This is a genomic window from Variovorax sp. J31P179 (genome assembly GCF_030316985.1).
Taxonomy (GTDB): Bacteria; Pseudomonadota; Gammaproteobacteria; order Burkholderiales; family Burkholderiaceae_C; genus Variovorax; species Variovorax ginsengisoli_B.
On sequence record NZ_JASZYL010000002.1, the window covers coordinates 724,503 to 772,393 of the forward strand.

Here is a 47,891-nt window from a genome sequence, read left to right on the forward strand (position 1 = left end):
CGATCGAGGCCCACGCCTTCGCCGAGGCCATCGACCAGTTCGCGGCGCTCGGCGCCACGGTGATCGGGGTGTCGGCCGACGATATCGACACGCTGGCGAAGTTCTCGGTCAAGTCCTGCCAGAGCCGCTTTCCAGTCGCGTCCGACGAGGCCAAGACCGTGATCGAGGGCTTCGACGCCCTGATGCAGACCCGCCCGGATTTCGCCAATCGCCTGTCCTACGTGATCGCGCCCAGCGGCAAGGTGGCCTACTACTATCAGAACCTGAATCCGGACAAGCACGTCGAGCGCATGCTCAACGCGCTTCGGGCCCTGCCGAAGGCGACGCCTTCGCGCTGACCTTAAGATTTGCCCCATGCAACTCAACTACATCGGCAACGAAAACGTTGCTTCCTCTTCCGGCCGCACGCTGCCGGTGATCGACCCCTCGGACGGCCAGCCCTTCGACGAACTGCAGCGCAGCAATGCCGCCGACATCGACGCCGCGGTGCAGGCGGCGCGCCATTGCTTCGAAACCGGTTGGCACAAGGTCAGCGCGGCCGAGCGCGGCCGGCTGCTCTACAAGCTGTCGCAGAAGATCGCCGAGCATGTCGACGAGCTGGCGCTGATCGAGCAGCGCGACTGCGGCAAGCCGGTCAAGCAGGCGCGCGCCGACGCGCTCGCGCTGGTGCGCTACTTCGAGTTCTATGCCGGCGCCTGCGACAAGCTGCACGGCGAGACGATTCCCTACCAGGACGGCTACAGCGTCTTCACCTGGCGCGAGCCGCACGGGGTCACCGGCCACATCATCCCGTGGAACTACCCGATGCAGATTTTCGGGCGCAGCGTCGGCGGCGCCCTGGCCGCGGGCAATGTCTGCGTGGTGAAGCCGTCCGAGGACGCCTGCCTGTCGCTGATCCGGGTCGCCAAGCTGGCGGCCGAGGCCGGCTTTCCGCCGGGTGCGCTGAACATCGTCACCGGCCTGGGCCACGAGGTCGGCGACGCCCTGGCGCGGCACCCGGGCATCGACCACATCAGCTTCACCGGCAGCCCCAAGGTGGGCACGCTGATCCAGCAGGTGGCCGCCGAACGGCATTGCCCGGTGACGCTCGAGCTCGGCGGCAAGAGCCCGCAGATCGTGTTCGCCGATGCCGACCTGGGCGCGGCGATCCCGGTGCTGATCAACGCGATCGTGCAGAACGCCGGCCAGACCTGCTCGGCCGGCTCGCGGGTCCTGATAGACCAGGCCATCTACGAGCCGCTGCTGCAGCGCCTCGGCCACGCCTTCGAGGCGCTTCGGGTCGGCCCGGCGGCGATGGACCTCGACGTCGGCCCGCTGATCCGCCAGACGCAGCAGCAGCGGGTCTGGGACTTTCTCTCGGACGCCCATGTGGCCGGCATTCCGATGGTGGCGCAGGGCGTGGTGGTCGACGAGGCGCCCCAGGCCGGCTTCTACCAGGCCCCCACCCTGCTGCGCGACGTGCCGGTGGACCACCGCCTGGCACAGGAGGAAGTGTTCGGCCCGGTGCTGGCCGCGATGCCATTCCGCGACGAAGACGAGGCCGTGGCGCTGGCCAATGCCACGCAGTTCGGGCTGGTCGCGGGCATCTGGACGAACGATGGCGGACGGCAGTTCCGGATGGCCAAGCGCGTGAAGAGCGGCCAGGTGTTCATCAACAACTACGGCGCCGGCGGCGGTGTCGAACTGCCCTTCGGCGGCGTCAAGTCCTCGGGCTACGGGCGCGAAAAGGGCTTCGAGGCGCTCTACGGCTTCACCACCCTCAAGACCGTCGCCGTCAAGCACGGCTGAACGCGAGGGACCGGCCGGCCGATACACTGGCCGGCTGCACTTCAATTCGAGGAGACACCTGTGCGCGTCAAGGACAAATCCATCATCGTGACCGGTGCCGGCGGCGGCATCGGCGAGGGCATCGCGAAGCGGCTGGCGGCCGAGGGCGCGCAGGTCATCGTCAACGACATCAACCAGGCGCTCGGCGAACAGGTGGTCGAGGCCATCCTGCGCGACGGCGGCCGGGCTTCGTTCTTCGCCGCCGACGTCACCAAGTCCGACCAGATGAAAGCCTTGGTCGATGCCGCCGTGCAGCGCCATGGCAAGCTCGACGCGATGGTCAACAACGCCGGCTGGACCCACCGCAACCGGCCCGCACTGGAAGTCAGCGAGGACGAGTTCGACCGCTGCTATTCGGTCAACGTCAAGAGCATCTACCTGTCGACCATCCATGCGGTGCCGGCCTTCCGGGCCAACGGCGGCGGATCGTTCATCAACATCGCCTCGACCGCGGGCGTGCGCCCCCGCCCGGGCCTCACCTGGTACAACGGCTCCAAGGGCGCCGTGATCACGACCAGCAAGTCGCTGGCGGCCGAACTCGGTCCCGACAACATCCGGGTCAATTGCATCAATCCGGTGTTCAACCCGGACACCGGCCTGGCGGCCGAGTTCGCCGGTGGTCCGGTCACCGAAGAGCGCAAGGCCAAGTTCCGCGCCACCATCCCGCTGGGCCGCTTCTCGACCGCGCTCGACGTCGCCAACGCGGCGCTCTACCTGGCCAGCGACGAGGCCTCGTTCATCAGCGGGGTCTGCATCGAAGTCGACGGCGCCCGCTGCGTCTGATCGGCGCCAAGGCCTTGCAGCGGTATCAGGCCGGGCGATGCGGTAAATTGGCCCTCCCATGAGTTCGCAGCATGTCGTCAAGATCGCCGAGATCGGTCGCGCGCCCCGCGCCGCGCCGGCCGCGCACGCCGTGCCGGCCACCGGCGTGCTGCTCGACCGGCTGGCCCGGCCGCTGACCGACCTGCGCATCAGCGTCACCGACCGCTGCAACTTCCGCTGCAGCTATTGCATGCCGAAAGAAGTGTTCGACAAGGACTACCAGTACCTGCCCCACAGCGCGCTGCTGAGCTTCGAGGAGATCACCCGTCTGGCGCGCCTGTTCGCCAGCCACGGCGTGCGCAAGATCCGGCTCACCGGTGGCGAGCCGCTGCTGCGCAAGAACCTCGAGGTGCTGGTCGAGCAGCTCGCCGCGCTGCGCACGCCGCAGGGCCAGCCGCTGGACCTCACGCTGACCACCAACGGGTCCTTGCTGGCGCGCAAGGCCGGGGCCTTGAAGGCCGCCGGCCTGAATCGGGTGACCGTCAGCCTCGACGGTCTCGACGACACGGTGTTCCGTCGCATGAACGACGTCGACTTCCCGGTCGCCGAAGTGCTGGCCGGCATCGAGGCTGCGAAGGCGGCCGGCCTGGGCCCGATCAAGGTCAACATGGTGGTCAAGCGCGGCACCAACGAGCAGGAGATCCTGCCGATGGCGCGCCACTTCCGCGGCAGCGGCGTGGTGCTGCGCTTCATCGAATACATGGACGTCGGCGCCACCAACGGCTGGCGCATGGACGAGGTGCTGCCATCGGCCGAGGTGGTGCGCCGCATCGGCGCCGAATTCCCGCTCGTGCCGCTGGAAGCCAGCGCCCCCGGAGAGACCGCACAGCGCTGGGCCTACGCCGACGGCGGCGGCGAGATCGGCGTCATCAGCAGCGTGACGCAGGCCTTCTGCCACGACTGCAGCCGGGCCCGCCTGTCGACCGAAGGCAAGCTCTACCTCTGCCTGTTCGCGAGCCAGGGGCACGACCTGCGGCCGCTCTTGCGCGGCGATGCCGACGACGCGCAGATCGCCTCCGCGCTCGGCCACATCTGGCAGGGCCGCAGCGATCGCTACTCCGAGCTGCGCGCGTCGCGGGTCCCCGACACCGATGCCGGCGCGGCGCGCCGGGTCGAGATGAGCTACATCGGCGGATGAGCGCGCCGGCCCCCATCGTCGCCAGCGAAATCACCGGCCTCGTTCTCGCCGGCGGGCGCGGCTCGCGCATGGGCGGCGTCGACAAGGGCCTGCAGAACTTCAACGGTACGCCGCTGGCGCTGCATGCGGTGCTGCGGCTGGGTCCGCAGGTCGGCCAGGTGCTGGTCAACGCCAATCGCAACCTGGCCGCCTACGAATCCTTCGGCGTGCCGGTCTGGCCCGACGGGCTGGCCGACTATGCCGGTCCGCTGGCCGGCTTCCTGACCGGGCTGGAGCGCTGCGAGACGCCCTACCTGCTCACCGTGCCGTGCGACACCCCGCTGTTCCCGCTCGACCTCGCCAGCCGGCTGGCGGCGGCTCTGGCGGACCAGCAGGCGGACATCGCGATGGTCTCCGCGCCCGAGGCGGCGGGTCCGCCCGGCGCCGCAGCGTCGCTGTTCCCGCAGCCGGTGTTCTGCCTGCTGCGCGCCACGCTGCTCGACAGCCTGGTGCGCTTCACCCAGGGCGGCGGCCGCAAGATCGACAAATGGACCGCGCAGCACCACACCGTGCTGGTGCCCTTCGATCGCCCGGGCGATGCCGCCGACGCCTTCTTCAATGCCAACACGCTGACCGAGTTGCACACGCTCGAGCGCCAGCGTTCGTGAGGCCCGTCCCGTCATGAGCCGAATCGCCGAAATCGCCGCCGCGCTGGCGGGCTACGACCCCAAGGCGCTGGGTGTCGATGCCGTGCAGGCCTTCCTGGCGCAGCTGGCCGAGCCTGCCATCGTCACCGAGGTCGAGCGCCTGGCCCTGCGGGATGCGCTCGGACGGGTGCTGGCCGAGGACATCGTCTCGCCGGTCAGCGTGCCGCCGCACGACAACTCGGCCATGGACGGCTTCGCCTTCGATGGCGCGCAGCTCGAAGCGGCCGGCGACACCGCGCTGAGCCTGCGGGTGGTCGGCACCGCACTGGCCGGCGCCGCCTGGCGCGGCGCGACCGGCACCGGCGACGCCGTCAAGATCATGACCGGTGCCGTGATGCCGGCCGGCCTCGACACCGTGGTCCCGCAGGAGTTCTGCACGGTCGAGGGTGACCGGGTGAGCTTCCCGGCCCAGGCGCTGCGACGCGGCGACAACCGCCGCTTCGCCGGCGAAGACCTGATGCAGGGCCAGCCGGCGCTGCGGCGCGGCCAGATCGTCACCCCGGCCGCGCTCGGCATGGTGGCCAGCCTCGGGCTGCCGATGGTGCCGGTGCTGCGGCGCCTGCGCGTCGCCTACTTCTCCACCGGCGACGAGATCCTGAGTCTTGGCGAGCTTCCGCGCGAAGGCGCGGTCTACGACAGCAACCGGTACACGGTGTTCGGCCTGCTGACGCGGCTGGGCTGCGAGGTGATCGATCTCGGCCTGGTGCGCGACGACCCGGCGGCGCTCGAATCGGCGCTGCGCCGCGCCGCGGCGCAGGCCGACGCCATCATCACCAGCGGCGGCGTCAGCGTCGGCGAGGCCGACCACACGCGCGCCGTCATGCAGCGGCTCGGCGACATGGCGTTCTGGCGCGTCGCCATGCGGCCCGGCCGGCCGATGGCGGTCGGCCTGATCCCCGCCCCAGGCGCGCCCCGCGGGCCGGCCGTGCTGTTCGGGCTGCCGGGCAACCCGGTCGCCGTGATGGTCACTTTTCTCGCCTTCGTGCGCCCGGCGCTGCTCAGGATGATGGGCTGCAACTCCGCCTGCGCCGCGCCGCCGCCGATGCTGCGCGCCACCAGCGTCGACGCGATCCGCAAGAAGCCCGGACGCACCGAGTACCAGCGGGGCCGGGTCGAACAGGTGGCGGGTGCCTTGCCGCAGGTGCGCATCGCCGGCAACCAGGGCTCGGGCGTGCTGAGTTCGATGGTCGATGCCAACGGCCTGGTGGTGCTGCACCATGACCAGGCCGGCGTGGCGCCGGGCGACACGGTCGACGTCATGATCTTCGACGGCGTGGTGTAAGGTCTGTCCCCGCCCTGGCCTCACCGGAGTTGCGCATGGCAGCGAGCAGGATCGAACTGATGCAGCAGATGCCGATCTTCGGCGCCATTGCCGCGGACACCCTGGAGTTCCTGCTGGCGGCCGCACCGGTGGTCGAGATGCCGTCCGGCGGCTATTTCTTCCGCGAGGGCGAGCCCGGCCACGGCATGTTCGTGCTCGAGAGCGGCAGCGTGACGATCTCCAAGAGCTGGCAGCAGCACGAATTGCTCATCCGGCGCCTGGCGCAGGGCGATTGTTTCGGCGAGATGGCGCTGCTCGACCTTTTCCCGCGCAGCGCCTCGGTCCGGGCCGACGTCGACTGCCGCGCGATCGAACTCACTTCCGCGAACCTGTACCGGGTGTTCGAGCGCGACGTCGAGCAGTTCGCGCTGATCCAGATGAACATCGCCCGCGAGATGAGCCGCCGCTTGCGGATCACGGACGACCTGCTCTTCAGGGCCAGCATGGGCGACGTGCCCGAGACGCCGGAACGGCTGCTGCGGCGCTAGATCCGGCCGAGCGCGCGCTCGACGCCCTTGTTGGCGAGCGCATCCGCGCGCTCGTTGCCCGGATCGCCCGAATGGCCCTTGACCCAGCGCCATTCGATCTGGTGGCCGCCCTCGGCCACCAGCTTGTCGAGCTGCTGCCAGAGCTCGACGTTCTTCACCGGCTGCTTGGTCGAGGTCCGCCAGCCCTTGGCCTTCCAGCCGCGAATCCACTCGGTGATGCCCATGCGCACGTACTGGCTGTCCAGGTAGAGGACGACCTTGCACGGGCGCTTGAGCGCGCCCAGGCCTTCGATCACGGCCTGCAGTTCCATGCGGTTGTTGGTGGTGTTGAGTTCGCCGCCGAAAAGTTCTTTTTCGGTGGCGCCCGACTTGAGCCATGCGCCCCAGCCGCCGGGACCGGGGTTGCCCTTGCAGGCACCGTCGGTGTAGATCTGTACTTCGTTCAAGAACCGCTTCCTTCTTCTAGCTGGCCGCCATTGTCGCGCCCCCGGTGCATCTTGCCGGCGATCGGCACCGGCGCGCTGGCGCGCGATGCGGCTCGGCGCCAGTCGGCGCTCAAGAGCCGCAGCCCCCGCACCCGCTTGACGGCCACCAGGAAATAGACCGCACCGAAGATCGGCCACCAGCGCTCGCCGGCGGCATCGAACCAGCGGCAGCGCTCCAGCCAGGCCTCGCTGCGGACCGCGGGCCGGTAGACGCCGAATCGCCCGGACTCGACCTCGAAGCTCAGCAGCCGCAGCCAGTCGCGCATGCGCCGGTAACCGATGAAGTCACCGGCCTCGGGCAGGAACAGCTCGCCGAACCCGAGTCCGCGGTAGAGGTGGGCGCGCCGCTGCCGCATGCCCCAGAGGCTGGCCGGATTCAGGCCGCAGATGACGACCCGCCCTTCGGGCACCAGCACCCGCTCGACCTCGCGCAGGGTCGCGTGGGGGTCCGGGCTGAGCTCGAGCGTGTGCGGCAGCACCACGAGGTCGAGGCTGTTGGCCGGAAAAGGGAGGGCCGAAAAGTCGGTCCAGAGCGCGGGCGCGCCGGCCTGCGCCGGATCGGACAGCGCCAGCCAGCGGTGCGGCATTCGATTGGCACGCAGCCCCTGGACCTCGCTGAGGCCCAGCTGCAGCGCGTGATAACCGAAGATGTCGGCCACCGCCTGGTCGAACTGGGCCTGCTCCCAAGCCAGCAGGTAGCGGCCCGGGGGGGTCTCGAACCAATCGTGCAAACCTATAATTTGACCGCTCATGACCCTCGTTCCGCTGCCCGCCCGTGCCGACAACTACATCTGGATGCTGCAGCAGGGGCGCAACGCGATCGAGGTCGACCCAGGGGATGCAACACCCGTGTTCGATGCACCCGGGCGCGAGCAACTGCAACTGGCCGCGATTCTAGTCACGCGCCCTCGCGCCGACGGCGTCGCGACGCACCATGGATACACACTTGCTAACCTGAGATTCGTGCAAAGCATGGAACCCCGCAAGCCGGATCCCACTCACTCCACGGCGCCTTGCGCCGCATTGCGTGCGCGCTGCGAGCGGCCACGGCCCTTGCTCGCTGCCCCGCACCAATGGAAGAACGATTTTCGATGAAATTTCTGCTAGCTGCCTGCCTCGCGGGCTCCCTGTTCCTGGCGGGCTGCGCCACAGGCACCGGTCCGTCGATGGATGGGTCGTCGTCCGGTGCCGCCTCGGGCGGTGCCTCGCCGGTCTACCCGCGCGGCAGCCTCACGCCGATCACCTCCGGCGACACCAAGTCGCGCCCCGTCGTCACGCTCGCCCCGCCGGTCGACATGTGGGACCGCATTCGCCGCGGCTTCAAGATGCCCGACCTCGACGGCGACCTGGTGCGCGATCGCGAGCAGTGGTATGCCACCCGGCCCGACTACATCCAGCGCATGACCGAGCGCTCCAACCGCTACATCTTCCACATCGTCGAGGAACTCGAACGTCGCGACATGCCGACCGAGATCGCGCTGCTGCCCTACATCGAGAGCGCCTTCAATCCGCAGGCCGTGTCGAGCGCGCGCGCCGCCGGCATGTGGCAGTTCATGCCGGCCACCGGCACCGACTACGACCTGAAGCAGAACATCTTCCGCGACGACCGCCGCGATGTGGTCGCCTCGACCCGCGCGGCGCTCGACTATCTGCAGCGGCTCTACGGCATGTTCGGTGACTGGCAGCTCGCGCTGGCGGCCTACAACTGGGGCGAAGGCAACGTGGCCAAGGCGATCGCCAAGAACCAGCGCGCCGGCCTGCCGGCCACCTACAGCGACCTGTCGATGCCGGCCGAGACCCGGCTCTACGTGCCGAAGCTGCAGGCCGTGAAGAACATCGTCGCCAATCCGGCCCGCTTCAATGTCGACCTGCCGCTGATCGCCAACCACCCCTACTTCCAGACCGTCACGCTCAAGCGCGATCTCGACGTCTCGCTGGCGGCCAAGCTGGCGGACGTGCAGATCGAGGACTTCCGGGCCCTCAATCCGTCGGCCCACAAACCGGTGCTGCTGGCGGCCGGCACGCCCGAGATCCTTCTGCCGTGGGACAACGCCGCCGTGTTCCAGCGCAACTTCGAGGCCTACAGCCAGGGCCAGTACGCCAGCTGGACCGCCTGGACCGTGCCCTCGACCATGACCGTGGCCGACGCCGCACAGCGCTCGGGCATGAGCGAAGCCGACCTGCGGGCCATCAACAACGTGCCGCCGCGCATGCTGATCAAGTCGGGCTCGACCTTGATCGTTCCGCGCAGCGCGCGAGTCCAGGAAGACGTCGCGGCGGTGGTCGCCGACACCGGGCAGCTGAGCTTCCAGCCCGAGATCGTCACCCGCCGCACGGTGATCAAGGCCGGGCGCCAGGACAGCGTCGCCAGCATCGCGCGGCGCTACCGGCTGAGCCCGGCCAGCGTGGCCGAATGGAACGACGTCAAGGCCAACCACACCTTCCAGCGCGGCTATGAAGTGGTGGTGTTCCTGCCGGTGCGGGCCGCGAAGACCGCCGGCGTGGGCTCGGGCTTCGGCCGCGCGCCGGTGCTCAAGAGCAGCGCCGTGGCGCCGCGTGGCGGCACGAGCGCCAAAAGCTCGACCGCCAAGCTGACCAAGACGTCGAGCAGCAGCAAGGAAGTCGTGCGCGAGAAGCGCGGCGGCACGCCGTCGAAGAAGAAACGCTAAAGCTTTTCGGTCTCGCCACTGCGAGGCTGCCATTTCATGAGGCGCTTCTCGAGCACGCCGACGATCGCATCGAGCAGCAGCGCAAAACCGGTCAGCACCACGATGCCCGCAAACACCGTGTTGACGTCGAAGGTGCCCTCGGCCTGCAGGATGAGGTAGCCCACGCCGCGCGCCGAGCCCAGGTACTCGCCCACCACCGCACCCACGAAGGCCAGCCCGACCGAGGTGTGCAGGCTGGAGAACACCCAGCTGGTCGCGCTCGGCAGGTAGACCGTGCGCAGCAGCTGCCGCTGGCTGGCGCCGAGCATGCGCGCATTCGCCAGCACCACCGGGCTGACTTCGCGCACGCCCTGGTAGACGTTGAAGAAGACGATGAAGAACACCAGCGTGACCGCCAGCGCCACCTTGCTCCAGATGCCGAGGCCGAACCACAGCGCGAAGATCGGCGCCAGGATCACGCGCGGCATCGAGTTCGCCGCCTTGATGTAGGGATCGAAGACCAGGCTCGCGGTCGGCGCCAGGGCCAGCCAGAGGCCGCAGGCCAGGCCCAGCACGGTGCCGATCACGAAGGCCAGTACGGTCTCGAGCAAGGTGGTGCCCAGGTGCAGGTAGATGTCGGCGTTGCCCGCGAGCCCATCGGGGAACAGCGGATTGGGTGGAATCGCGAACGGCATGAACCAGCTCCAGATCCGGCCGGCCACCTGGATCGGTTCGCCGACGAAGAAGGCGAACTGCTGGTTGCGCGACGCCAGGTGCCAGCCCGCCAGCAGCGCGACCAGCACCGCCAGCTGCCAGAAGCGCGCATTGCTCTCCCTGGGTCGGAGCTTCATCTCGCCCCCAGGTTGCCCGGCACTTCGTGTCCGGGCGCCCACCCCCTGCCGGGGGCGCAGTCAGCGGCCCGGCAAAGCCGGTTCCGCGACTGCCCACGAATGGGCGCGCTGCGCGCAGCCGAAAAACAGATGCCGACCGGGTTGAGTTGGCCGGCGCAGCCAGGCCCCTTCGTGAAACACCGCGGAACTGGCTTTGCCAGCCCGCTGGTGTTGCCCCCGGTCGGGGGTGGGCGGCTACACGAAGTGAGCCAACCTGGGGGCGAGCTCATGCCACTGCCTTCAACTGCTGCGCATAGCCCTTGAGCACCTCGTCGCGCAGCACGTTCCAGATCTGCGTGTGAAGTTCGACGAAGCGCGGATGCACCCGGACCTCGGCGACGTCCCGCGGCCGCGGCAGGTCGATCTCGAACTCGCCGATCGGGTGGGTCGCGGGGCCGGCGGAGAGCACCACCACGCGGTCGCTCATCGCGATCGCTTCATCGAGATCGTGGGTGATGAAAAGCACCGCCTTCTTCTTCGCAGCCCAGAGATCCAGCACTTCGTTCTCCATCAATTGCCGGGTCTGGATGTCGAGCGCGCTGAAGGGCTCGTCCATCAGGATGATGTCCGGATCGAGCGCCAGTACTTGTGCCAGCGCGGTGCGCTTGCGCATGCCGCCGGAAAGTTGATGCGGATAACGGTCGCCGAAGCCAGCGAGGCCGACCCGCGCGAGCCAGGCCTCGGCCTGCTCCCTGGCCTGGGCATCGGGCACGCCGCGGTACTGCAGGCCCACCTTCACGTTGTCCAGCGCGCTGCGCCAGGGCATCAGGGCTTCGCTCTGGAACATGTAGCCGGCACGCGTGTTGATGCCGGACAGCGGCTGGCCGAACACCCGCACCGAACCCGACGAGGGTTCGAGCAGGCCGGCGCCGACATTCAGCAAGGTCGACTTGCCGCAGCCGGTCGGTCCGACCACCGAGACGAACTCGCCGTCGGCGATCCGCAGCGTGGTGTCAGCCACCGCGGTGTAGCGCTGGCTGTGGTCGTCTTTCGCGCGGAAGGTGCAGCGGATGTCTATCAGTTCGAGCGCGTGGGCGGCCATGGGCTTGGAAGAAAAAACCCGGCCTGGGCCGGGTTGCAGCGACACCGGGGTCAAGCTTTGAACTTGTCCTTGGCGCGCCGCGCAAATTCGTTGGTGTAGAGCTTCGCCAGGTCGATCTTTTCGGCCTTGACTGTCGGATCGAAGCTCGCGATCGCGGTGAGCGCGGTCTTGGGGCCGTCGGCCGGCACCAGTCCATCGACGGCGATGGCCTCGCGCACCTTGTCGAACGATGCAAGGTACAGGGCCCGGTCGCCCAGCAGGTAGGTCTCTGGCACGGTCTTGATGATGTCACCCGGGCCGGCGGTCTGCAGCCACTTGAGGCCATGCACGATGGCATTGGCGAGCGCCTGGCAGGTGTTCGGATTCTTCTGGATGAATTCCGACGAGGCATAGAGGCAGGCGGCCGGCATCAGGCCGCCGAACACCTCCTGAGTGCCCTTCAGCGTGCGGGTGTCGCTGATGATCTTCACGTCGCCCTTCTGCTCGAGCATGGTCATGACCGGATCGGTGTTGCTGATCGCATCGATCTGGCCCGAACGCAGCGCCGTCAGCGCGCCGGCGGCCACGCCGACGCCGATGTAGCTCACGTCGCTGGCCTTGAGCCCGCCGCGCGACAGCACCAGGTTGGCCACCATGTTGGTCGACGAGCCCGGCGCCGAGACCCCGATCTTGCGGCCCTTGAGGTCGGCGATGCCGGTGTAGCCGGGCATGTTCTTGGTCGACACGCCGATCGCGATCTGCGGCGCGCGCCCCTGCAGCACGAAGGCCTGGAAGAACTGGTTCTTGGCCTGCAGGTTGATGGTGTGCTCGAAGGCGCCCGAGCAGACATCGGCCGAGCCGCCGACCACCGCCTGCAACGCACGTGCGCCGCCGGCGAAGTCCGAGATCTCGACGTCGAGTCCTTCGGCCTTGAAGTAGCCGAGCTGCTCGGAGATGGTGAGCGGCAGGTAGTAGAACGCAGCCTTGCCACCGACCGCGATGGACACCTTGGATTTTTCGAGCTTGGGCTGGCCATGGACCAGCGGCGCCCCGATCGCAGCGGCGCCCAGCGCTGCGGCAACGGTAAAGGTACGGCGATTGAGCATGAGTGGCGCCCGCGGGCTCTTTTCGTGTGATTCGAATCGAGCTTAGGGGCGGCCCCCTGCCCCTGCATCGGGAACATCCCGTGCGGGTTTTTACGTAAACTGAAAGGCCGTTGTCCGGCCCTCAGCGACGGTCGACCAGCGCATGGGCGATGGTGCCGAGATCGACGTATTCGAGCTCGCTGCCGGCCGGCACGCCGCGCGCCAGCCGGGTCACCGAAAGTCCGCGCTGCTTGAGCGCATCGCCGATCACATGGGCCGTGGCTTCGCCCTCGGCGGTGAAGTTGGTGGCGAGGATCACCTCGCTCACGGTGCCGTCGAGCGCGCGCGCGAACAGCTTCGCGAGTCCGATGTCGTTCGGCCCCACGCCGTCGAGCGGGCTCAGCTTGCCCATCAGCACGAAGTAGTAGCCGCGAAACACGCCGGTGCGCTCGAGCGCGGCCTGGTCGGCCGGGGTCTCGACCACGCACAGCTTGGTGCCGTCGCGCCGGGCATCCTGGCAGACGCTGCAGACCTGGCCTTCCGTGAAGGTGTTGCAGCGCTCGCAATGGCGCACGTTGCTGGCCGCCTGCTGCAGGGCGCGCGCGAGCATCAGCGTGCCTTCGCGGTCGTGCTGCAGCAGGTGGAAGGCCATGCGCGAGGCCGACTTGGCACCGACGCCGGGCAACCGGCGCAGCGCCTCGACCAGCGCATCGAGCGAACTGGAATCCGCCATCGAGGACCGATGGAGGCTCAGAACGGCAGCTTCATGCCGGGCGGCAGGCCGGGCATGCCGGCGGTCAGCTTGCCCATCTTCTGCTCGCTGGTTTCCTCGGCCTTGCGCACGGCGGCATTGAAGGCTGCGGCCACCAGGTCTTCGAGCATGTCCTTGTCGTCGGCCAGCAGGCTGGGGTCGATCGTGATGCGCTTGACGTCGTGCTTGCAGGTCATGACGACTTTCACGAGACCGGCACCCGATTCGCCTTCGACCTCGATGGTGGCCAGTTCTTCCTGGGCCTTCTTGAGGTTGTCCTGCATCGCCTGCGCCTGCTTCATGAGGCCGGCCAGTTGTCCTTTGTTGAACATGGGGGATCCTGTTGATCGTTGAAAAAAAGAGTCTAGTCAGTTGGGGACAGAGCAAAAACTGCTTTGCAGTTTCTTGGTCTGTCCCGCAAGTTTCAATCAGTTGAGGACAGAGCAAAAACTGCTGCGCAGTTTCTTGATCTGTCCCGCAAGGTCTCAGGAGGGCCGCAGCGTCCCCGGAACGATTCTCGCGTCCCAGTCGCGCATCATCGACTGCACCTCGGGGTCGTTGTGGATCGCTTCCTCGGCGATGCGCTGGCGTTCTTCGGCGGCCTGCCGGTTGCGGCGGGCCGGGCTGTCGACCACGCCGCCGATCTCGATGGCGATTGTCACCGAGTGGCCGAGGGCCGCGAGCGCCGCCTGCAGCTTCTCGCGGCTGCTGGTCTGGTTGAGCGACTCGCGCTCGACCCGCAGCAGCCACTGGTCGACATCGCGCGCCACCAGCTGCGATTGCAGGGCGAGCTCGCGCGTCAGCGCAGTGATCGCCTCGGCCACCACCATCCGCGTCACGGTGGCATGCCAGAAATCGCCCTCCTCGCTCGGCGGGATCGGCGTCGAGGCTACCGCCGACGGCGCCTCGCGGGCGCCGGCCGGCGGCTGCACGCGCACCGGCATCGCCATCAGCCTGGCGGCCGGTTCGGGCGTGGCGGCCGCCCTGGGCGGCGCGGCAGCGCTCAGCGCCGGGGCCTCGACCACCGGCAGCCGATGGCCCGGCGCCGCGGGAGCCGCCACCGCTGGGGGCCGCACCGGCTCGACCGGCACTGGCGCAGCCACCGGGGGAGGAGACAGCGGCGCGGCCGTGGGTGCCTGCGCAGCCGCAGGCACGGCGTCATTCAGAGTTTTTTTTTCCGCGCCGGCCGAAGCGGTGGGCTTGAAGGCCAGCAGGCGCAGCAGCACCATCGTGAGCGCCGCGTACTCGTCGGGCGCCAGGCCGAGCTCGCCGCGGCCGTGCAGGCAGAGGCTGTAGAGCAGCTGGGTTTCGTCGGCCGGCAGCAGGGCCGCGAGGCGGGCCGTCTCCGCCGCGTCTGGGTCGGCGCCATCGCGCGACTCGGCCCGCGAAGGCACCGCCTGCAGCACCGCCATCGCCTGCAGCACGGTGGTCATTTCCTCCAGCGTGGAAGCGGCGGAGAGACCGTCGCGGCGCAGCCCTTCGGAGGTCTCGACCACCGTCTTTCCATCGCCCTGCGACAGCGCCTCGATCAGCCGGAACACGTGCCCGCGATCGACGCTGCCGAGCATCTGGCGCACGCCCGTCTCCAGCAGTTCGCCGTTGCCGAAGGCAATGGCCTGATCGGTCAGCGACAGCGCATCGCGCATCGAGCCGCGGGCGGCGCGCGAAATCAGGCGCAGCGCCAAGGGTTCGGCCGGCACGGCTTCGGACTGCAGCACCTGCGTGAGGTGTTCGAGCACGGTCTCGGGCGCCATCGGCCGCAGGTTGAACTGCAGGCAGCGCGACAGCACCGTGACCGGCACCTTCTGCGGGTCGGTCGTGGCCAGCACGAACTTGAGATATTCGGGCGGCTCCTCGAGCGTCTTCAGCATCGCGTTGAACGCGTGGCCGGTGAGCATGTGGACTTCGTCGATCATGAAGACCTTGAAACGGCCCTGCACCGGCTTGTAGACCGCCTGCTCCAGCAGCGCCTGGACCTCGTCGACGCCCCGGTTGGAGGCGGCATCGAGCTCGGTGTAGTCGACGAAGCGGCCGGCGTCGATGTCCTTGCACGCCTGGCATAGGCCGCACGGCGTGGCCGTGATGCCACCCTGCCCGTCGGGCCCCTGGCAATTGAGCGACTTGGCCAGGATGCGGGAGACGGTGGTCTTGCCGACGCCGCGCGTGCCGGTGAAGAGGTAGGCGTGATGCAGCCGCTGCGAGGTCAGCGCGTTCTCGAGCGCCTGGACGACGTGCTCCTGGCCGACCATCTCGCTGAAGGTTCGGGGACGGTGTTTGCGAGCGAGCACGAGGTAGGCCATCGCCGCATTTTAGGGCGACGCGGCGACCACCTCGCGCAGCGGCCTAGGCCATCTTGCGGATGGCTTTCGCGCTCGCCGCGCCTAGCATGGAAAAACACGAGGAGATCGACATGCCCACTGCGACCCGCAAGGCGGCCCGCCCGGCTGCCGCCAAGAAATCCAGCGCGCGCGGCGCCGTCGAGGCGCGGCGCTATTGTGCGCAGCCGGTGCAGCCGGTGCGCCAGTTCGACGCCGGCGTCGCTGCCGGCCGCGTGCGTGCCATCCTGGCCGCAGGCAAGAAGTGGGTCGGCGGCACCCAGATCACCTACTACTGCTTCAAGCGCGGCGACAGCGTGCCCGCCGCCTGGCAGGGCAGCGGCGCCGATATCGCGGTCGTCGACAGTTCCTTCGAAACCTGGGCCAAGCTCGGGCTCAGCATCGGATTCCGGCGCGTGGAGGCGCCCGAGGATGCGATGGTGCGGATCGGCTTCGATCCGCAGGACGGTTCCTGGTCCTATGTCGGGCGCGATGTGCTCAACACCCGGTCGCCGCAGGAACGCACGATGAACTTCGGCTGGTCGCTGACCACCGCCTACGGGCATGACACGGCGCTGCACGAGATCGGCCATACGCTCGGCCTCGAGCACGAGCACCAGAACCCGAACGCCGGCATCTCCTGGAACCGCGACGCCGTGCTGAGCTATTTCAAGGGGCCGCCGAACAACTGGGACGAGTCGCAGATCGAGTGGAACATCCTGCGCAAGATCCCGGTGTCGGAGATCAAGGGCACGACCTGGGACCCGGACTCGGTCATGGAGTACCAGTTCGATGCCGGGTTGATCATCGCGCCGGAGAAATACCAGGCCGGCCTGCAGCCCAAGGGCGGGCTCTCTTTCGCGGACAAGGCCTGGGTGGTGGAGTCGTACCCGGGCGTCCGGACGCCGGCGGCGACGCCGCTGAAGATCGGGCTGTCGCAACTGCTGAAGCTCAAGGCCGGGGAGACCCGCACCTTCGAGTTCTCGCCGACCCGCACCCGTACCTACAACATCGGCACCTTCGGCACCTCGGACACCGTGCTGGTGCTGTTCGAGGTCACGCCGACCGGCAACGTGCAGATCGCCGGCGCGGACGACAGCGGCACCGACCTCAATGCCAAGGTGACGATGCGGCTGCAGAAGGGCCGCAAGTACCAGGTGGGCGTGCGCCTCTACTACGCCGACGCGGCGCTCGAAACCTCGTTGATGGTCTGGTGAAGGCCGAGGCTTTCGCGGTCGCTTACAATCCTCGGTTGACGGGCCTCCCCGCATGGTGAAGTGGCCAACCGGGTCAGGTGGGGAACCAAGCAGCCCTAACTGCGTAGCCAGTGCCGGGGGTAAGGCTCGTCAACCTATAAAAAAGCCGTGAGTTTTTCAACAACTCACGCGCTGACAAGGACTTGCAAATCCTCCCTGTCGATCCGCGATGCTGAAGCCGCAGGCCTCTCGGTCAGTCGAGCTGCAGGCCGGCCGCCTGCGCTGCCTTGGGGAGAACCGCCAACTCGCGCTTGAGCACCTCCGCGAAATCCGCGGTGCTGTTGCCACTGACCGGCGCCACGCCGCCGAGTTCGTTCAGCCGCTTGCGAAAGCCCGGTTCGGCGACGATCTGCGCGATCTTTTCGTTCAGGAGCTTCACCACCGGCGCCGGCGTCCTGGCCGGCGCCACCACGCCGAACCAGACGTCGAAGTCCACGCCCCCTGGCACGCCCTGCTCGGTCAGTGTGGGGATGCCCGGCCACAGCTCTGAGCGGCCGTTGCGCAGCACGCCGATGGCGCGCAGCTTGCCCGATTGCACGAAGCTGCGCGCATCGCCCGTACCGAGCAGGCCCCACGCCACCTCGTTGGCCATCAGCGCCTGCACCAGCGGCGCGCCGCCCTTGTAGGGCACGTGCACGAAGTTGCCGTTCGCGTGCGCATTGATCGATTCGGAAGCCAGGTGCGACAGGCCGCCCGCACCAGCCGAACCGTAGGCCAGCCCGTCCTTGCCGGCCTTCTTGCCCGCCGCCAGCAGTTCCTGCACGTTCTTGTAGGGAGAGTTTTCCGGCACGACCAGCAGCAGCGGCGCCAGCGAAACCTGGGCGACCGGCACGAAGTCGGAAGCAGCAAACCCGGCCTTCTTGTAGATCACCGGGTTGATCGACAGCATCCCCGTCAGCGTCATCGCCAGGGTGTGGCCATCGGGGCTGCTTTGCGCCACGGCGTTCATCGCGATGTTGCCGCCGGCGCCGGGGCGGTTCTCGACCACGATGGGCTGGCCGAGTTCCTCCTGGAGTCGAGGGACAAGCATGCGCGCCGCCACGTCGGTCGCGCCACCCGCCGGGTACGGCACGATGATCCGGATCGGCTTCGTCGGATAGGCGCTGCCTTGCGCCATCGCTGCGCCAAAAGCCAGCGCCAGAGTGCCGGCCACCACGAGGTGGCCCATCAGCTTGAAAGTACGCACGTTTGCTCCTGATCGTTTTGCTGGGAGGAAAGGAAAGGTTGGGTGGAAGAAGTCGCGCGTTCAGTGGCTGCCGCCGACTTCGTAGTGGGCCTGCCGCTCCTCGAGGGCATGCCAGCCGATGATGTCCTTGAAGGCCGCCATCGTCGTCTGTTCGAAGGGCAGACCGTCGAAATCGCCGGAGCGTCGCCGCGCCAGTTCCTGCAGGTTGCCGCGCACCGCCTGCACGATGCTCAGCAGACTGGCAATGGGGTAGGTCGCGAAGGCCGCGACTTGCTCGATCTGGGCCCGGCTCAGCGACGTCATCCAGGTGCCCGCCATGAGCTGCAGCGACAGGCGGCGGCCGCACACCTCGCGCAGCTGGACCAGTTGCTCGTAGCAGCTGAAAGTGCGCGAGATGGGCTGGATCAGATCGGCGCCGGCTTCGGCATACCGGGCTGCACGCTCGAGGGCCTCGCCCGCATCCATCGCATCGGTGCGCGCGACGATGAGCAAGTCGGAGTCCTGGCGCGCGTCCACGGCGGCCTTGATGCGCGCCACCGCCGCCTCCATCGACACCACGATCGATTGCGTAGCCGCAGCCGGGCAGCGCTTGGGGCTGACCTGGTCTTCCAGCGAGAGCGCGGCCACGCCGGCCTTCTCGAACTCGCGCACGGTACGCCCGACGTTCAGCACGTTGCCGTAGCCGGTATCGGCATCGGCAAAGACCGGCTTGCGAACCGCATTGACCATCCGGTTGACGGTCGCCACGTTCTCGCTCAGCGTATACAGCTCCATGTCGGGCTGCCCGAGCAGCGAGGCTGAAATGCCGAAGCCCGTGCTGAAGACGCCATCGAAGTCCGACTGGTCGACGAGCAGGGCCGACAGGGCGTCCTGTGCGCCGCCGAACCAGAAGGTGGGCCCGTGGGTGATGCGTTGGCGAAGCGCCTGGCGGCTTGGGGTCATTTCACTACTCCAGAAGATCGTGCGCTTGTCCGAGGCGGTCCGCGGCACGGTTGATTGAGAAAAGTCCGCATGGCGCGCGGGCGCCAATGGCGTCAGGGCGCATGCGCCTCGCGGTTCTCGGCTTTCGCGATGCGCGCCTTGAGATAGGGGATCAGGCCGCCCGCATCGAGCATGCCGCGCTCGGATGCCGAGAACGGCTGAAGCGGCAAGGTCTGGCCGGTGCGGGTGATGCTCACTTCGCTGGTGTCCCAGTTCACTTCCAGCGCATCGCCTCGCGCGACCGCGGCGCGGATGCCGGGACAGGTGACCAGCGGAAAGCCCATGCTCATTTCTCCGCGGAAGAATCCCGGCGAGAACGACTCCGCGATCACGCAGGAAATTCCCAGGTGCCGCATCGCACGCATGGCCGGATAGTGCGGATGGCCGTAGCCGAAGTTGCGCCCGCCGATGAGCACGTCCCCCTGCTGCACGGTGCTGGCGAAGTCGGGCAGGTAGTCGGCCATTGCCAGGGCGGCGAGTTCCGATACGTCGGTGATCTTGATGTTGCGCACGCCGACGATCAGGTCGATGTCGAAATCGTCTTCGTCGAAGATCCAGGCCACGCGCCCGCGCAGGTTGACGAGGCTCATGCGGCGGCTCCGGCGACATTGGCCGCTTCGGCCAGGTACGGGCGCGGATCGGCGATGCGGCCCTCCAGCGCAGATGCCGCCACCACGGCCGCGTTGCAGATGTAGATCTCGGAATCGACGCTTCCCATGCGGCCCGGCGTGTTCAGCGTGCCGGTGGACACGGCGCGCTGGCCGGCGCTCATGGTGGCGATCCGACCGAAGCAGTAGTCGCAGCTGGGCGAGCTGATGAAGGCGCCGGCTTCGACCAGGCATTCGATCAGGCCTTCGCGTGCCGCTGCCGCCATGATGGCCTTCGACGTGGGCACCACATGCAGCTGGAAGCCGGGCTGGATGCGGCGGCCGCGCAGCACCTGGGCCGCCACGCGCAGGTCTTCCAGCCGCCCGCTGGCGCATGAACCGAGGTAGCCGGTATGAACTTCCACCCCGACGTAGTCCTTGAGGTCGCGCGTGTTGGCCGGGCTGGGCGGCACCACCACGATGGGCTCGAGCGTGGACACATCGATGGTCACGACGCGCTCGTAGACGGCATCGGCGTCGGGATAGACCGGCGCCAGGTCGACCTTCGAGCGGCCCTCCACGTAAGCCAGGGTCTTCGCATCGGGTGCGATGAGCATGGTGGTCGCGCCGAGGAACATCGCCTGGCCGCAGATGGTCTGTCGGCCTTCGATGCTCATCTGGTCGATGACGGGACCGCAGAGTTCGACCGCCTTGAAGCAGCATGAATCCGGCCCCATCACGCGCACCATCTGATGGAACACGTCGCGCGCCATCACGCCGGGCTGAAGCGTACCGACCAGCTCCACCTTGACCGTCGCCGGCACGGTCATCGTCACGTTCTCCGTCACGAAGGATTCGATCACGCCCTTGCGGGCACCGAACGCGAAGCTGCCGAAGGCACCCAGCTGGCTGACATGGCCGTCGAAGTGCACGACGAAGCCGCCCGGCGTGGCATAGCCCAGTTCGGCCGCCACCTGGTGGCCGATGCCTTCGCGCTCGTAGACCGGAACGCCCTGCTCCTTGCCCCAGGCGCGGGTGATCTTGTGCAGCTCTTCTTCCTTCGGCGCCGCAGCCGGGACCATGTGATCGATGAAGAGGACGAATCGCTCCGGGCTGGTCACCTTCTCGATGCCGAAATCCTCGCGCGTCTCCTTGAAGAAGACGTCGGTGTAGCCGGGAAAGTCGTAGGTGATGACGAAGTCCGGGCGCGCCGTGATCTCTTCGCCCGGCATCACGCTCTCCTTGCCGGAGGCGCGGGCCAGGATCTTCTCGGTCATCGTGTGGGGCATGGGTGATTCCGTTTCACTCCCACTATGTGGGAGGTTTTCGTTTGTCAGTGCTTTCGACTATATTGACCCTCCCTTTGATACCGTTCGGGTGCAACCCGAATTACTGCCACATGGTGGAAACTAAAGACAAGCCAGGTAAAAAGCGCGTGCCCGCGACTTCCGAAGTTCCAGAGCAGCAGGCACGAAGCGGCACCCAGAGCATCGAGCGGGTGGTGGGCATGCTGCGCGTGATCGCAACGCGCGGACGTCGTGGCATGCGCATCGCAGACGTGGTCGACGTCAGCGGTCTGCCGATGTCCACCTGCTTTCGCATGCTCCAGCGTCTGGAACTCGAAGGGCTGGTCTATCGCGATCCTCTGACGCGCAAATACCACCTGGGCCCGCTGCTCTACGAGCTCGGACTGCTGGCGCAGCCGCGCTATCAACTGAGCGAACTGTGCAACGAAGCGCTGTTGGTGATCGCCGATCAGACGCAGGACACGGTCTACCTGAGCGAGCGGCGCGGAGCCGAATCGATCTGCACCAGCCGAGCGCTCGGCGACTACCCCATCAAGGCGCTGACGCTCGACGTCGGGATCCGCCGGCCGATGGGAGTCGGCGCGGGCGGGCTCGCCATCCTCAGCGCGCTGCCCGAAGCCGAAGCCGATCACATCGTCGAGGCCAGCGGCGCGCAATATGCGAAGTTCGGCTCCGCCTTCGACCCTGGCTTCCTGCGTGCGGCACTGATCGAAAGCCGTGCCCGGGGCTATTCGTTCCTGGACAGTGCCGCAACGCCGGGCACGGCAGCCGTCGGGGTCGCCTTTCCTCCAAAGAACCCTATCGCCGCCATCAGCGTGGCCGCCATATCGAGCCGGCTCGGCCCCGCGCGGCGGGTCGAGGTGGCGAAAATCATCCAGAAGCAGGTTCGCGGGATCTGCGCACTGCTGCGTGCCGATGTGCCGTCGGCGGCGGTCGGACAGCGGAAGCAGGCCATCTAGCGCGTCAGCGCCCGCCCCCCTTCGCCCAAGGCCAGCGACAGGTAATGCCGGAGGTAGCGAGCGCGGGCCTCGCACCCCCAATAAGCCCCGAGCGCGTCCAACTGGGAAATCCGCACGCAGCCGAGCGCCTCGTGCGCCGCACCGGGGCACCCCGACAACACCGGAAGCGTCACTGCAACCGGCGCCGGTCGGTGGGTGGCGATCGACTGCCGCATCCCGTGCGCCAGTTCGTCGGCCGACGGGCTCAACGCATGGCGCACATCCGATGTCGGCACCCAGACCGCGCCCCGGAGGGGCAGGACCCGGATCCGGGGCCGCTCCTCGAAGGCCGTCTCCCACTGGACCTCGATGTGGATCGGAGCCAGGGGCCGCCGGGGCGGTCGCGGGCGCGCGCAGTCCCCGGCCAGCGCCAGAAGCTTGGTGAACATGGGCTGCGGCGCCTCCACGCTCAGTCGGGATGCCGGCTCGCGTCCGGGCGACCCGGCACCGCTTCATCGGCGATGCGCTCGAGCTCCGAGAGGATGGCCCAGGCTTCGCCCTCCTCCCCATCGAAAGCCTCGGTCAGCAACTCGACGGCGAAGTCCATCTGCGTCGGCGTGAAGAACTGCGCCACCATGCCCATGGTCTGGTTGGCGCTGCGCAGCGGGCGGCCGGTGGCCGTCTCGGCCAGATACAGGGCCCGAACCAGGTTGACCTGCGGATAGCTCAGCGCCTGCTCGCCGCAGGCGCGCAGATGGGCCGTCAGCGCGCGCGCAGCGCGTCGGCAGGCGGTCAATGTCTCGGGGCTCAGGGCTGAAGCTTGTGCGTCCGCGCGGCCACCCCTGGCAAGCAGGTCCGCGGCGGTGTGTGTGGTGTTCGGGCTCATGACCCTAGCATCGACGAGGTTGCTGAGGACTGCCTTAAGTCGAAGGTATTGGTCGAGTTTGAAGATCCTGTGTTTTTATACAGTTACTTCTGTAGAATGAACCGCCCACCACCACCACGCAAGGCGAGACCATGCCCCACCCCACGCCCTCGTCGAACGCCGGCAGGGTGCTGCCGTTCGAGCCTCGACCCCGCGTTGCGAGGCGCAGGTCCTGGCCGTTTCCGGTGGCCTGCGAGCTGCCCGCAGCGCCGCAGATCAAGGCCCGGGCGGCACAGGTCATCGCCACCACCGCCCGCCACTGGCTGGGCCCGGCCTGAGGCCAACGGACGCTACTTCAAGCGTGCCAGCACGCCGCGCGCGGCCGCTGCACCGCTGGCCATCGATGCGGTCAGCAGGTAGCCGCCGGTCGGCGCCTCCCAGTCGAGCATCTCGCCGGCAAAGAAAACTCCCGGCAGCGCGACCCCCATCAACTGGTCGTCGAGCGCATCGAAACGCACGCCGCCGGCGGTGCTGATCGCCTCGTCGATGGGTCGCGCGGCCTTCAGCCGGAGCGGCACCGCCTTGAGGGTCTCGGCCAGCTTGTCCGGCGCATGCATCTCGTCGCGGTTGAGCACCTCGTGCAGCACACCGGCCTTGATGCCCTCGATGCCGAGCCGGCTCTTCAAGTGACTGGCCAGCGACCGTGCGCCGCGTGGGTGCAGCACCGCGGCGCGCACCTGCTCGGCGCTGCGATCGGGCAGCAGGTCGAGCATCAGCGTGGCGCTGCCGCGCTCGGCGATCTCGTCGCGCAGCAAGGCCGACGCCGCATAGACCAGGCTGCCCTCGATGCCGGTGGCGGTGGCGACGAACTCCCCCTTGCGCGCAAAGCTGCGACCGTGCGAATCGCTGAACGCGATCGCCACGGACTTGAAGGGCATGCCGGCGAAACGCTCGGCGAAGTGCGGCGTCCAGCCGAGGTCGAAGCCGCAATTGGCCGGCAGCAGGGGCGCCACCCCGACGCCGCGCCCGGCCACCCACGGCACCCAGGCGCCATCGGACCCCAGCCGCGACCAGCTGGCGCCGCCGAGCGCCAGCACGACGGCGTCATGGGAGGCCGCGGCTTCGCCGTCCGGCGCGGCGAAGCGCAGCGTGGTGGCCACGGCCTGCGCGTCGTCCCAGCCGAGCCAGCGATGGCGCATGTGAAAGCGCACGCCGGCCTGCCGCAGCCGATGCAGCCAGGCACGCAGCAGCGGCGCGGCCTTCATGTCCTTCGGGAACACGCGCCCCGAGGTGCCGACGAAGGTCTCGATGCCCAGGCCCTGCGCCCAGGCCTTCACTTGGTCGGGACCGAAGGCGCGCAGCAGCGGCGCCAGTTGCTCGCTGCGCTCGCCGAAGCGGCCGGCGAAGCGTTCGAAGGGTTCGGAATGCGTGAGGTTCAAGCCGCCACGTCCCGCCAGCAGGAACTTGCGCCCGACCGAGGGCATGGCGTCGTAGAGATGCACTTCGACGCCTTCGGCAGCCAGCGTTTCGGCGGCCATCAATCCGGCGGGGCCGCCACCGACCACCGCGACTTTCTTTACTTGGTTCATGCGTCGAGTGTCACCGCTTTGCCTATCGCCGCCATAGCCTGGGGGCCGACCACGCCGCCACTTGGTTTCTGTCACAATGACCTGCACTTTGGCGACACCGAAACTCTCCGCGCAGAAGGACACAACCCCATGGCCAGCGACCTCATCAAACACATCTCCGACTCCTCCTTCGAAGCCGACGTGCTCAAGTCCGGCAAGCCCGTGCTGGTCGACTACTGGGCCGAATGGTGCGGCCCGTGCAAGATGATCGCGCCCATCCTCGACGAGGTGTCCAACACCTACGAAGGCAAGCTGCAGATCGCCAAGATGAATGTCGACGAGAACCGCGACATCCCTGCCAAGTTCGGCATCCGCGGCATCCCCACCCTGATGCTGTTCAAGGACGGCCAACTCGCCGCCACCAAGGTCGGCGCGATGAGCAAGGCGCAACTCACGGCCTTCATCGACCAGCAGCTCGCCTGAGCCTTGTCCGGCTGCCTGCGCGCAATGCGCCGGCAGCCGCCGATTTTCCTGTCATAATCTCCCGCAGATCACCGGCCCTTCCAGGGACCCGGTTCGAGTTCCCCGGTTTGTGAGGCATTTCTCGCCTCTCCTCAAACCTCCCCCTCCTGGTTTCAGACTGATTTCCCCGCACGGGGTCATTCCATGCACTTAAACGAACTCAAGGCACTCCACGTGTCCGAAGTCCTCAAGCAGGCCGAAGCCCTTGAGATCGAAAACGTCGGCCGCATGCGCAAGCAGGAGCTCATGTTCGCGATCATCAAGAAGCGCGCGAAGGCCGGCGAACAGGTGTTTGCCGACGGCGTGCTCGAGATCCTGCCCGACGGCTTCGGCTTCCTGCGCAGCCCCGACACCAGCTTCACCGCCAGCACCGACGACATCTACATCTCGCCGAGCCAGGTGCGGCGCTTCAACCTGCACACCGGCGACATGATCGAAGGCGAAGTGCGCACGCCCAAGGACGGCGAGCGCTACTTCGCGCTGACCAAGCTCGACAAGGTCAACGACGGCCTGCCCGAGAACAACAAGCACAAGGTCATGTTCGAGAACCTGACGCCGCTGTTCCCGAAGGAGCAGATGAAGCTCGAGCGCGACGGCTTCAAGGGCGAAGAGAACATCACCGGCCGGATCATCGACATCATCGCCCCCATCGGCAAGGGCCAGCGGGCCCTGCTGGTGGCACCGCCCAAGAGCGGCAAGACCGTGATGATGCAGCACATCGCGCACGCGATCAGCGCCAACTACCCCGAAGTGCACATGATGGTGCTGCTGGTGGACGAGCGGCCCGAAGAAGTGACCGAGATGCAGCGCACCGTGAAGGGCGAGGTCATCGCCTCGACCTTCGACGAGCCCGCCGCGCGCCACGTGCACGTCGCCGAAATGGTGATCGAGCGCGCCAAGCGCCTGGTCGAGCTCAAGAAGGACGTCGTGATCCTGCTCGACTCGATCACCCGCCTGGCCCGCGCCTACAACAACGTCGTGCCGTCGTCGGGCAAGGTGCTCACCGGCGGTGTCGACTCCAATGCGCTGCAGCGCCCCAAGCGCTTCCTCGGCGCGGCGCGCAACGTGGAAGAAGGCGGCTCGCTGACGATCATCGGCACCGCCCTGATCGACACCGGCAGCCGCATGGACGAAGTGATCTTCGAAGAGTTCAAGGGCACCGGCAACTCCGAAATCCACCTCGACCGCCGCCTCTACGAAAAGCGCGTGTTCCCCTCGATCCAGCTCAACCGCAGCGGCACCCGCCGCGAAGAGCTGCTGCTCGCGCCCGAGATCCTGCAGAAGACCCGCATCCTGCGCCAGCTCATGTACAACATGGACGAGATCGAGTCGATGGAGCTGATGCTCAAGAACATGAAGGCGACGAAAACCAATGTCGAGTTCTTCGACATGATGCGTCGCGGAGGCTGATCGCCTCCTCGCGCTGACGCCCTGTCAGCGCGCCGCCAGGGCCCGGCCTTCCGCCGCGCTCTGGCGACCCAGGTCAAGCAGTTCCATCAGCTCGACCGCCTGCTCCGGCGTCACCGGATTCGGGCCCTTCCCCAGGATCGCATCGCGCACCGCCGCGTAGTAGCTCACGTAGTTTCCGGCCTGCGTGGGCAGCTTCTGCGTGCGTGCGCTGCCATCCAGCCCCACCAGCGTGAGTTCGCCGTCGACCGGGTCGGCGCCCCATTGGGCATCGCCGGGCCGGCCGCCGGCGCGCAGCGCGTCTTCCTGCGGATCGACGCCGCGCTTCAGGTAGCTGCCCCGGGTGCCGTGCACGATGTAGCGCGGCGCCGGGAACGCCGCCAGCGTGGTCGCGTGCAGCACCACCCGCAAGGGCGCGTGCTCGCCGCTCTCGTAGCGCAGCACGGCATGGAAATAGTCTTCGACCAGCGCGCGCTCGCGCAGCGCGGCGGTGTCCAGCTGCAGCGTGTCGGGCCGGCCGAAAAGCTGCACCGCCTGGTCGACCAGGTGGGCGCCCAGATCGACCCACAGGCCGGCGCCGGGCACCGGCTGTTCGCGCCAGCGCTCGCGCACCTGCGGCCGGAAGCGATCGAAGTGCGATTCGAAGAACACCGGACGACCGAGCTCGCGGCGCGCGAGCAGGTCGCGCAGGCTCAGGAAGTCCGAGTCGAAACGCCGGTTCTGGTAGACCGACAGCAGCCGCCCCTGGCGCTTTGCCAGCGCCGCGAGATCGCGCGCCTGGGCCGCATCGAGGGTGAAAGGCTTGTCGACCACGACGTGCTTGCCGGCCTCCAGCGCCGCCCGCGCGACCGGATGATGCTGGGCGTTGGGGGCGGCCACCACCACCAGGTCGATGTCGTTTCGACGCAACAGCGCACCGACATCCGGGACCACGTCGACACGCGGCCAGTCGGCATGCACCTTGTTCGGCTGGGAGCTGGCCACGGCACCGAGCTCGAGCCCCGGAACCGCCGACAGCACGGGCGCATGAAAGGTCTGGCCGGCGAATCCGTAGCCGACCAAGCCGGCCTTCAGGGTGGGAGATGGCATGTTGAAACGGGCCTCTGGCGCTGAAACAGGGCAGTATGCGATAATTGCGGGCTTAGCGAAAAGTGCTCTCGTTGGCGTCCTGCCCGGCAAGTGGCTCTCGCATCGACCCAAAGGATTTGAATCATGGCTAAAGAAGGCATTCACCCCAACTACCGCGAAGTTCTGTTCGTTGACCTCTCGAACGGCTTCAAGTTCGTGACCCGTTCGTGCGCGAACACCAAGGAAATGGGCAAGACCGACGACGGTCGCGAACTGCCTCTCTTCAAGCTCGACACCTCGAGCGAGTCGCACCCCTTCTACACCGGCACGCAAAAGTCGGTCGACAACATGGGTGGCCGCGTCGAGAAGTTCCGCAACCGCTTCGGCAAGACGACCGGCGCCGCCTCCAAGTAAGGAAGGCGCTTCCGCGTCGAGGGCAGCCCGGTTTACCGCGCTGCCCTTTTTCACATCTGCCTCCCTCGAACTCCCGACCCTTGAACCAGCCGACGCCCGCGATCGTTGCCCAAAGCGCCGTGCGCCGCCTGCCGCGGATCGCGCTGCTGCTTCTGTGCGCGGCCTACCTGATGCCGGGGCTGCTGGGCCGGGGGCCCTGGAAGAGCGCCGACATCGCGGCCTTCGGCTTCATGGCCGAGCTCGCGCAGGGCGGCGGCGGCCTGGCCCGCTGGTTCGATCCGATGCTGCTGAGCCTGAGTCCCGAGACGCCGGCGCTGCTGCCCTACTGGATCGGCGCCTGGGCCATCAAGATCGCACCGGCCTGGATCAATCCCGACCTCGCAGTGCGGATCGCCTTCGCCCTGCTGCTGGCCGGTGCCTTTGCCGCCACCTGGTATGCCGCCTACTACCTGGCGCGCACGCGGCGGGCGCAGCCGGTGGCCTTCGCCTTCGGCGGCGAGGCCCGGCCCACCGACTATGCGCGGGCCATCGCCGACGGCGCCCTGCTGGCGCTGATCGCCTCGCTGGGCCTGGCGCAGCTGGGCCATGAAACCACGCCGGCGCTGGCCCAGCTGTTCTTCGCCGCGCACCTTTTCTACGGTGTCGCGGCGCTGCCCTATCACCGCATCGGCGCCTTCGTCGCCTTGCTGGTCGGCAGCCTCGGCCTGGTGCTGTCCGGCGGACCGACGGTCGGCCTGGCGCTGGGCCTGGGCTGCGTCGGGGTGCTGGTCGCCGAGCGACGCCGCAGCAGCGACGGTGAAGAAGATTCCGAATCCGAGCCGACCTACAGCCGCGGTGCCATCGCCGCCGTGCTCGGCACGACGCTGCTGGCCACCGCGCTCGGCGCCGGGCTCGGCCTCTTCCAATGGAAGATCGACCTGCCCGGCAGCGACCCGAACGTGCGCCTGATCGCCGACTTGCGCGACCAGGCCAAGCTTCTGCTGTGGTTCACCTGGCCGACCTGGCCGCTGGCGGTGTGGACCCTCTGGCGCTGGCGCCGGCAGCTGCTCGCGCGCCACGTGGCGCTGCCGCTGTGGTTCGCCCTGGTGCCGCTGCTGGCGACCTGGACCACCGATTTCTCCGAGCGCTCGCTGCTGCTCGGGCTGCCGGCCCTCGCCACGCTGGCGGCGTTCGCGCTGCCGACCCTGCGGCGCAGCGTGGCGGCGCTGATCGACTGGTTCACGCTGCTGTTCTTCACCGGCTCGGCGATCATCATCTGGGTGATGTGGGTGGCGATGCAGACCGGGGTGCCGGCCAAGCCGGCCGCCAACGTCGCCAAGCTGGCGCCCGGCTTCGTGCCGCATTTCTCGGCCGTGGCCTTCGTCTTCGCGCTGGTCGCGACGCTGGCCTGGGCCTGGCTGGTGCGCTGGCGCACCGGCCGCCATCGCGCCGCGCTCTGGAAGACCCTGGTGCTGCCGGCCGGCGGCGCCGCGCTGTGCTGGATGCTGCTGATGACGCTGTGGCTGCCGCTGCTCGACTACGCGCGCAGCTACATCCCCCAGGTCCACGCGATTTCCGAAAAAGTCGGCCAGACCGAGTGCATTTCCGAACTCGCGCTCAGCCGGCCGCACATCGCCGCGCTGCGCTACCACGGCAATTTCAAGCTGAGGTCGCTCGCCACCGAGGCGCCCTGCCCCTGGCTGCTGGTGAGCCCGGCGGCGATCGCCCGCCTGCATGACATCGTGAGCCTCGACGGCTGGCGCCTGATCGGCACCCTGCGCCGCCCGACCAGCCCGAGCGACGACCTGCTGCTCTACCAACGCATCACGCCGGCCGGTGGCGGTGGCTAGCAAGCCGGGCGCCAGCCGGGATCGAGGCCTGATTGCACGCCACGCAGCGACGGTGCTGGTCGGCCAGCTCGCGGTGATGGCCTTCGGGGTCACCGACACGATCGTGGCCGGCCGCTATGCCGAAGGCGCACTGGCCGCCCTGTCGGTCGGCTCGGCGATCTTCATCAGCGTCTACGTCTCGTTGATGGGCGGGCTGCAGGCCCTGCTGCCGATCTGGGCCGAATTGCACGGCGGCCGGCGCACCGCCGATGTCGGCCGCTCGGTGCGCCAGTCGCTCTACCTCTGCGCCGCCGCGATCGCGCTCGGCATGGGGCTGCTGCTCTTTCCCGCACCGCTGCTGCGCTGGACCCAGGTGCCGGCGGCCATGCGAGATGACGTAGAGGCCTACCTCCAGGTGCTGGCCTTCGCGCTGGCGCCGGCGCTGCTGTTCCGCGTCTTCAGCACCCTCAGCCAGAGCCTGGGCAAGCCCCAGCTCGTGACCTGGCTGCAGCTGGCGTCGCTGGGCCTGAAGCTGCCGCTGTCGATCTGGTTCGCCTTCGGCGGCGCCGGGCTGCCGGCGCTGGGATTGGTGGGCTGCGGCTGGGCCACGCTGGTGGTCAACTACGCGATGCTCGGCGCCGCCGTCTGGCTCCTGCGCAGCGATCCCTTCTACACCGGCTACCGCTTCTGGCAGCGCATCGAGCCGCCCGACTGGCGCCAGCTGCGCCAGTTCGCCCGGCTGGGCGTGCCGGCCGGGCTCTCGGTGCTGGTCGAAGTGACGTCGTTCACGCTGATGGCGCTGTTCATCGCCCGGCTGGGCACCGCGGCCTCGGCGGCCCACCAGATCGCCGCCAACCTCACGGCGGTCGCCTACATGGTGCCGCTGTCGCTCTCGATCGCGACCAGTGCGCGCGTCAGCTACTGGCTCGGCGCCGGCGACGCCGCGCTCGCGCGGCGCGCCTGCGCCCGCGGCTTCGAGCTGACCGTGCTCTTCGCCTTGCTGTTCGCGGGCGCGATGGCGGCGCTGCGCTGGCAGCTGGCCGCCGTCTATTCGGCCAACCCGGCGGTGATCGCGCTCGGCGCCACGCTGCTGCTGGCCACCGCGCTCTATCACTTCGCGGACGCGCTGCAGACGCTGTGCGTCTTCGTCCTGCGCTGCTACCACGTCACGGTGATGCCGCTCGCGCTGTACTGCGCGCTGCTGTGGGGCATGGGACTGGGCGGCGGCTACCTGCTGGCCTACCGCGACATCGGCCCCTGGGTCGCGATGGCGTCACCGCTCGCCTTCTGGCTCATGGGCGCGGCGGCCCTGGCGCTCACGGCCGGCCTGTTCGTCGCACTGCTGCTGGCGACGCTCAGGCGACGGCGCTGAGGGGCGTCGCCTGCCGCAGCCGGGCCGGCGGAAACACCAGCGCGAAGCGCGAGCCCTTGCCAAGCGTGCTCTCGATGCGCAGCTCGGCGCCGTGGCGCTGGGCGATGTGCTTGACGATCGCCAGCCCGAGGCCGGTGCCGCCGGTCTCGCGCGAGCGGCTGCGGTCGATGCGGTAGAAGCGCTCGGTCAGCCGCGGCAGGTGCTCGGCCGCGATGCCCGGACCGCTGTCGCGCACCGCGTACTCGCCACGGCCGTCGGGCAGCAGGCGCCAGCTGACGGCGACCTCGCCACCGCCGGGCGTGTAGCGGATCGCGTTGCTCAGCAGGTTGGACATGGCGCTCTGCAGCTCGGTCGGCGCGCCGGCGATCTCGGAGTCGGCTTCCATCGAGAACGACAGGCGATGCCCGTGCGAGCTCAGCCGGCTCGACAAACCCCGGCCCTCGTCCTCGCACTGCGCCATCAAGGCCCGCATGCGGGTCCAGCGGGTCGCCGGCGGGGCCGCGCTGCCCTCCAGCCGCGACAGGGTCAGCAGGTCGTTGACCAGCGTCTCCATGCGGTGCGACTGCTGCGACATCAGGCCCAGGTAGCGGGCCCGCTCCTCGGCGTCGAGCGGCAGGTTCTGCAGCGTTTCGACGAAACCGGCCAGCACCGTGAGCGGGGTGCGGATCTCGTGCGAGACGTTGGCGACGAAGTCGCGCCGCATCGCCTCGGCCTGCTCGAGCGAGGTGATGTCACGCGTCAGCAGCATGCGGCGGTTGCCGGCATAGGGGTGCACTTGCACCGACAGGCGGGCCGGATGGCTGCGCTGCTGCGGCCCCTGGGCATCGATCACGACGTCGCGGCTGTAGTTCCAGGACGCCAGGTAGGCGACGAACGCCGGGTCGCGCACCAGGTTCGCCATGTGCTGCAGCAGGTCGCGTTCGGCATCGATGCCGAACTGGCCGGCGGCCGTCTGGTTGCACCATTCGATGCGGCCCTGCTCGTCGAGCAGCACGACACCGTTCGGCGAGGCCTGGATGGCGGCCAGGAATTCCTGCAGCCGGTCTTCAGCCTGGCGGGTCTGCTGTTCGCGCTCGCGCAGAAGCTTGCGGATGCGCTCGGACAGTTCGCCCCAGACGCCCGCGCCGCGCGAAGGCAGCCCGGCCGCATCGCGGCGCAGCACGTTCAGCAGCCGCTGGGCGCGCCAGGCGTCGAGCACCAGCCACAGCACCGCGCCCAGCCAGGCGCCGAGCCAGGCGTGGTGCCAGTTCAGCAAGGCCGTGGCCAGGGCACCGCCAAGCGCGGACGCCGTGAGGAAGGTAGCGATACGAAACGGCATGCCGGGCAATTATCCCGCCCGGCCGGAACCGGCAGGGCCTCTTGCAGGAAAGCTAATCGGTTGAGGACAGAGCAAAAACTGCTTTGCAGTTTCTTGGTCTGTCCCGCAAGGTCTCAGACTGTCGCCTGGGCGGTGAGCCGGTAGCCGGCGCCGCGCACGGTCTCGACCATCGGCGCGGCCGCACCGAGCGACTCGCGCAGGCGCTTGACATGCACGTCGACCGTGCGCTCCTCGATGTAGACGTGGTCGCCCCACACCTTGTCGAGCAGCTGGGCCCGGCTGTGGACGCGCTCGGCGTGCTGCATCAGGAAGCCCAGCAGCTTGAACTCGGTCGGCCCGACCTTCAGCGGCGCCCCCTGCCAGGTGACGCGGTGGGTGGCGGTGTCGAGCACCAGCTCGCCGATCTCGACCCGCTCGGCCACCGCCTCGGGCGCCCGCCGGCGCAGCACGGCGCGGATCCGCGCCAGCATTTCCTGGGTCGAGAACGGCTTGGTGATGTAGTCGTCGGCGCCGGCATCGAGCCCCGCCACCTTGTCGGGCTCGTCTCCGCGCGCGGTCAGCATCAGGATCGGAATGGTCTTGGTGCGCGGGTCCTTGCGCCACTGGCGCGCCAGCTGCAGGCCGCTCTGGCCCGGCAGCATCCAGTCGAGCAGCACCAGGTCGGGCAGGAAGGCGTCGATCTCGCGTTGCGCCGCCGCGCCGTCCTCGGCCCAGATCGGCTCGAAGCCGTTGTGGCGCAGGTTGACCGCGATCAGCTCGGCGATCGACGACTCGTCTTCAACGATCAGGATCCTTGGTTTCTTCATGAATTCAATGTCTGCCGGTCACTGCAATGCCGACTCGATGGCTTCCATCGAAGTGTGCCGCACATCGGCGCCCTTGACGATGTAGATGATGAACTCGGCGATGTTCTTGGCGTGGTCGCCGATGCGCTCGATCGCCTTGGCCAGGAACAGCAGGTCGAGGCTGGCGGAGATCTTGCGCGGGTCTTCCATCATGTAGGTGACCAGCTTGCGCACGAAGCCGTCGAACTCCTTGTCGATCAGGTCGTCGTCCTTGAGGATCGACAGCGCCGCCGCGGTGTCCAGGCGCGCGAAGGCGTCGAGCGCCTTGCGCAGCAGGCCGGAGGCCAGGTCGGCGGCGATGCGCAGCTCGGTCGAGGGCAGCGCCCGGGCCGATCCGCTCTCGATGATCGACTTCACCATGCGGGCGATCTTGTTGGCTTCGTCGCCCACGCGCTCGAGGTTGGCGGTGGTCTTGGAGATCGCGATCAGCAGGCGCAGGTCGCGCGCGGTCGGCTGGCGGCGGGCGATGATCGACGACAGCTCGCGGTCGATCTCGATCTCCATCGCGTTCACGCGGTGCTCGGTCTCGGCGACCCGCTCGGCCGCCTCGGCGTCGAATTCCTGCAGCGCGTAGACCGCCTGGTGGATCTGGGCCTCGACCATGCCGCCGAGCTCCATCACGCGCGACGAAACCGTGTTGAGTTCGCTGTCGAACTGGCTGGAAAGATGCTTCTCGGTCATGTCGTCCCCTTAGCCGAAACGGCCTGTGATGTAGTCCTCGGTCTCCTTGCGCTTCGGCTTGAAGAACAGTTCCTCGGTGGCGCCGAACTCGATCAGGTCGCCCAGGTACATGTAGGCGGTGTAGTCGCTGCAGCGCGCTGCCTGCTGCATGTTGTGGGTCACGATGACCACGGTGTACTCGCTTTTGAGCTCGGCGATCAACTCCTCGATTTTCGCCGTGGAGATCGGGTCGAGTGCCGAGCAGGGTTCATCGAGCAACAGCACCTCGGGCTTGATCGCGATGCCGCGGGCGATGCACAGGCGCTGCTGCTGCCCGCCCGAGAGGCCGGAGCCGCTTTGCTGGAGCTTGTCGCGCACCTCGGTCCACAGGGCCGCCTTCTTGAGCGCCCACTCGACCCGGTCGTCCATCTCCGACGCGCTGAGCGTCTCGAACAGCTTCACGCCGAAGGCGATGTTGTCGTAGATCGACATCGGGAACGGCGTCGGCTTCTGGAACACCATGCCGACCTTGGCGCGGATCAGCGCGACGTCCTGCTTGGATGTCAGCAGGTTCTCGCCGTCGAGCGCGATGGTGCCCTCGGCGCGCTGCTCGGGATAGAGCTCGAACATGCGGTTGAAGGTGCGCAGCAGGGTCGACTTGCCGCAGCCCGACGGGCCGATGAAGGCCGTGACCTTGTTCTCGGGAATCTCGAGGTTGATGCCCTTGAGCGCGTGGAACTTGCCGTAGTAGAAGTTCAGGTCCTTGACCGAGATCTTCGAGCGCGTCGGCTGTGCGAGGGTGGTGGTAGGCATGGTTTTTCTTAGAGCTTGTTGCGCGTGAGGACCCGCGCGAGGATGTTGAGCGCCAGCACCGCGACGGTGATCAGGAACACGCCGGCCCAGGCCAGCTGCTGCCAGTTCTCGTACGGGCTCATCGCGAACTTGAAGATGGTCACCGGAAGGCTGGCCATCGGCTGCGTCACGTCGGAGGTCCAGAACTGGTTGCTGAGCGCGGTGAAGAGCAGCGGCGCGGTCTCGCCGGCGATGCGCGCCACGGCCAGCAGGATGCCTGTCACCACGCCGGCGCGGGCCGCGCGCAGCGTGATGCTGAGGATCACCTTCCACTTCGGCGTGCCGAGCGCATAGGCCGCTTCGCGCAGGCCCGGCGGCACCAGCTGCAGCATGTTCTCGGTGGTGCGGATCACGACCGGGATCACGATCAGCGCCAGCGACAGCGCGCCGGCCAGGCCCGAGAAGGACTTGAAGTAGGCCACCACCACGGCGTAGACGAACAGGCCGATCACGATCGACGGCGCCGACAGCAGGATGTCGTTGACGAAGCGCACGATGGTCGACAGCCAGCCCTTGGGGTTGTACTCGGCCAGGTAGATGCCGGCCATGATGCCGATCGGCGTGCCGACGAAGGTCGCCATCAGCACCATCACCAGCGAGCCGAAGATCGCGTTGGCGATGCCGCCGGCCTCGTTCGGCGGCGGTGTCATTTCGGTCAGCGTGCTCAGGGCCAGGCCGCCGACGCCCAGGCGCAGCGTTTCCCAGAGGATCCACACCAGCCAGAAGACGCCGAAGGCCATCGCCGCCAGCGACAGGGTCAGGGCGACGAAGTTGATCCGCTTGCGGCCGGCGAAGCGCGCCGCGCGCGTCTCCTCCAGCGTCTTGGCGTTCAGGAGGCGTTCCGCAGTGGTCATGATTTGGTGCCCTCGCTCTTCTTCATCTGCGCCAGCAGCAGCTTGGACAGCGACAGCACCACGAAGGTGATGAAGAACAGCACCAGGCCGAGGTACATTAGCGAAGCCTGGTGCAGCCCGGCGCCGGCTTCGGCGAACTCGTTGGCCAGCACCGAGGTGATGCTGTTGGCGGGCTCGAAGACCGACAGGGAGTTGAGCTGGTTGGTGTTGCCGATCACGAAGGTGACCGCCATCGTCTCGCCCAGCGCCCGGCCGAGGCCGAGCATGATGCCGCCGATGACGCCGGCCTTGGTATAGGGCAGCACCACCTTGGAGACCACTTCCCAGGTGGTGGAGCCGAGGCCGTAGGCCGACTCCTTGAGCAGCGGCGGCGTGACCTCGAAGACGTCGCGCATCACCGAGGCGATGAACGGGATGATCATGATCGCCAGGATGATGCCGGCCGACAGGATGCCGATCCCGACCGGCGGCCCCGAGACCAGCGCGCCCAGGTATGGCACGCCCTCGAAAAGCTTCTGCAGCGGCTGCTGCACATAGGTCGACAGGATCGGGCCGAACACCAGCAAGCCCCACATGCCGTAGACGATCGACGGCACCGCGGCCAGCAGTTCGATCGCCGTGCCGAGCGGCCGCTTGAGCCAGGCCGGCGACATTTCGGTCAGGAACAGCGCGATGCCGAAGCTCACCGGCACCGCGATCAGCAGCGCGATCAGCGAGGTCGCCAGCGTGCCGTAGATCATCACCAGGCCGCCGTACTGGTCCTGCACCGGATCCCAGACGCTGCTGGTGAGGAAGCCGAGGCCGAACTTCGCGATCGCGGGCCAGGCGCCGTACAGCAGCGACAGCAGGATGCCGATCAGCATCGCCAGGGTCAGCAGAGCGGCGCCCTTGGCGGCCCAGCCGAACAGGCGGTCGGTGGCGGGGCCGCTGCGCGGCCGCTTGGCCGGCGGCGGAGTGACTTTGGCACGGGCGCGCTCGGCCGGGAGGTCGAGCGGGCCGGCGCCGGCGGGGAATGTGGATGACACAGGTCGCTCCGAAGCCGGCGCACGATCAAGCGGAGTGCTCATGCGCGCCGGGGGGTGGTCTTACTTGATCGCGACGGGCTTGCCCGACGCGTCCTTGATGTCACCCCAGGCGGTGGCGATCGCGCCCTTCACCTTGTCGGGCATCGGCACGTAGTCCAGGTCGCCGGCGGTCTTGTCGCCGTTCTTGTAGGCCCAGTCGAAGAACTTGAGCGTGGTGGTGGCCTGGGCCGGCTTTTCCTGCGACTTGTGCATCAGGATGAAGGTCGCGCCGGTGATCGGCCACGAATCCTTGCCCTGCTGGTCGGTCAGCACCTGGTAGAAGGTCTTCGACCAGTCGGCGCCCGCGGCCGCCGCCTTGAAGGCGTCGTCGTCCGGCGAGACGAAGTGGCCGGCCGCGTTCTGCATCTGCGCGTAGGTCATCTTGTTCTGCTTGACGTAGGCGTATTCGACGTAGCCGATCGAGTTCGGCAGCCGGTTCACGAAGGCCGCGACGCCTTCGTTGCCCTTGCCGCCGGCGCCCGTGGGCCAGTTCACGGCCGTGCCGTCGCCGACCTTGGCCTTCCAGTCCGGGTTGACCTTGCTCAGGTAGTTGGTGAACAGGAAGGTAGTGCCCGAACCGTCGGCGCGGCGCACCGGGGCGATCGTGGCGTCGGGCAGGTTCAGCGAGGGGTTCAGCGCCTTGATGGCGGCATCGTTCCACTTGGTGATCTTGCCGAGGTAGATGTCGCCCAGGACCGGGCCGCTGAGCTTGAGTTCGCCCGGCTTGATGCCCTGGATGTTGACCACCGGGATCACGCCGCCGATGACGGTCGGGAACTGCATCAGGCCCTTGGCCTTGAGTTCGTCGTCGGACAGCGGCATGTCGGAAGCGCCGAAGTCCACCGTCTTGGCATCGATCTGCTTGATGCCGGCGCCCGAGCCGACCGACTGGTAGTTGATCTTGGCGCCGGTGGCCTTGTTGAAATCGGCGGCCCACTTGGAATAGAGCGGCGCCGGGAAGCTGGCGCCGGCGCCGGTGGCCTCCTGGGCGAAGGCCGGGATATGGGCGATGGCGGCGGCGATCAGGCCGGCGGCTGCAAATTTGAACGTCGTTTTCATGGTGCTTCCTTTGAGCTGCAAGAGAACCCCCTTGGAGGGCTTGGCAGCGACTCTAGAAAGCTTGTGTGACAGCGTCGTGACACCCTCCCACAGAGGGAAAATCGCCTTTGGCGACACGTATCCATGTGTCGCTGTCACAGATTCGTCACACAGCCCGCCTAGCCTCGGAACCCCGCCGGGCTACGATCAGGCCCCGACCTCTCCACCTCATCATGAAAAACGGAACCCGCCTCGCCGCGGTCGATCTCGGCTCGAACAGCTACCGGCTCGAGATCGGCCAGGTCGACCATGGCCAGATCCACCGCACCGAATACCTCAAGGAGACCGTGCGCCAGGGCAACGGCCTGGACGACGCGCGCAACCTGACGCCCGAGGCGATGCAGCGCGGCTGGGATGCCCTGGCCCGGTTCGGCGAACGCCTGGCCGGCTTCGACCGCTCCCAGGTCCGTGCGGTCGCCACCCAGACCCTGCGCGAGGCCCGCAACCGGGACGAATTCCTGTTGCGCGCGCGCACCGTGCTCGGTTTCGGCATCGACGTCATCACGGGGCGCGAAGAGGCCCGGCTGATCTACCAGGGCGTCGCCCACACCCTGCCCCACACCGACGCCAGCGAACGCGAACGCCGCCTGGTGGTCGACATCGGCGGCCGCTCGACCGAGATGATCATCGGCCAGGCGCACGAGGCCGAAGTCATGGAGTCGTACCGGGTCGGCAGCGTCGCCTGGTCGATGAAGCATTTCCCGCAGGGCCTGTTCACCCCGGCGGCCTTCCAGGCCGCGGAAGTGGCGGCCAAGGCCGTGCTCGACGACGCGCTGGGCACCTATTTTCCCGACCGCTGGGACGTGGTGTATGGCGCCTCGGGCACCATCGGTGCCGTCGGCGACGTGCTGGCCGCGGCCGGCTACGAGCCGGGCCTGGTCACCCGCGAAGGCCTCGACTGGCTGGTCGACCGGCTGCTGCGGGCCGGCAGCGCCGATCGGCTGCGCATCGATGCCATGCGCGAAGACCGCAAGCCGGTGATCGGCGGCGGCGTCAGCGTGCTGCGGGCCGTGTTCGACCTGCTCGAGATCGAGGAGATGCGGGTCGCCCAGGGGGCCTTGCGCCATGGCGTGCTGTACGAACTGCTGGAGCGCGACGACGTCGTCGCCGACCTGCGCACCGCCACCGTGGCCCGGCTCGCGGCCCGCTTCCCGGTCGACCGGGCCCAGGTCAAGCGAGTGGGCGAGACCGCGGCCTCCCTGTATGTGCAGCTGAACCCCGCGGCGCGCGGCGGCAGCACCACCAGCCGGGCCGGCCGGGCGCTGCGCAAGCTCGGCTGGGCCGCGCAACTGCACGAGATCGGGGCCCAGATCTCCCACAGCGAATACCACAAGCACGGCGCCTACATCCTGGACAACGCCGACGCACCCGGCTTCGCCGTCAACGAGATGCATGCCTTGAGCCAGCTGGTGCTCGGGCATCGCGGCAAGCTGCGCAAGCTCGAAAGCGCACTCGACGACGAGGCTTTCGTCTCGCAACTGATCGCCTTGCGGCTGGCCGTGATCCTGTGCCACGCGCGCCGCGACCCGGACCTGCAGGGGCTGACGCTGGAGCGTCCCGAGGGGCGGCGCTTCATCGTCGGCTGCCGTCCCGGCTGGTCGGCGCTGTTCCCGCAGTCCGCCCACCTGCTGCGCGAGGAAGTCCTGGCCTGGCAGAAGACGCCGTGGCGGGTGGAGCTCTCGGGCTCCTGAGGCGGCTACAAGAGTTCGGGCGCCTGGACGGTCACCACCACGGTCTGGACGTCGCCGTCGCGCTCGCGCGTGCGAATCCACCAGACCGCCCCCTTGCGCACCGGGCAGCTGTCCTGCTGAAGCCCCAGCAGCAGCGAGATCGCCTGCCCCAGCGAAGGCTGGTGGCCGACCAGCAGCACCACCGACTTGCCGTTCGGCCAGCCGGCGGCCGCCAGCAGCGCATCGGGGGTGGTGTCGGGGGCGAGCTCGGTGCGCATCTTGAACTTGCGCCCGAGCGCCAGGGCGGTCTGCTCGCAGCGCCGCGCCGGGCTGCAGATGATCCGGGTGCCCTCGGGCAGCTGGCGATCGAGCCAGGCGGCCATGCGCTTGGCCTGCTTCTCGCCGCGCGCGGTCAGCGAGCGCTGCATGTCGTCGCAGCCTTCCACCCAGTCGTCCGCCTCGGCGTGGCGCCAGAAAATGAGGTCCATGGTTCAGTCCCGTGATGCGGCGCGACTGCGTCCGCGCGATGCGTAGCGGTTCATGAGCGCGGTCTGGGCGCCATGGGCCTCGATGGCCCGCGAGGCGCCCTCCTCGCCCGGATGGGTATCTTCGTAGACCCGATGGTAGGCGCCGTCGGCGCCCAGGTCCCAGGCATCGCGGCCGTCGTGAAGGTAGGCCACCAGGCACTCGTCGATCAGCCGCTGGCGCAGCACCGGATCGGTCACCGGCCAGGCCAGTTCGATACGCCGCAGCATGTTGCGGTTCATCCAGTCGGCGCTCGACAGGTAGAGCGACTCGTCCTGGCCCTGGCGGAAATAGAACACCCGCGAATGCTCCAGGAACCGGCCTATCACCGAGCGCACCCGGATGTTGTCGGTCAGCCCCGGCACCTGTGCCGGCAAGGTGCAGGCGCCGCGCACGATGAGGTCGATCCTGGTGCCTTGCTGGCCCGCGCGGACCAGCGCGGCGATCAATGCCTCGTCGGTCAGTGCGTTCATCTTGGCGACGATGCGCGTGGCTTCGCCGGCTGCGGACGCCGCGCCGAGCGCATCGATGCGGGCGATCAGGTTGCGATGCAGGTCGAAAGGCGCCAGCCACATCCGATGGAGCTTCGGCAGCCGGCTCTGGCTGGCCATGTGCACGAACACCGCCTCCATGTCGGCGGTCAGCAGCGGGTCGGCCGTGAGATGGCTGATGTCGGTGTAGAGCGCAGCGGTGCGCGGGTTGTAGTTGCCGGTCGACAGATGGCCGTAGCGCTGCATCTTCTTGCCCTCGCGGCGGGTCACGAGCAGCATCTTGGCGTGGGTCTTGAGTCCGACCACGCCGTAGACCACCTGGGCACCGATCGACTCGAGCATCTCGGCCCAGTTGATGTTGGCCTCTTCGTCGAAGCGCGCCTTGAGCTCGACCACGACGGTCACCTCCTTGCCGCGGCGAACGGCCTCGCGCAGCAGGTCCATGAGCTCGGAGTCGGTGCCGGTACGGTAGATGGTCTGCTTGATCGCCAGCACCTGCGGGTCCTGCACCGACTCGCGCAAGAAGGCCAGCACGCCGCCGAAACTCTCGAAGGGCTGGTGGATCAGCACGTCGCCGCGCTGCAGCCGGTCGAAGAAGGACTGGCCCGGCGACAGCGTGATCGGATAGGAAGCCTGGTACGGCGGGAAGCGCAGCTGCGGCTCCTCGAGCAGGTCGATGAGCTGGGTCAGGCGCGCCAGGTTCACCGGCCCGTGGACCCGGTAGAGCGCCGGCGCCGGCAGGTTGAACTGTGCCAGCAGGAAGCTCGCCAGCGCCTCGGCGCAGCTGGCCGAGACCTCCAGCCGCACGGCCTGGCCGTAGTGGCGATGCTGCAGCCCCTGGCGCAGCGCGGTGCGCAGGTTGCGCACGTCCTCTTCGTCGACCGCGAGATCGGAATGCCGCGTCACGCGGAACTGCGAGAACTCGCCGACCTCGCGGCCCGGGAACATGCTCGACAGGTGGGCCCGCACCACGCTCGACAGCGCGATGAAGAGCGTCTTGCCGCCCGACAGCTTGGCCGGCAGCCGGATCACCCGCGGCAGCACGCGCGGCACCTTGAGGATGGCGATCGGGTTCTCGCGGCCGAAGGCGTCCTTGCCGCCGAGCCGGACGATGAAGTTGAGCGACTTGTTGGCGACCTGCGGGAACGGATGGGCCGGATCGAGGCCGACCGGGATCAGCAGCGGGCGCACCTCGCGCTCGAAGTACTCGTGCACCCATTTGCGCTGGGCCGGGTTGCGCTCGCCGTGCGAGATGATGTGGATGCCCTGCGCCGCGAAGGCCGGGATCAGGGCTTCGTTGTAGAGCCCGTACTGGCGCCCCACCAGCGAATGCGCCGCCGCGGCCAGCCGCTCGAAGCTCTCGACCGTGTAGTTGCCTTTCTGCTCGCCGGCGACGCCGGCCGCCAGATGCGGCGCGGCCCGGACCTCGAAGAATTCGTCGAGATTCGAAGAAACGATGCACAGATAGCGCAGCCGTTCGATCAACGGCACTTCGGCGCGGTAGGCCCAGTCGAGCACGCGCTCGTTGAAGGCCAGGATGGCATGGTCCCGATCGAGCAGGGTCAGGGCGGGTTCGGCGATGGCGGGCGTGGTGTCGAGAGTGGCAGGCGACATGAAGAAGGATTCTGTAACAACCGCCGCAGAAATGCTAAGTGGTCCCAGCTTGCCAGTGTCGAGTCCGAACATGACAATTTTGTGACTGTCACATGACAAGTTTCCGCGGCGCCGGCGCTGCTCACCGGCCCTGGAAATGACGCTTGTAGCGCGCCGGCAGATCGTCGATACGCATCAGCATCGGCAGGTCGGCGGTGTTGAAATCCGGATCCCAGGCCGGCGGGCCGAGCACCTTGGCGCCGAGGCGCAGGTAACCCTTGATGAGCGCCGGCGGCTCGACGTCGAGTGCGCCGTCCAGGCGCTGCACCGGCAGCGGCAGGCGCGGCTGTACCTGGTACTGGATCGGCGCCATGTGGGTGGCCGAGAGCTGACGCCAGATGCTGGCCGCGGCATCGCCGCTGGTCACGCCGTGATGCCACATCGGGATGCTGGCGCAGCCGATCATCGTGTCCAGCTTGTTGCGGCTCATGAAGCCCGCCAGGGCACCCCAGAGCGCCAGGATCACGCCGCCCTGACGATGCTCGGCATGGACGCAGCTGCGGCCCAGCTCGACCATGCGCTCGCGCAGGTCGCGCAGCCGGGTCAGGTCGAACTCGATGTCGCTGTAGGTGCTGCCGACACGCCGGGCCTGGGCCGGCGTCAGCACCCGGTAGGTGCCGATCACCTGGCCGCTGGCGTCGTCCCGCACCAGCAAGTGCTCGCAGAAGTCGTCGAACAGGTCGATGTCATGGCCGGCGACCGGCGTCGTCAGCCGCGCACCCATTTCGCCGGCGAACACCGTGTAGCGCAGCCGCTGGGCGGCACGGACCTCGTCCTGGTGGCGGGCCCAGCTCACGCTGATGGCGGCGGCGCTGTCGGCGGCCACCGGCCGGGCTCGGGGCACGGCAATTGCATCGGCAGGGCGTGCCGATTCCGGCGCGGGCCACAGGGCGCCGCGCAGACCCAGCTGCGAGAACGGGAAGGTGGGCGTGGGCAGTTCTTTCATATGGACCCTTTCTGCGAAGGCAGTCTCGGCATCCGCGGTGAAACAAGCATGTCCGTTCGAAGGCAATTCAATGACGGCCGGCGCTGCCGGCCGCTTCAGCGTTTAATTCCGCAATTTCGTTCCATGGAGAGCCGATGGCCACCGAAGCAAGAATCGAAGTCGAGACCCGCCGCCACCAGATGTTTCCGGTCCTGAGCGCGCAGGACATCGGGCGCATCCGGCGCTTCGGCAGCGTGCGGCGCTATGCGCGCGGCGACTGCCTGTTCCGGGCCGGCGAGCCCGGGCCCGGGATGTTCGTCGTGCTCGAAGGCGTGGTGGCGATCACGCAGCGCGACGGCCTCGGCCACGTGGTGCCGATCGAACACCAGGGCCCGGGGCATTTCCTGGCCGAGATCGCCCAGCTGTCGGGGCGTCCCGCCCTGGTCGATGGCCACGCCGAAGCAGACGTCGAGACCCTGTTGGTGCCCCCGGACCAGTTGCGGGCGCTGATCATCGCCGAGGCCGACCTGGGCGAGCGGCTGGTGCGCGCGATGATCCTGCGCCGGGTCGCGCTGATCGAGTCCGGCGCCAGCGGGCCGGTGCTGATCGGGCCGCCGCAATCGGCCGGCGTGCTGCGGCTGCAGAACTTCCTGGGCCGCAACGGCTATCCGTACCACGTGGTCGATGTGACCCAGGACGCCGACGCGGCCGCGCTGCTCGAGCAATACGGAGAAGCCGAACTGCTGGCCGTCTGCCCCGACGGCAGCGTGATGCCCAACCCGACCGAGCACGCGCTGGCCCGCTGCCTCGGCATGGTCGACAGCATCGACCACGACGACCTGTTCGACGTGCTGGTGGTCGGCGCGGGACCGGCCGGGCTCGCCACCGCGGTCTACGCCGCCTCCGAAGGCCTGCGCGTGATCGTGGTCGACTGCCGCTCCTTCGGCGGCCAGGCCGGCGCCAGTGCCCGGATCGAAAACTACCTCGGCTTCCCGACCGGCATCTCGGGCGGCGCGCTGGCCGGGCGCGCCTATGTGCAGGCGCAGAAGTTCGGCGTCGAGATGCTGATCCCGGCCCAGGTCGAATCGCTCGATTGCAGCGCCGCCGAAACGCGCGGCGAAGTCTCGGTCCACCTGGCCGATGGCAGGCGGCTGAGGTCGAAGACCCTGGTGATCGCGAGCGGCGCGCGCTACCGTCGGCCCGAGGTACCGCGGCTGGCCGATTTCGAGGGCCGGGGGATCTGGTACTGGGCGTCGGCACTCGAAGCCAAGCTCTGCGCCAAGCAGGAGGTCGCGCTGGTCGGCGGCGGCAACTCGGCCGGCCAGGCGGCGGTGTTCCTGTCGCAGCATGCGGCCAAGGTCAACGTGCTGGTGCGCGGGCCTTCGCTGGCCGCCACCATGTCGCGCTACCTGATCGATCGCATCGAGGCCAGCGACAACATCGAGCTGCACCCGCACACCGAGCTGGTGGCGCTCCATGGCGAGCCGGCCAGCGGCCTGAACGGCGCCACCTGGCGCGACCGCCGCAACGGCCTGCAGGAAGACTGCCCGGCGCGCAACATCTTCCTATTCATCGGCGCCCTGCCCGAGACCGACTGGCTCCAGGGCTGCGGCGTGGCGCTCGACAAGCACGGCTTCGTGCTCACGGGCCAGGTGGCGCGCGGCGGCTTTCCGGCCAAGACCGCGGCGGCACTCGAATCGAGCGTTCCGGGCGTGTTCGCGGTCGGCGACGTGCGCTCGGGCTCGGTCAAGCGGGTCGGCGGCGCCATCGGCGAAGGCGCCGCTGTGGTCGCCCTGATCCATCAGCATCTGGCTGCCGCAGCCGCGACGGCGGCCTGACGCGGCCGACGACAAAGGAGTCCCCGCGATGTCCGTCTACCCCTGCTCCCACGTGCCGAACGTCATCGTGCCGCCGTCGTCGGCCGGCTGCGAGGAATGCCTTGCGCTCGGCGACAGCTGGGTCCACCTGCGGCTGTGCGTCCACTGCGGCCACGTGGGCTGCTGCGATTCGTCGAAGAACCAGCACGCGACGCGGCACTTCCACGCCACCGGGCATGCCGTCGTCGCGTCGCTGGAGCCGGACGAGGACTGGATGTGGTGCTATGCGCATGGGAGCCAGGTCGGGTAGGCGAACCCGGGGCGCGGCCGGCAAGAAATCCCGGCCGGGGCTATGCTGGCCGGCTTTTCATCCCGACGCAACAATGACCCAAGCCCCCATCGACGTCTATTCCTGGGCCACGCCCAACGGCCACAAGGTCCACATCATGCTGGAGGAGTGCGGCCTCCCCTACCGCGCGCACCCGATCCACATCGGCAAGGGCGACCAGTTCGACCCCGGTTTCCTGAAGATCAGCCCGAACAACAAGATTCCAGCCATCACCGATCCCCTCGGACCCGACGGCCAGCCGATCTCGCTCTTCGAGTCCGGTGCGATCCTGGTCTATCTGGCCGGCAAGACCGGCAAGTTTTTGCCGACGGGCGACCGCGAGCGCTACGAAGTGCTTCAGTGGCTGATGTTCCAGATGGGGGGTGTGGGCCCGATGCTTGGCCAGGCCCATCATTTCCGTCTCTATGCGCCCGAGAAGATCGGCTATGCGATCGAGCGCTACAGCAACGAGGCCAAGCGGCTCTACGGCGTGATCGACAAGCAGCTGTCGAGCCACCCGTTCATCGCCGGCGACAGCTATTCGATCGCCGACATCGCGATCTTCCCGTGGCTGCGCAGCTGGGAGAACCAGGGCATCGTGCTGGCCGACTACCCGCACCTGAAGAAGTGGTTCGAGGGCATCGCCGCCCGGCCCGCGGTGCAGCGCGGCGTCAAGGTGCTGGCCGACCTGCGGCAGCCGCTCACGGGCGACAAGGAACGCGAAATCCTGTTCGGCAGCACGCAGTATCAGCGTCATTGAGGCGCGCTGCCCGGCCTGGCCCCGATTCCCGGGTTAGAATCGAAGGCTCGTCGGGGTGTAGCGCAGCCTGGTAGCGCATCTGGTTTGGGACCAGAGGGTCGAAGGTTCGAATCCTTTCGCCCCGACCATCAAGAAAGTAGACGCCTGCACGGACTTCGGTTCTTGCAGGCGTTTTGCCTTTCGCGGCTCGCGCGCCGGCAGTCAGTGCGCCGGCTTGCCCCTGTGGATGTAGTCCTTGTCGGTCGCCAGCACCCAGAGGGCCAGGACGACGACAGCGACACCCGTGACCACGGCGGTCATCTTGGGGTCGCGCACCGAGGCGAAGCCGAGCGCCCACGGAGAGATGACCATCCAGAGCCCAAGAGCGCCTTCGGTCCATTCTTCCCATGCGCGGGGAACGAAGGTGGCGCCCAGCGCCGTGGCGCCCAGCAAGATGCCTACGGCCACCGCGTTCATGGATGGCGTGGCCTGGTCCTGGAAGCCCACGACCCAGGGCGACAGAATCAACCAGACACCGAGCGCCGCGTTCAGCGGATCCTGCCAGTGCTTGACGTGCTTCATGGCTTTAACCTCCTGTCGTCGCATGATCGCGGCGACCCTCGTTCGACTTCAACGACGCCTCGATGGTTCAGTTCCTTGCCAAGACCACCCGGGCCTGGATCCGCCCGTCGACCGCGCCGCTGCCGAAGCGCGCTTCCAGGGCCTGTGCACAGGCGCTGGTGGCGCTCGCCAGTCCATCCGCCGAGCGTGCTTCGATCTCGTTGCGCAGCGGTGTGCCCTGGCAGTAGGCAAGCGCCACCGCCTGGGCCGAGGGGCCGCGGCTGCGCGCCGTCACGGTCTCGATCAACGGTGCCGTTTCGAATCCCGCCGCGGCCAGGTCCCGCGCGATCAGTTCGCGGTCGAAATAGCCGTGCGGCGTGCGCGCCATGAAACGTGGGGGATCGTCGGGATAGAGCACGGCGAGCGCGGCGGTGATCACGTCCGCGAATTCGTTCTCCTCGATGCGGTCCCAGGCGTTGAACAGCAGCGCGCCACCGGGCCGAAGCACGCGCCGCGCCTCGGCGAAGGCGGCCGCCTTGTCGGGAAAGAACATGACGCCGAACTGGCAGACCACCAGGTCGAACCTCGCCGCCTCGAACGGCAGCTGCATGGCATCGGCCGGCTGCCACGTCACCGGCCGCGCGGTGCCGACGGCCGCCGCGCGCGCCAGCATCGGCGGGTTCAGGTCGGTGGCCACCAGCTCGACCTGCGGCGAGAGCGTCCTTGCGAGCGCGCGGGTGACGACGCCCGTCCCGGCCGCCGTCTCGAGCACGCGGCCCGGCGCCAGCGCCTCCGCCCGGCGCGCGAGGTCGAGCGCATGGGGTTCGAAGATCAGGGGCACCAGGTGCGTGTCGTAGAGCTCGGGAATCGAGCCCGCGAACTTCGCGTCGGAACCGGGTGTGTCCATGAAGGCCTCCTCCTTGTGGCGTTCGTGCCGCCCGCCAGTATCACCGGCCACCTCGCCGCCGCCAACGCCCGCGGCCACCGTAGAATCGCGGTCTCGCACCCGCTGCCCCCGGCATGCCCGGTCGCGGCTTTTCAGTTTCTCTGCGCGGCGGTAGCTCAACCGGATAGAGCACCAGCCTTCTAAGCTGGGGGTTACGGGTTCGATTCCTGTCCGCCGCGCCATTGCACGTGATTCCCGCCCAGGAGACATCGATGCTGCAGCAATCCCCCTTGTACGCCTACATCCCCGCCAGCGACATGGCTCGCGCGCGCCGCTTCTACGAAGAGAAACTGGGCTTCACGCCCGCGGCCGAAATCGCGGGCGGCGTGCACTACGCGTTCGCCGGCGGCACCGGATGCTTTCTCTATCCGACCCCCAACGCAGGCACCTCGCAGGCCAGCCAGGCCTTCTGGCAGGTGGCGGACATCGAGCGCGAGGTGGCCGAGCTGAAGGCGCGCGGCGTGGTCTTCGAGACCTACGGCATGCCGGGCCAGGACGCCAGCGGCATCGTGACCCAGGGCGGCGCCAGGGCCGCGTGGTTCAAGGACAGCGAAGGCAACATCATGGCGGTGATCCAGAGCCTCTGACGGCGCTGTCGGACTTGGTCTGTCCCGCAAGCCCTGGTCAGTTGAGGACAGAGCAAAAACTGCTGCGCAGTTTCTTGGTCTGTCCCGCAAGCATCCTAGTTGCTCCATCGCGCGGTGCGCGACCCACGGCCCATGAAACGCTGTGTAATTGCGTGCGGCGTCCGGCACAGAGGTCGGTTTGTACTTGGTGCCTCGAACCCGA

The 47,891-nt window shown here is 68.2% G+C and carries 50 protein-coding genes, 2 tRNA genes and 1 other RNA gene (1 of these 53 only partly in view); 25 read left to right on the plus strand and 28 right to left on the minus strand.

Features of this window, described 5'->3' with window-relative positions; translation table 11 throughout:
* The 7 genes in view from QTI17_RS07835 to QTI17_RS07865 are tightly spaced (at most 60 nt apart) and all read left to right on the plus strand, a layout consistent with a single transcriptional unit that may run on beyond the window.
* A protein-coding gene (locus QTI17_RS07835) for a peroxiredoxin (RefSeq protein ID WP_436411581.1) crosses the window boundary here: on the plus strand, nt 1–338 show its 3' portion. 217 nt of this gene lie to the left of the window's left edge; the window shows 338 of its 555 coding nt (coding positions 218–555); its start codon lies beyond the left edge, outside the window; the stop codon is at nt 336–338.
* Between the two features lie 16 nt (nt 339–354).
* Nucleotides 355–1,788, plus strand: coding sequence for an aldehyde dehydrogenase family protein (locus QTI17_RS07840; protein ID WP_286532054.1), 1,434 nt, complete (start codon nt 355–357; stop codon nt 1,786–1,788).
* Nucleotides 1,789–1,848: 60 nt separating this feature from the next.
* Entirely contained in the window at nt 1,849–2,610 is a 762-nt protein-coding gene (locus QTI17_RS07845; protein WP_286532056.1) for an SDR family oxidoreductase, read from the plus strand.
* A gap of 58 nt (nt 2,611–2,668) precedes the next feature.
* Nucleotides 2,669–3,787: a GTP 3',8-cyclase MoaA gene (moaA, locus tag QTI17_RS07850; protein WP_286532058.1), complete on the plus strand. Its 1,119-nt coding sequence runs from the start codon at nt 2,669–2,671 to the stop codon at nt 3,785–3,787.
* On the plus strand, nt 3,784–4,434 hold the full coding sequence (mobA, locus tag QTI17_RS07855; RefSeq protein ID WP_286532060.1) for a molybdenum cofactor guanylyltransferase MobA: 651 nt from the start codon (nt 3,784–3,786) through the stop codon (nt 4,432–4,434). The genes moaA and mobA overlap by 4 nt, the downstream gene beginning before the upstream one ends.
* A gap of 13 nt (nt 4,435–4,447) precedes the next feature.
* Nucleotides 4,448–5,755 carry a molybdopterin molybdotransferase MoeA gene (gene moeA, locus QTI17_RS07860; RefSeq protein WP_286532062.1) on the plus strand — a complete coding sequence of 436 codons (1,308 nt, stop codon included), beginning with the start codon at nt 4,448–4,450 and terminating at the stop codon, nt 5,753–5,755.
* A 35-nt stretch (nt 5,756–5,790) separates the two neighbouring features.
* Nucleotides 5,791–6,282: a Crp/Fnr family transcriptional regulator gene (locus tag QTI17_RS07865; protein ID WP_286532063.1), complete on the plus strand. Its 492-nt coding sequence runs from the start codon at nt 5,791–5,793 to the stop codon at nt 6,280–6,282.
* On the opposite strand, the gene rnhA is transcribed toward QTI17_RS07865, so the two are convergent.
* Nucleotides 6,279–6,728 carry a ribonuclease HI gene (gene rnhA, locus QTI17_RS07870; protein WP_286509015.1) on the minus strand — a complete coding sequence of 150 codons (450 nt, stop codon included), beginning with the start codon at nt 6,726–6,728 and terminating at the stop codon, nt 6,279–6,281. The two genes, QTI17_RS07865 and rnhA, sit on opposite strands and share 4 nt — an antisense overlap.
* Nucleotides 6,725–7,519 (minus strand): class I SAM-dependent methyltransferase, encoded by a 795-nt coding sequence (locus QTI17_RS07875; RefSeq protein ID WP_286532065.1) that lies wholly within the window; start codon nt 7,517–7,519, stop codon nt 6,725–6,727. The genes rnhA and QTI17_RS07875 overlap by 4 nt, the downstream gene beginning before the upstream one ends.
* On the opposite strand from QTI17_RS07875, the gene QTI17_RS35215 reads away from it, so the two are divergent.
* A complete protein-coding gene (locus QTI17_RS35215; protein ID WP_503011029.1) occupies nt 7,518–7,862 on the plus strand; it encodes a hypothetical protein in 345 nt (114 codons plus the stop codon). The two genes, QTI17_RS07875 and QTI17_RS35215, sit on opposite strands and share 2 nt — an antisense overlap.
* Complete coding sequence (locus tag QTI17_RS07885) at nt 7,859–9,436, plus strand: transglycosylase SLT domain-containing protein (RefSeq protein WP_286532067.1); 1,578 nt, start codon at nt 7,859–7,861, stop codon at nt 9,434–9,436. Before QTI17_RS35215 ends, QTI17_RS07885 begins: the two co-directional genes overlap by 4 nt.
* Here QTI17_RS07885 and QTI17_RS07890 read toward each other — a convergent pair.
* The 6 genes from QTI17_RS07890 to dnaX all read right to left on the minus strand — a co-directional run bounded on the left by QTI17_RS07890 (nt 9,433) and on the right by dnaX (nt 15,462).
* The gene (locus QTI17_RS07890; protein WP_286532069.1) at nt 9,433–10,266 is read right to left on the minus strand and encodes an ABC transporter permease; all 834 of its coding nucleotides are present in this window, start codon (nt 10,264–10,266) and stop codon (nt 9,433–9,435) included. The two genes, QTI17_RS07885 and QTI17_RS07890, sit on opposite strands and share 4 nt — an antisense overlap.
* Before the next feature lie 265 nt (nt 10,267–10,531).
* Nucleotides 10,532–11,347, minus strand: a complete 816-nt coding sequence (locus QTI17_RS07895; protein ID WP_286532070.1) for an ABC transporter ATP-binding protein — start codon at nt 11,345–11,347, stop codon at nt 10,532–10,534.
* A gap of 50 nt (nt 11,348–11,397) precedes the next feature.
* A complete protein-coding gene (locus tag QTI17_RS07900) occupies nt 11,398–12,432 on the minus strand; it encodes an ABC transporter substrate-binding protein (protein WP_286532072.1) in 1,035 nt (344 codons plus the stop codon).
* Between the two features lie 121 nt (nt 12,433–12,553).
* Nucleotides 12,554–13,144 (minus strand): recombination mediator RecR, encoded by a 591-nt coding sequence (gene recR, locus QTI17_RS07905; RefSeq protein ID WP_286528760.1) that lies wholly within the window; start codon nt 13,142–13,144, stop codon nt 12,554–12,556.
* 17 nt (nt 13,145–13,161) lie between these two features.
* Nucleotides 13,162–13,494 (minus strand): YbaB/EbfC family nucleoid-associated protein, encoded by a 333-nt coding sequence (locus tag QTI17_RS07910; RefSeq protein WP_012747441.1) that lies wholly within the window; start codon nt 13,492–13,494, stop codon nt 13,162–13,164.
* A 153-nt stretch (nt 13,495–13,647) separates the two neighbouring features.
* Nucleotides 13,648–15,462 (minus strand): DNA polymerase III subunit gamma/tau, encoded by a 1,815-nt coding sequence (gene dnaX, locus QTI17_RS07915; RefSeq protein WP_286532074.1) that lies wholly within the window; start codon nt 15,460–15,462, stop codon nt 13,648–13,650.
* A 110-nt stretch (nt 15,463–15,572) separates the two neighbouring features.
* Here dnaX and QTI17_RS07920 point away from each other — a divergent pair, with 110 nt between their 5' ends.
* Nucleotides 15,573–16,694: a M12 family metallopeptidase gene (locus QTI17_RS07920; RefSeq protein ID WP_286532076.1), complete on the plus strand. Its 1,122-nt coding sequence runs from the start codon at nt 15,573–15,575 to the stop codon at nt 16,692–16,694.
* Nucleotides 16,695–16,731: 37 nt separating this feature from the next.
* Nucleotides 16,732–16,828, plus strand: an RNA gene (gene ffs / locus QTI17_RS07925) — signal recognition particle sRNA small type.
* 98 nt (nt 16,829–16,926) lie between these two features.
* Here the strand turns inward: ffs and QTI17_RS07930 are convergent.
* The 4 genes from QTI17_RS07930 to QTI17_RS07945 form a co-directional block, all read right to left on the minus strand.
* A complete protein-coding gene (locus QTI17_RS07930) occupies nt 16,927–17,919 on the minus strand; it encodes a Bug family tripartite tricarboxylate transporter substrate binding protein (protein WP_286532078.1) in 993 nt (330 codons plus the stop codon).
* 60 nt (nt 17,920–17,979) lie between these two features.
* Nucleotides 17,980–18,861 carry an isocitrate lyase/PEP mutase family protein gene (locus QTI17_RS07935; RefSeq protein WP_286532079.1) on the minus strand — a complete coding sequence of 294 codons (882 nt, stop codon included), beginning with the start codon at nt 18,859–18,861 and terminating at the stop codon, nt 17,980–17,982.
* 92 nt (nt 18,862–18,953) lie between these two features.
* Nucleotides 18,954–19,490 (minus strand): LeuD/DmdB family oxidoreductase small subunit, encoded by a 537-nt coding sequence (locus tag QTI17_RS07940; protein ID WP_286532081.1) that lies wholly within the window; start codon nt 19,488–19,490, stop codon nt 18,954–18,956.
* Nucleotides 19,487–20,776 carry a 3-isopropylmalate dehydratase large subunit gene (locus QTI17_RS07945; RefSeq protein ID WP_286532083.1) on the minus strand — a complete coding sequence of 430 codons (1,290 nt, stop codon included), beginning with the start codon at nt 20,774–20,776 and terminating at the stop codon, nt 19,487–19,489. Before QTI17_RS07945 ends, QTI17_RS07940 begins: the two co-directional genes overlap by 4 nt.
* Before the next feature lie 113 nt (nt 20,777–20,889).
* Between QTI17_RS07945 and QTI17_RS07950 the strand changes: the two genes are divergently transcribed.
* Nucleotides 20,890–21,753, plus strand: a complete 864-nt coding sequence (locus tag QTI17_RS07950) for an IclR family transcriptional regulator (RefSeq protein ID WP_286532085.1) — start codon at nt 20,890–20,892, stop codon at nt 21,751–21,753.
* Here QTI17_RS07950 and QTI17_RS07955 read toward each other — a convergent pair.
* Nucleotides 21,750–22,181: a hypothetical protein gene (locus QTI17_RS07955; RefSeq protein ID WP_286532087.1), complete on the minus strand. Its 432-nt coding sequence runs from the start codon at nt 22,179–22,181 to the stop codon at nt 21,750–21,752. The genes QTI17_RS07950 and QTI17_RS07955 overlap by 4 nt on opposite strands.
* A 20-nt stretch (nt 22,182–22,201) precedes the next feature.
* Entirely contained in the window at nt 22,202–22,618 is a 417-nt protein-coding gene (locus QTI17_RS07960; RefSeq protein WP_286532089.1) for a hypothetical protein, read from the minus strand.
* Between the two features lie 131 nt (nt 22,619–22,749).
* On the opposite strand from QTI17_RS07960, the gene QTI17_RS07965 reads away from it, so the two are divergent.
* Entirely contained in the window at nt 22,750–22,935 is a 186-nt protein-coding gene (locus QTI17_RS07965; RefSeq protein ID WP_286532091.1) for a hypothetical protein, read from the plus strand.
* Between the two features lie 12 nt (nt 22,936–22,947).
* Here QTI17_RS07965 and QTI17_RS07970 read toward each other — a convergent pair whose 3' ends face one another.
* Nucleotides 22,948–24,186, minus strand: a complete 1,239-nt coding sequence (locus QTI17_RS07970) for a TIGR03862 family flavoprotein (RefSeq protein WP_286532092.1) — start codon at nt 24,184–24,186, stop codon at nt 22,948–22,950.
* Nucleotides 24,187–24,315: 129 nt separating this feature from the next.
* Between QTI17_RS07970 and trxA the strand changes: the two genes are divergently transcribed.
* Nucleotides 24,316–24,648: a thioredoxin TrxA gene (trxA, locus tag QTI17_RS07975; protein WP_028253873.1), complete on the plus strand. Its 333-nt coding sequence runs from the start codon at nt 24,316–24,318 to the stop codon at nt 24,646–24,648.
* A 183-nt stretch (nt 24,649–24,831) separates the two neighbouring features.
* Nucleotides 24,832–26,097 (plus strand): transcription termination factor Rho, encoded by a 1,266-nt coding sequence (gene rho, locus QTI17_RS07980; RefSeq protein ID WP_158722484.1) that lies wholly within the window; start codon nt 24,832–24,834, stop codon nt 26,095–26,097.
* A gap of 24 nt (nt 26,098–26,121) precedes the next feature.
* Here rho and QTI17_RS07985 read toward each other — a convergent pair whose 3' ends face one another.
* Nucleotides 26,122–27,183 (minus strand): oxidoreductase, encoded by a 1,062-nt coding sequence (locus tag QTI17_RS07985; RefSeq protein ID WP_286532094.1) that lies wholly within the window; start codon nt 27,181–27,183, stop codon nt 26,122–26,124.
* A gap of 123 nt (nt 27,184–27,306) precedes the next feature.
* On the opposite strand from QTI17_RS07985, the gene QTI17_RS07990 reads away from it, so the two are divergent.
* From QTI17_RS07990 to QTI17_RS08000, 3 genes are all read left to right on the plus strand, one after another.
* A complete protein-coding gene (locus tag QTI17_RS07990; RefSeq protein ID WP_158722485.1) occupies nt 27,307–27,576 on the plus strand; it encodes a type B 50S ribosomal protein L31 in 270 nt (89 codons plus the stop codon).
* An 80-nt stretch (nt 27,577–27,656) separates the two neighbouring features.
* The gene (locus QTI17_RS07995) at nt 27,657–29,405 is read left to right on the plus strand and encodes a hypothetical protein (protein ID WP_286532096.1); all 1,749 of its coding nucleotides are present in this window, start codon (nt 27,657–27,659) and stop codon (nt 29,403–29,405) included.
* The gene (locus QTI17_RS08000; protein WP_286532098.1) at nt 29,398–30,756 is read left to right on the plus strand and encodes an MATE family efflux transporter; all 1,359 of its coding nucleotides are present in this window, start codon (nt 29,398–29,400) and stop codon (nt 30,754–30,756) included. Before QTI17_RS07995 ends, QTI17_RS08000 begins: the two co-directional genes overlap by 8 nt.
* Here the strand turns inward: QTI17_RS08000 and phoR are convergent.
* The 7 genes from phoR to pstS all read right to left on the minus strand — a co-directional run bounded on the left by phoR (nt 30,740) and on the right by pstS (nt 37,408).
* Entirely contained in the window at nt 30,740–32,074 is a 1,335-nt protein-coding gene (gene phoR / locus QTI17_RS08005) for a phosphate regulon sensor histidine kinase PhoR (RefSeq protein ID WP_286532101.1), read from the minus strand. The two genes, QTI17_RS08000 and phoR, sit on opposite strands and share 17 nt — an antisense overlap.
* 113 nt (nt 32,075–32,187) lie before the next feature.
* Entirely contained in the window at nt 32,188–32,880 is a 693-nt protein-coding gene (phoB, locus tag QTI17_RS08010) for a phosphate regulon transcriptional regulator PhoB (RefSeq protein ID WP_286532102.1), read from the minus strand.
* Between the two features lie 18 nt (nt 32,881–32,898).
* On the minus strand, nt 32,899–33,600 hold the full coding sequence (phoU, locus tag QTI17_RS08015) for a phosphate signaling complex protein PhoU (RefSeq protein ID WP_286528690.1): 702 nt from the start codon (nt 33,598–33,600) through the stop codon (nt 32,899–32,901).
* A 9-nt stretch (nt 33,601–33,609) separates the two neighbouring features.
* On the minus strand, nt 33,610–34,392 hold the full coding sequence (gene pstB, locus QTI17_RS08020) for a phosphate ABC transporter ATP-binding protein PstB (RefSeq protein ID WP_286508990.1): 783 nt from the start codon (nt 34,390–34,392) through the stop codon (nt 33,610–33,612).
* 8 nt (nt 34,393–34,400) lie between these two features.
* Nucleotides 34,401–35,285 carry a phosphate ABC transporter permease PstA gene (gene pstA, locus QTI17_RS08025; RefSeq protein ID WP_286532104.1) on the minus strand — a complete coding sequence of 295 codons (885 nt, stop codon included), beginning with the start codon at nt 35,283–35,285 and terminating at the stop codon, nt 34,401–34,403.
* Nucleotides 35,282–36,352 carry a phosphate ABC transporter permease subunit PstC gene (gene pstC, locus QTI17_RS08030; protein ID WP_286532106.1) on the minus strand — a complete coding sequence of 357 codons (1,071 nt, stop codon included), beginning with the start codon at nt 36,350–36,352 and terminating at the stop codon, nt 35,282–35,284. The genes pstA and pstC overlap by 4 nt, the downstream gene beginning before the upstream one ends.
* An 18-nt stretch (nt 36,353–36,370) precedes the next feature.
* The gene (pstS, locus tag QTI17_RS08035) at nt 36,371–37,408 is read right to left on the minus strand and encodes a phosphate ABC transporter substrate-binding protein PstS (protein WP_286532108.1); all 1,038 of its coding nucleotides are present in this window, start codon (nt 37,406–37,408) and stop codon (nt 36,371–36,373) included.
* 212 nt (nt 37,409–37,620) lie between these two features.
* On the opposite strand from pstS, the gene QTI17_RS08040 reads away from it, so the two are divergent.
* A complete protein-coding gene (locus QTI17_RS08040) occupies nt 37,621–39,138 on the plus strand; it encodes a Ppx/GppA phosphatase family protein (RefSeq protein WP_286532111.1) in 1,518 nt (505 codons plus the stop codon).
* Between the two features lie 5 nt (nt 39,139–39,143).
* Here the strand turns inward: QTI17_RS08040 and QTI17_RS08045 are convergent, their stop codons facing one another.
* The 3 genes from QTI17_RS08045 to QTI17_RS08055 all read right to left on the minus strand — a co-directional run bounded on the left by QTI17_RS08045 (nt 39,144) and on the right by QTI17_RS08055 (nt 42,732).
* Nucleotides 39,144–39,605: a SixA phosphatase family protein gene (locus tag QTI17_RS08045; RefSeq protein ID WP_286532113.1), complete on the minus strand. Its 462-nt coding sequence runs from the start codon at nt 39,603–39,605 to the stop codon at nt 39,144–39,146.
* Between the two features lie 3 nt (nt 39,606–39,608).
* Complete coding sequence (gene ppk1 / locus QTI17_RS08050; protein ID WP_286532114.1) at nt 39,609–41,747, minus strand: polyphosphate kinase 1; 2,139 nt, start codon at nt 41,745–41,747, stop codon at nt 39,609–39,611.
* Nucleotides 41,748–41,868: 121 nt separating this feature from the next.
* A complete protein-coding gene (locus QTI17_RS08055; RefSeq protein ID WP_286532115.1) occupies nt 41,869–42,732 on the minus strand; it encodes a GNAT family N-acetyltransferase in 864 nt (287 codons plus the stop codon).
* Nucleotides 42,733–42,866: 134 nt separating this feature from the next.
* On the opposite strand from QTI17_RS08055, the gene QTI17_RS08060 reads away from it, so the two are divergent.
* The 4 genes from QTI17_RS08060 (at nt 42,867) to QTI17_RS08075 (ending at nt 45,744) form a co-directional block, all read left to right on the plus strand.
* Nucleotides 42,867–44,549, plus strand: a complete 1,683-nt coding sequence (locus tag QTI17_RS08060) for an FAD-dependent oxidoreductase (protein ID WP_286532116.1) — start codon at nt 42,867–42,869, stop codon at nt 44,547–44,549.
* A 28-nt stretch (nt 44,550–44,577) separates the two neighbouring features.
* Nucleotides 44,578–44,838, plus strand: a complete 261-nt coding sequence (locus tag QTI17_RS08065; RefSeq protein ID WP_286532118.1) for a UBP-type zinc finger domain-containing protein — start codon at nt 44,578–44,580, stop codon at nt 44,836–44,838.
* A 73-nt stretch (nt 44,839–44,911) separates the two neighbouring features.
* A complete protein-coding gene (locus tag QTI17_RS08070) occupies nt 44,912–45,616 on the plus strand; it encodes a glutathione binding-like protein (RefSeq protein ID WP_286532121.1) in 705 nt (234 codons plus the stop codon).
* A 51-nt stretch (nt 45,617–45,667) separates the two neighbouring features.
* Nucleotides 45,668–45,744, plus strand: a tRNA-Pro gene (locus QTI17_RS08075).
* Nucleotides 45,745–45,817: 73 nt separating this feature from the next.
* Here QTI17_RS08075 and QTI17_RS08080 read toward each other — a convergent pair.
* Together QTI17_RS08080 and QTI17_RS08085 are read right to left on the minus strand one after the other, a co-directional pair.
* A complete protein-coding gene (locus QTI17_RS08080) occupies nt 45,818–46,177 on the minus strand; it encodes an SPW repeat protein (RefSeq protein ID WP_286532123.1) in 360 nt (119 codons plus the stop codon).
* Between the two features lie 67 nt (nt 46,178–46,244).
* Nucleotides 46,245–47,063, minus strand: a complete 819-nt coding sequence (locus QTI17_RS08085) for a class I SAM-dependent methyltransferase (RefSeq protein ID WP_286532125.1) — start codon at nt 47,061–47,063, stop codon at nt 46,245–46,247.
* Nucleotides 47,064–47,207: 144 nt separating this feature from the next.
* On the opposite strand from QTI17_RS08085, the gene QTI17_RS08090 reads away from it, so the two are divergent.
* Both QTI17_RS08090 and QTI17_RS08095 read left to right on the plus strand, forming a co-directional pair.
* Nucleotides 47,208–47,284: transfer RNA gene (locus QTI17_RS08090), tRNA-Arg, on the plus strand.
* Nucleotides 47,285–47,314: 30 nt separating this feature from the next.
* Nucleotides 47,315–47,689, plus strand: a complete 375-nt coding sequence (locus tag QTI17_RS08095) for a VOC family protein (RefSeq protein ID WP_286532126.1) — start codon at nt 47,315–47,317, stop codon at nt 47,687–47,689.
* Nucleotides 47,690–47,891: the final 202 nt, after the last annotated feature.

Coding starts and splice junctions, on each gene's coding strand:
- QTI17_RS08045 (WP_286532113.1), bottom strand. CDS start 39,605: ATGGACCTCATTTTCTGGCGCCACGCCGAGGCGGACGACTGGGTGGAA.
- QTI17_RS08060 (WP_286532116.1), top strand. CDS start 42,867: ATGGCCACCGAAGCAAGAATCGAAGTCGAGACCCGCCGCCACCAGATG.
- QTI17_RS08095 (WP_286532126.1), top strand. CDS start 47,315: ATGCTGCAGCAATCCCCCTTGTACGCCTACATCCCCGCCAGCGACATG.
- QTI17_RS08040 (WP_286532111.1), top strand. CDS start 37,621: ATGAAAAACGGAACCCGCCTCGCCGCGGTCGATCTCGGCTCGAACAGC.
- QTI17_RS07960 (WP_286532089.1), bottom strand. CDS start 22,618: ATGAGCCCGAACACCACACACACCGCCGCGGACCTGCTTGCCAGGGGT.
- recR (WP_286528760.1), bottom strand. CDS start 13,144: ATGGCGGATTCCAGTTCGCTCGATGCGCTGGTCGAGGCGCTGCGCCGG.
- mobA (WP_286532060.1), top strand. CDS start 3,784: ATGAGCGCGCCGGCCCCCATCGTCGCCAGCGAAATCACCGGCCTCGTT.
- QTI17_RS08055 (WP_286532115.1), bottom strand. CDS start 42,732: ATGAAAGAACTGCCCACGCCCACCTTCCCGTTCTCGCAGCTGGGTCTG.
- dnaX (WP_286532074.1), bottom strand. CDS start 15,462: ATGGCCTACCTCGTGCTCGCTCGCAAACACCGTCCCCGAACCTTCAGC.
- QTI17_RS07895 (WP_286532070.1), bottom strand. CDS start 11,347: ATGGCCGCCCACGCGCTCGAACTGATAGACATCCGCTGCACCTTCCGC.
- QTI17_RS07965 (WP_286532091.1), top strand. CDS start 22,750: ATGCCCCACCCCACGCCCTCGTCGAACGCCGGCAGGGTGCTGCCGTTC.
- pstA (WP_286532104.1), bottom strand. CDS start 35,285: ATGACCACTGCGGAACGCCTCCTGAACGCCAAGACGCTGGAGGAGACG.
- QTI17_RS07885 (WP_286532067.1), top strand. CDS start 7,859: ATGAAATTTCTGCTAGCTGCCTGCCTCGCGGGCTCCCTGTTCCTGGCG.
- QTI17_RS07990 (WP_158722485.1), top strand. CDS start 27,307: ATGGCTAAAGAAGGCATTCACCCCAACTACCGCGAAGTTCTGTTCGTT.
- QTI17_RS07920 (WP_286532076.1), top strand. CDS start 15,573: ATGCCCACTGCGACCCGCAAGGCGGCCCGCCCGGCTGCCGCCAAGAAA.
- QTI17_RS07970 (WP_286532092.1), bottom strand. CDS start 24,186: ATGAACCAAGTAAAGAAAGTCGCGGTGGTCGGTGGCGGCCCCGCCGGA.
- moeA (WP_286532062.1), top strand. CDS start 4,448: ATGAGCCGAATCGCCGAAATCGCCGCCGCGCTGGCGGGCTACGACCCC.
- rho (WP_158722484.1), top strand. CDS start 24,832: ATGCACTTAAACGAACTCAAGGCACTCCACGTGTCCGAAGTCCTCAAG.
- QTI17_RS07840 (WP_286532054.1), top strand. CDS start 355: ATGCAACTCAACTACATCGGCAACGAAAACGTTGCTTCCTCTTCCGGC.
- QTI17_RS08065 (WP_286532118.1), top strand. CDS start 44,578: ATGTCCGTCTACCCCTGCTCCCACGTGCCGAACGTCATCGTGCCGCCG.
- moaA (WP_286532058.1), top strand. CDS start 2,669: ATGAGTTCGCAGCATGTCGTCAAGATCGCCGAGATCGGTCGCGCGCCC.
- QTI17_RS07985 (WP_286532094.1), bottom strand. CDS start 27,183: ATGCCATCTCCCACCCTGAAGGCCGGCTTGGTCGGCTACGGATTCGCC.
- phoB (WP_286532102.1), bottom strand. CDS start 32,880: ATGAAGAAACCAAGGATCCTGATCGTTGAAGACGAGTCGTCGATCGCC.
- pstC (WP_286532106.1), bottom strand. CDS start 36,352: ATGAGCACTCCGCTTGATCGTGCGCCGGCTTCGGAGCGACCTGTGTCA.
- QTI17_RS07910 (WP_012747441.1), bottom strand. CDS start 13,494: ATGTTCAACAAAGGACAACTGGCCGGCCTCATGAAGCAGGCGCAGGCG.
- QTI17_RS08070 (WP_286532121.1), top strand. CDS start 44,912: ATGACCCAAGCCCCCATCGACGTCTATTCCTGGGCCACGCCCAACGGC.
- QTI17_RS35215 (WP_503011029.1), top strand. CDS start 7,518: ATGACCCTCGTTCCGCTGCCCGCCCGTGCCGACAACTACATCTGGATG.
- pstS (WP_286532108.1), bottom strand. CDS start 37,408: ATGAAAACGACGTTCAAATTTGCAGCCGCCGGCCTGATCGCCGCCGCC.
- QTI17_RS07955 (WP_286532087.1), bottom strand. CDS start 22,181: ATGTTCACCAAGCTTCTGGCGCTGGCCGGGGACTGCGCGCGCCCGCGA.
- QTI17_RS08080 (WP_286532123.1), bottom strand. CDS start 46,177: ATGAAGCACGTCAAGCACTGGCAGGATCCGCTGAACGCGGCGCTCGGT.
- QTI17_RS07940 (WP_286532081.1), bottom strand. CDS start 19,490: ATGAGCCTCGTCAACCTGCGCGGGCGCGTGGCCTGGATCTTCGACGAA.
- QTI17_RS07945 (WP_286532083.1), bottom strand. CDS start 20,776: ATGCCCCACACGATGACCGAGAAGATCCTGGCCCGCGCCTCCGGCAAG.
- QTI17_RS07935 (WP_286532079.1), bottom strand. CDS start 18,861: ATGACCCCAAGCCGCCAGGCGCTTCGCCAACGCATCACCCACGGGCCC.
- QTI17_RS07875 (WP_286532065.1), bottom strand. CDS start 7,519: ATGAGCGGTCAAATTATAGGTTTGCACGATTGGTTCGAGACCCCCCCG.
- pstB (WP_286508990.1), bottom strand. CDS start 34,392: ATGCCTACCACCACCCTCGCACAGCCGACGCGCTCGAAGATCTCGGTC.
- QTI17_RS07890 (WP_286532069.1), bottom strand. CDS start 10,266: ATGAAGCTCCGACCCAGGGAGAGCAATGCGCGCTTCTGGCAGCTGGCG.
- QTI17_RS08085 (WP_286532125.1), bottom strand. CDS start 47,063: ATGGACACACCCGGTTCCGACGCGAAGTTCGCGGGCTCGATTCCCGAG.
- QTI17_RS07900 (WP_286532072.1), bottom strand. CDS start 12,432: ATGCTCAATCGCCGTACCTTTACCGTTGCCGCAGCGCTGGGCGCCGCT.
- phoU (WP_286528690.1), bottom strand. CDS start 33,600: ATGACCGAGAAGCATCTTTCCAGCCAGTTCGACAGCGAACTCAACACG.
- phoR (WP_286532101.1), bottom strand. CDS start 32,074: ATGCCGTTTCGTATCGCTACCTTCCTCACGGCGTCCGCGCTTGGCGGT.
- ppk1 (WP_286532114.1), bottom strand. CDS start 41,747: ATGTCGCCTGCCACTCTCGACACCACGCCCGCCATCGCCGAACCCGCC.
- QTI17_RS07865 (WP_286532063.1), top strand. CDS start 5,791: ATGGCAGCGAGCAGGATCGAACTGATGCAGCAGATGCCGATCTTCGGC.
- trxA (WP_028253873.1), top strand. CDS start 24,316: ATGGCCAGCGACCTCATCAAACACATCTCCGACTCCTCCTTCGAAGCC.